Below are 57,671 nucleotides of genomic sequence, written 5' to 3'. Positions count from 1 at the left end.
GGCGGCCGAACAAGGCGCCGTTCTGGCGCGCCTTGCCGGTGTCGAGATCTAGCCCGTTCTCCAGTACGAAGTGGGCGTTCATGCCATTGCCCAGGTCCTCTTGCCCCTTGAAGCCCAGCCGGCTGCCGGACTGCACGCCACTGGCCAGCTTGGTGACCGCGCCATCGGCGCCCCCTGTTTCGCGGGCGATGCCCGCGTCCAGTATGCCGTAGACGGTGATGCCAGATTGCGCCGAGGCGGCGCCGGTAGCGGAGGCGAGCAAGAGACCAGCTACTAATGATGCTTTCATAAACGATCCAATAAGTGTGTGCGATGGGTACAAGCACGCGACCGGGCACACTGGAACGCCACACCCGAAAATCGAGGGTGCAGCGATACCCGCCGGATCTGCGGGAGCAAGGTCCGGGCTCGGTCAGCCGTGAAATTAGCGATGGAGTGGCGCGCTATCGGCGCCTACGTCAGGAAGCTGCCCTGCGCGTTCGGGTGGGAATTACTTTGTTCATTTTTCTTTGTCTCCGTTGTATTTGTAATTAAAAAGCGCTTCGAAGCGGATGGCCGCCATCGAATGCACTTTTCACAACAGAGATAGCACTATCTGTGCCATGGCAATGGCAAGCCGGACTATTGAGCCAAATCATTGATTACATGAGGTTCTTGTGGCATGAGCGTGGCCAGGCGCCTGTGCCCGAGTATGAAATGTCATACTCGGAATTCGAGCTGCGTATCAATTTCGATTTTCTTTGACTTGATGTCCGGCCCGGCATCGCTTAATATAGATAGGTAGCCTACCTATATTAAATACCATGACCAAAGAACCCGCCATCCCCAAGGAAGCCGTTGCGCTGGCCGACGAGCTGAGGACCGCACTGCATCACGTGTTCCGCCGCATCCGCCAGGAAGGCGACAGCGACCCGCACGGCCTGACTCTGCAACACAAACTGCTGCTGTCGACCATCAGCAAGGCGCCCGGCATCGGCGTGGCCGAGCTGGCGCGCATGGAGAAGCTGCGCGGCCCGACCATGAGCGGCCACATCAAGGCCCTGGAGAACGCCGGCCTGGTGCGGCGCGCTGTGCCCAATCCCGAGGACCGCCGCCGGGTCGGCCTGCTGCTCACGCCTCAAGGTGAGGCGGTGATCGAGGACATCCGCAGCCGCCGTCTCGACTGGCTGGCCCGCAAGCTGGCGCAACTGCCACCGGACGGCGCGCAGGCGCTGCGCCACGCCATCCAATACCTCAACGAGATCGGTGAATGACGATGCCTACAGATACCGCGCCGGTCACGGCCAAGGAAATCCGCGCCATCTACATGGGACTGGTGATCATGATCGGCCTGGCCGCGCTGGACCAGAGCATCGTGGCCACCGCGCTGCCGCGCATCGTCTCCGACCTGGGCGGCATGGCCCATCTGTCGTGGGTGGTGACGGCCTACATGCTGGCCTCCACCGCCACCATGCCGCTGTACGGTAAGCTGAGCGACCAGTACGGCCGCAGACCCTTGCTGTACACGGCCATCCTCACCTTCCTGATCGGCTCGGCCCTGTGCGGGATGGCGCAGAATATGACCGAGCTGATCGTGTTCCGCGCGATCCAGGGCATGGGCGCGGGCGGCTTCCTGCCGCTGGCGCAGATCGTCATCGGCGACCTGATACCGCCCGCCGAACGCGGCAAACGGCAAGGCAGCATCGCCGCCGTGTACGCCGTCACCAGCGTGCTGGGGCCGGTGATGGGCGGCCTGCTGACCAGTTGGCTGTCGTGGCACTGGATCTTCTACGTCAACCTGCCGATGGGCGCGCTGGCGCTGTATGTGATCTCCAAATCCCTGCACCACACCAGTCCGCACCGCGAGCACAAGATCGATTACCTGGGCTCGGTGCTGCTGACCAGCGGCGTCACGGCAGCGCTGCTGGTGCTGGCCTTGGGCGGCACGCAATGGCCATGGAATTCCGATGAAGTGAAGTACCTGAGCGGGCTGGCGGTGGCACTGACCGCCGCCCTGCTGTGGCATGTGCGGCGCGTGCCGGAGCCGGTGCTGCCGCCGGACCTGTTCCACAACCGCGTGTTCAACGTCGCCAGCGTGGTGCTGGCGCTGACCTTCGTCGGCATGATGGGTTCGAGCGTGTTCTTCCCGCTGCTGTTCCAGATGGTGATGGGCGTCAGCCCGGCCAATTCCGGCCTGTTGACGATGCCGATGATGGTCGGCCTGGTGATCGCCTCGTCGTTCAACGGCCGCGTGCTGGCCAGGTCGGGCGGCCGCTACAAGCCGGCGCAGACGATAGGCCTGAGCCTGGCGACCTTGTCGTTCGCCGTGCTGGCCTGGGGCATCGCGCACTCGGCCGGCTACCTGGCGCTGGAACCGGCCATCTTCGTACTGGGCGCGGGTCTTGGCCTGGTGATGCCCAACATGACGATGGCGGTGCAGAACGCCCTGCCCGCCACGCGGCGCGGCGTCGGCACGGCGATGCTGGCGTTCTTCCGCTCGCTAGGCGGGCTGGTCGGCGTGACCGGTTCCGGCGCAATCCTGGCGCAGCGCCTGCACGGACAAGCCGCGACGGCCGACCTCTATCGCCACGCCATCGCCAGCATCTTCACCACCGGCACGGTGCTGGTCGGCCTGGGCTTGATGATGCTGATATTCTTGCCCGAGCTGCCGATGGGCCAGCAAGCGCCTCAGGCGGTCGGCAAGCGATAGTCCCGGTACTGCTCGCGCAGCTTGTTCTTCTGGATCTTGCCGGTGCCGCCGACCGGCAGCGCGTCGGCAAACACCACGTCGTCGGGCAGCCACCACTTGGCGACCTTGCCCTGGAAGTGGGCCAGCAGATCCTCGCGCTTGAGGTCCTGCCCCGGCCGCAGCACCACCACCAGCAGCGGCCGCTCGTCCCACTTCGGATGGGCGACGCCGATGCAGGCGGCCTGCATCACCGCCGGATGCGACATGGCGACGTTCTCGAGGTCGATGGTGCCTATCCATTCGCCACCGGACTTGATGACGTCCTTGCTGCGGTCGGTGATCTGCATGAAGCCGTCGGGGTCGATGGTGGCCACGTCACCGGTCGGGAACCAGCCGTTTTCCAGCACGTCGCCGCCCTCGCCCTTGAAGTAGCGCGAGATGATCCACGGCCCCTTGACCAGCAGGTGTCCGTAGCTGACGCCGTCCCACGGCAGCTCCTTGCCGTCGTCGTCGGCGATCTTCATGTCGACGCCGTAGATCGCATGGCCCTGCTTCTGCAGTATCTTGCGCTGCTCTTCCTTGCTCATGTCCAGGTGCTTGGTCAGCAGGCCGCCGGCTGTGCCCAGCGGCGACATTTCGGTCATGCCCCAGGCATGGATCACCTCGACGTCGAACTCGTCGATCAACGTGCTCATCATGGCCGGCGGACAGGCCGAGCCACCGATCACGGTGCGGCGGAAGGATGAGAACTTCAGCTTGTTCTGCAGCGCGTGGTTGATCAGGCCCAGCCAGACGGTCGGCACGCCGGCCGAGAACGTGACCTGTTCTTTTTCCATCAATTCGTAAACTGATTTGCCATCCAGCGCCGGGCCGGGGAAGACCATCTTGGCGCCCGACAGCGGCACCGAATACGGCAAGCCCCAGGCGTTGACGTGGAACATAGGCACCACCGGCATCACCGTATCGCGCGACGAGACGTTGAGCGCATTCGGCATGGCCGAACCGTAGGCGTGCAGCACGGTCGAGCGGTGCGAGTACAGCGCGCCCTTGGGATTGCCGGTGGTGCCGGAGGTGTAGCACAGCGTGCAGGCGGAGTTCTCGTCGAACAGCGGCCACTCGTACTCGGGCGAATGGGAATTGATCAAGTCCTCATAGCACAGCAGGTTGGGAATCTTGGTCTCGGCCGGCATGCGGTCGGCGGCGCCGAACAGGATGAAACCCTTGATGCCCTTGCACAGCGGCGCGAACGCCTCCACCAGCGGCAGGAAGCAGAAATCGAACAGCAGGTACTGGTCTTCGGCATGGTTGCAGATGTAGGCCAGCTGGTCGGGATGCAGGCGCGGGTTCAGCGTGTGCAGCACGGCGCCCGAGCCGGATACGCCGTAATAGGCTTCCATATGCCGATAGCCGTTCCAGGCCAGCGTGGCGACGCGGTCGCCCATGCGCACGCCCAACCCGTGCAAGGCGTTGGCCAGGCGCTTGGCGCGCTGCTGGCAATCACGGAAGGTATAGCGGTGCAGGTCGCCTTCAACCCGCTGCGAAACGATCTCGCTGTTGGCGTAGTGCCGCGCGGCGAAGTCCAGGATGCTGGACACGAGCAGCGGCTGATTCATCATCTGGCCCATCAGCGGACTCTGTGGATACATGTATGCGGGCTCCTGGAAAAGTTGACTTTATAGGAATGAGTTTGGAATGTCCGCACAAAGACCGTCAATGCATTTCGATGCTGCACCGCAGCAGTCGTCCGCTGCGGTAAAATCGCAAGCTCACGCCCTGCGGGGCCTTACTGCGAAACGGGAACTGCCATTACTGCCTCTAAACTGCCGCTGGACAACTCCTTCGCGTCCCTGCCGCCCGCTTTTTACACCCGCCTGATGCCGACGCCGCTGCCGGCGCCTTATCTGGTCGCCGTCAGCGCGCCGGCCGCCGCGCTGGTCGGGCTGACGCCTGGGCAAGTCGCCGACAGCCTCGACGTCCTGGCTGGCAATGCCACGCCCGAGCGCGCGCTGCCGCTGGCGGCCGTGTATTCCGGCCACCAGTTCGGCGTCTGGGCCGGCCAGCTGGGCGACGGCCGCGCCATGTTGTTCGGCGACGTCGCCACCAGTGTAGGGCCGATGGAACTGCAATGGAAAGGCGCCGGACTGACGCCCTACTCGCGCATGGGCGACGGCCGCGCCGTGCTGCGCTCGTCGATCCGTGAGTTCTTGTGCTCGGAAGCGATGCACGGCCTGGGCATCCCGACCTCGCGCGCGCTGTCGGTGGCCGGTTCGGACCAGGGCGTTTTGCGCGAAACTGTGGAAACTTCGGCCGTGGTGGTGCGCATGGCGCCTACTTTCGTGCGTTTCGGCTCGTTTGAACACTGGTTCTACCGCAACAAGAACGACGAGCTCAAGCAGCTGGCCGACTACGTCATCGACCGTTTTTATCCGGCGTTGCGCACGGAAGCAAATCCTTACAAGGCGTTCCTGGCCGAGGTGACGCTCCGCACCGCGCACATGATCGCCCATTGGCAAGCGGTCGGCTTCATGCACGGCGTGATGAACACCGATAACATGTCCATCCTCGGCTTGACCCTGGACTACGGCCCGTTTGGCTTCATGGAAGCCTTCGATTCCGACCATATCTGCAACCACACCGACCAGCAAGGCCGCTATTCCTACGCCAACCAGCCGCAGGTGGGCCACTGGAATTGCTACGCACTGGGCCAGGCGCTGCTGCCGCTGATTGGCGACGTGGACGAAACCCAGGCTGCGCTGGACGTCTATCAGCCGGAGTTCGCCGCCCAGATGGACGAACTGCTGCACGCCAAGCTGGGCTTGACCTCGCTGGCAAAGCACACTGAAGCCGATCGCACGCTATTTGACGCCATGTTCGCGCTGATGCAAGCGAACAGCGTCGATTTCACCCTCTTCTTCCGCCGCTTGAGCGGCTTGAAGTCGACCGACGCCAGCGGCGACGAGCCCTTGCGCGACCTGTTCATCGACCGCCCGGCCTTCGACGCCTGGGCCATGCAGTACCGCGCCCGCCTGCAAGCCGAGGCCAGCGAAGACGCTGCGCGCAAGCTTGCGATGGATCAGGTCAACCCTAAATACGTGCTGCGCAACTACCTGGCGCAAGTTGCCATTGAAAAAGCACAAAATAAGGACTTTACTGAAGTGGAGCGTTTGCTGTCAGTTTTGCAGCGTCCATACGACGAACAGCCTGAGCATGATCAATACGCCGCCTTGCCCCCTGACTGGGCCAGCCATCTTGAAGTAAGCTGTTCTTCTTAAGCGAGTACTAAGCCATGAGCAATAAAGTAACGAAATCCGACGCCGAATGGCGCGCCATGCTGGACCCTATGGAATACCAAGTCACGCGGCATGCCGCCACCGAGCGCGCTTTTACCGGCAAGTTCTGGGATCACCACGAGCACGGGACCTACACCTGCGTTTGCTGCGATACGCCACTGTTCCGCTCCGACGCCAAATTCGATTCCGGTTGCGGCTGGCCGAGCTACTTTGAAGCGCTCGATCCCGCCAATGTCATTGAAAAAACCGACCGCACCCATGGTATGCTGCGCACCGAAATCATTTGCGCGGTGTGTGACGCCCATCTGGGCCATGTGTTCCCGGACGGCCCGCCTCCAACCGGATTGCGTTATTGCATCAATTCGGCCTCGCTGCGCTTCGACCCACAATAACGTTTGAGACACCATGAAATTTCTGTTCGACCTGATACCGGTGCTGCTGTTCTTCGCTTCCTACAAGCTGGCGGGATGGAACGCCGACGCGTCCCAGCACTTCATCAACACCTATCTGAGCGGCATCGTCTCCGGCGGCACGGTGACGCCGGACCAGGCGCCGATCGTGATCGCCACGCTGATCGGCATCCTGGCGACTATGGCGCAGATTGCCTACATTAAGCTGCGCGGCCGCAAGGTCGACTTCCTGCTGTGGTTCTCGCTGACCATGTTTGTATTCTTCGGCGGCCTGACCATTTACCTGCACGATGAAGATTTCATCAAATGGAAACTGAGCATCGTCTATTGGTTCTTTGCGTCCGGCCTGCTGATAAGCGAATTCGTCTTTAAAAAGAATCTGATGCGCAAGTCGATGGAGGAAATCATCCAATTGCCGGACCTGATCTGGAGCCGCCTGAACCTGGCCTGGATCAGCTTCTTTGTCGCCATGGGCTTCCTGAACTGGTATCTCGCCTTCGTCTTGTTTAAAGGCGACACCAGTTCGTGGGTCAACTTTAAAGCGTTTGGTTCGACCGCGATCATGTTTGTGTTTATCATCGGCCAGACCATCTATCTGTCGCGCCACATGAAGGATGAAGCATGAGCGATACCCGTATGGAGCGCATGCGCAGCCGCTTCCAGGCCGCCCTGGCGCCGCTGGAACTGACGCTGGACGACGACTCGGCGCTGCACGCCGGCCATGCCGGCGCCGCCTCGGGTGGGGGGCATTACAACGTTCGAATTGTTTCGTTACAATTCGAGGGGCTCAAACTCGTCACAAGACATCGACTCGTGTATGATTCCGTGCACGATATGATGCATAAAGAAATTCATGCATTGGCCATTACCGCATTGGCTCCGTCCGAAGTATGATGTAGCGCTTGGTTTGGGAACGGTCGCCATCGGTTTCAAAATAATTGAACACAAAGACTGATAGCTGATCCAACTCTTGCCCAGGCAATTTCGCTAAAACTTTCCCCTTACAGGAATTAATAATGACTTTCAAGCCAGCCAGTTTGCTGATTGCACTTCTCGCCGTTGCCGCCGTACCTGCTTTCGCACAAAACGTTGCCGTAGTTAATGGCAAAGCCATCCCAACCTCGCGCGTGGACGCAGTGGTCAAGCAAGTGGTCGCCCAAGGCCAGCAGCCTGATTCGCCACAGCTGCGCGATCTGATCAAGAAAGACCTGATCGGCCGTGAAGTGATGATGCAGGAAGCGGAAAAACAAGGCTTCGGTAAAGATGCAGCGGTCAAGACGCAAATCGAAAACGCTCGCCAGGCCATCATCGTCAACGCACTGGTCGGCGACTACATGAAGAAGAACCCGGTTTCGGACGCTGACATCAAGGCCGAATACGACCGCTTCGTGGCCCAGAACGGCGACAAGGAATACCACGTCCGTCACATCATGATGGCAACCGAAGCTGAAGCGAACGACGTGATCGCCAAGATCAAGGGCGGCGCCAAGTTTGAAGAGCTGGCAAAAGCATCGAAAGACACCGGTTCCGCAGCTAACGGCGGCGATCTGGATTGGGCAGTACCATCGTCCTTCCCACCAGCGTTCTCGGCTGCTTTCGTTGGCCTGCAAAAAGGCCAGGTCACCGAGAAGCCAGTTCAAACCCCGAACGGCTTCCACGTGATCAAAGTGGATGATATCCGCGCTGCCAAGCTGCCTACCCTGGAAGAAGTGAAGCCGCAAGTTGCGGAAGCACTGGCCCAGAAGAAATTGCAAGCCTACCAGGAAGAACTGGTCAAGAAAGCAAAAGTGCAGTAATGTTATAGATGAAGGCGGCGCCCTGCGGGGCGCCGTTTTTAATTCTGCGTTGGTACAATGCACCGCCCGAGTGCGATCTCTTGTTTTTTTATAGGATTTAATAATGATGTTGAAGCCAGCCCACCTGTTGTTAGCACTGATCGCTGCCGTTGCAGCACCGGCATACGCGCAAAACGTCGCGACCGTGAATGGCAAGGCCATTCCAGCCGCCAAAGTAGATCAAATGGTCAAGCAAGTGGTCTCGCAAGGCCAGCAGCCTGATAGCCCGCAGCTGCGCGAAATGGTCAAGAAAGAATTGATCGGCCGCGAAGTAATGATCCAGGAAGCGGATAAACAAGGTTTCGGCACCAAGGCTGAAGTCAAGGCGGCCATTGAAAACGCCCGTCAAAGCATTATCATCAATGCGATGCTGGCCGATTACGTTAAAAAGAATCCGGTTAAAGACACCGAGATCAAAGCCGAGTACGACAAGTACAAAGCGGCAATGGGCGAGAAAGAATACCATTCGCGTCATATCCTGGTAGCGACCGAACAGGAAGCCAAGGATATTATCGCCAAGCTGAAGGCCGGCGGTAAATTCGAAGAATTGGCTAAAGTCTCGAAAGACGGTTCGGCCAATAACGGTGGCGATCTGGGCTGGATGGCTCCAGGCAAACTGGTCAAGCCTTTCGCCGATGCGATGATTGCTTTGAAAAACGGCGAGATTACCCAGACCCCGGTTAAAACCGAGTTCGGCTTCCACGTCATCAAACTGGAAGAATCCCGCGCCACCAAATTGCCTACGTTGGAAGAAGTCAAAGGCCAGGTATCAGAAGCGCTGCAACAGCGTAAAATCGCCGCCTTCCGCGATGAGCTGACCAAGAAAGCCAAGATCCAGTAATCTGGTTCCTCGTTTGACTAAAAAGCGTCTCAATGAGGCGCTTTTTTATTTGTGAGGGCGCCGTGCTTTAAAGCCAGAATCTGGCTGGAACGCGCCAAATACTGGCTTGAGTGCGGGGCTGGCAGCGAAATCATCTATACTGTCGCTGATCCGAACCAGCCTGCGATCCCCTGATGAATCCGGAATTCCGCTCAGCCCTCGACTTCGCCCTCACCTGCGCCGCCACACCCGGCCGCGCGCCAGCCATGCGCGCCTACATGCGCGGCCAGTTTGACTTCTTGGGCGTCGCTACGCCGCAGCGCCGGCTGGCCGCCCGGACTTTGCTACAGCAATTAAAAGGCACTGGCGCGGATAACATCCTCCATTACGCCCACGAATTATGGAAGCTACCGCAAAGAGAATATCAATACGTGGCGGTCGACCTGCTTGCCATGCATAACAAGCAATTGGAACTTGCGCACATACCCCCGCTACTCGAATTGGTGCAGAGTAAATCATGGTGGGATACGGTTGACGCGCTGGCTTCGGTAATTAGCGATGTCTTGCACTACCGCCACGACGGCATGGATCGGGCTTTATCCAGCGAGAATATGTGGGTGCGTCGTGTCGCCCTATTGCACCAACTTGGATGGCGCGACAAAGTGGATATAGATCGGCTTTTCGCTTACTCCCTGGCGCTGGCGCACGAGAAAGAATTCTTTATACAAAAGGCTTTAGGCTGGGCGTTACGGGACTATGCGCGATTCAATCCGGATGCGGTTCGCGCATTCACACTTAACGAAAAACAGCGTCTTTCGGCGCTAAGTTATCGCGAGGCGAATAAGCATCTTATTTAAGCCATAAACATCCGGCATCACCTCTGCCTCTTGCCTTGGCGATTGCCAGGATTTTTGAAACGACAATTGAAGCGATATTTACCGCTTGATAGTACGGCAGGATAAAAAAAGGCCGGATCGCTCCGGCCTTTCTGCTTATCTCGCTTACCCGACAAACTTGCGGGCATTGCGGAACATCCGCATCCAAGGCGAATCCTCGCCCCACGATTCCGGATGCCACGACTGCTGCACCGAGCGGAACACGCGCTCGGCGTGCGGCATCATCACGGTGAAGCGGCCGTCGGCCGTGGTCACCGAGGTCAGGCCTTGCGGCGAACCGTTCGGGTTGTACGGATAGGCTTCGGTGGCCGCGCCGCGGTTGTCGACGAAGCGCATCGCTGCCATGGCTTGGTTGATGTTGCCGGTCTGCGTGAAGTCCGCATAGCCTTCGCCGTGGGCGATGGCGATGGCGGTCTGCGTGCCGGCCATGCCGTTGAAGAAGATCGACGGTGAGTCCAGCACTTCCACCATCGCAAAGCGGGCTTCGAATTTCTCCGACTTGTTGGTGGTGAACTTGGGCCACGCATGCGCGCCCGGGATGATGGATTTCAGGTTGCTCATCATCTGGCAGCCGTTGCAGACACCCAGGCCGAAGCTGTCGGTGCGCGCGAAGAAGCGGGCGAACTGCTCGGCCAGCGCGGCGTTGAACAGAATGGTCTTGGCCCAGCCTTCGCCGGCGCCCAGCACGTCGCCGTACGAGAAGCCGCCGACGGCGATGATGCCCTGGAAGTCATCCAGCTTGACGCGGCCGGCAATCAGGTCGCTCATGTGCACGTCGACGGCGTTGAAGCCCGCCTGGTGCATCACGTAAGCGGTCTCGATGTGCGAGTTGACGCCCTGCTCGCGCAGGATCGCAACGCGCGGACGCACGCCGGTCGCCAGGAACGGCGCGGCCACATTCTCGGCCAGGTCGAAGCTGATCTTCGGCGTGATGCCAGGATCGGTGACGTCCAGGATGCGATCGTATTCGGCGTCGGCGCAGGCCGGATTGTCGCGCAGGCGGGCGATACGCCAGCTGGTCTCGCTCCACAGGCGGTGCAGTTCCGAGCGCTGCTTGGTGTAGATGATCTTGGCGTCGCGGGTGAATTCGATCACGCCACGGTCGTTCGGCTTGCCGATGATATGGCTGCATGCGCCCAGGTTGAAGGTGCGCAGCACGTCCATCACCAGCGACTTCTCTTCCGCGCGAACCTGGATCACCGCGCCCAGCTCTTCGGAGAACAGCGCGCGCAGGGTTTGCTCGTTGCGGCGTTCGGCGATCTGGCCGGCCCAGTTCTTCGCGTCGCCCTGGTCGGCGCCGTGGCCCTGCTCCAAGGTCAGGATGTCGAGATTGATCGACAGGCCTGCGCGGCCGGCAAAGGCCATCTCGGTCAGCGTGCCATATAGGCCGCCGTCGGAACGGTCGTGGTAAGCCAGCAGCTTGCCGTCGTTGTTCAGTTGCTGGATGGCGGTGAAGAAGGCCTTCAGGTCTTCCGCGCTATCCACATCCGGCGTCTCGTTGCCCAGCTGCCCCATGACCAGCGACAGCGCCGACGCGCCCATGCGGTTCTTGCCGCGACCCAGATCGATCAGGATGATGGAGGTGTCGCCCGCATCGGTCTTGATCTGTGGCGTCAGCGATTTGCGCACATCGTGCACAGGCGCGAAGGCCGAGACGATCAGCGACACCGGCGACGTGACAGCCTTGGCATCGCCCTCGTCCTTCCAGGTGGTGCGCATCGACAGCGAATCCTTGCCGACCGGGATGCTGATGCCCAGCGCCGGGCACAGTTCCATGCCGACTGCCTTGACGGTGTCGAACAGGGCCGCGTCCTGGCCAGGCTGGCCGCAGGCGGCCATCCAGTTGGCGGACAGCTTGATGTCGGAGATATCCTTGATCGGCGCGGCGGCGATGTTGGTGATCGCCTCGGCGACCGCCATGCGGCCCGACGCCGCGGCGTTGATGACGGCCAGCGGGGTACGCTCGCCCATCGCCATCGCTTCACCCAGGTAGCCTTCGAAGCTCATCGCGGTGACGGCGCAATCGGCCACCGGCACCTGCCAAGGACCGACCATCTGGTCGCGCACGGACATGCCGCCCACGCTGCGGTCGCCGATGGTGATCAGGAAGGACTTGTCGCCAACGGTAGGCAGCAGCAGCACGCGCTTGGCCGCTTCTTCCAGGTCGATACCGGTCAGGTCGATGGCGGGGAATTCGTTTTGCACGTGATGCACATCGCGCAGCATCTTCGGTGGTTTGCCCAGCAGGACATCCATCGGCATGTCGACCGGCTCGTTGCCCAGCTCCGGATCGATCAGCTTCAGTTGACGTTCCTCGGTCGCGGCCCCGACCACGGCGAACAGACAGCGCTCGCGCTCGCACAGCGCCTTGAACATCGGCAGGCTGTCCGGCGCGATCGCCAGCACGTAACGTTCTTGCGATTCGTTGGACCAGATTTCCTTCGGCGCCATGCCGCTTTCTTCCAGCGGGATCTTGCGCAGGTCGAAGATCGCGCCGCGCTTGGCGTCGTTGGTGATCTCCGGGAAGGCGTTCGACAAACCGCCGGCGCCGACGTCGTGGATCGAGATGATCGGATTGTTGGCGCCGAGCTGCCAGCAACCGTTGATCACTTCCTGCGCACGGCGCTCCATCTCTGGGTTGCCGCGCTGGACCGAGTCGAAGTCCAGGTCCGCGGTGTTGGTGCCGGTGGCCATCGACGAAGCGGCCGAGCCGCCCATGCCGATGCGCATGCCAGGACCGCCCAGCTGCACCAGCAGGCTGCCGACCGGGATGTCGTTCTTGTGCGTGTGCTGGCCGGAGATGTTGCCGATGCCGCCGGCGATCATGATCGGCTTGTGGTAGCCGAACACGGTGTCGTGCGCGCCGGCGAACTGCTTGCCGATATTCTGTTCGTAAGTACGGAAGTAACCGCCCAGTACCGGACGGCCGAATTCATTGCTGAACGCGGCGCCGCCCAGCGGGCCTTCAATCATGATCTGCAAGGCCGAGGCGATGCGGTCCGGCTTGCCGTAGGCTTTACCGCTGTTGCGGTAGTCGGCCGCAGGCGCGGTGACGTCGGCGTCGTTTTCCCAGGCTTGAACGGCGCCCGGCAGCATCAGGTTCGACACCGTGAAGCCGGTCAGGCCTGCCTTGGGCTTGGCGCCACGGCCGGTCGCCCCTTCATCGCGGATCTCGCCGCCGGCGCCGGTGGAGGCGCCAGGGAATGGGGAAATCGCGGTCGGGTGATTGTGGGTTTCCACTTTCATCAGCGTGTGGGTCAATTCGGTCATCGGCGCGTATTGCTGCGCTTCGCCCTGCGGGAAGAAGCGCATCACTTCCGCGCCTTCCATGATCGACGAGTTGTCGCTGTAGGCGACGATGGTGCCTTTCGGCTGCAACTGGTGCGTGTTCTTGATCATGCCGAACAGCGACTTCGGTTGCGCGACGCCGTCGATGGTCCAGTCGGCGTTGAAGATCTTGTGGCGGCAGTGCTCCGAGTTCGCCTGCGCGAACATCATCAGCTCAACGTCGGTCGGATTGCGGCCGGCCTTGGTGAAGGCGGCGTCCAGGTAGTCGATCTCGTCGTCCGACATCGCCAGGCCCAGGTCCGTGTTGGCCTTCTCCAGCGCGGCCTTGCCCATGCCGATCACGTCGACCGATTCCAGCGGCTTCGCTTCCAGCGTGCGGAACAGGCCGGCCGCTTCGTCGGGATGGCGCAGCACCGATTCCGTCATGCGGTCGTGCAGCAGCGCTGCCACGGCCTGCACTTCTGCGTCGGACAGCTTCTTGGCGGCGCCGATGCTGCTGCCCAGGATGCCGGTCTTCAGGTTGATGCGGAAGGCGATGCCGCGTTCGACGCGTTTGATGTGCGCCATGCCGCAGTTGTGGACGATGTCGGTGGCCTTGGAGGCCCACGGCGAGATCGTGCCGAAGCGCGGAATGACGAAGAACTCTTCGACGGCGCCATCGGTGTTGTCGGCATGCGCCGGCTCACCATAGGTCAGCAGCGCGCCGAGGCGGCTGGTGTCGTCGGCCGACAGCGGTTCGGCGGCATCGATGAAGTGGACATAGCGCGCCTGGACGGCGGCGACGGCAGGCAGCGCGGCTTGCAGTTGAGTTAACAGGCGTTGGCTACGGAATGCGGACAGGGCGTTGGAGCCCGGCAGAATCAACATGGTTGGAGGATGGTTGATGCAGCGTGGCTGCGGATTAAAGGTAGATGGAGCACGAGATACTTGTAATGCAGAATTTCCTTTGCGCGCATTATACCTCTTACCACGCTGTCTATACAGCGCCAATTCGGACCAAAAAGTGCCGTTGAAGCAACATTTGGAGCCCTTTTGAGGGGGAATATGCCCTAGTCCAGGGCAAACCACCCGGTTTTCATCACATTTTGACTTGCCATGGAGTATGCTAGATTTAACTTTAGCTTGGATGCGTAACATGGCGGAATATAGTGAATTGTCAGTGCTGATCGTGGACCCCAATCCGGGAATGCGCGGCAACCTGCACAACATGCTTAACCAGTCCGGCATCACCAAGATCGATTACGCGGTCAGCTCAGGCACGGCCATCCGCCAGCTGGGCAAGAAACCGTTCGACATCATCCTGTGCGAGTACGACCTGGGCAACGGCAGCGGCGAAAACAACGGCCAGGACGGCCAGCAGCTGCTGGAGGACCTGCGCCACCACAAGCTGATCTCGGCATCGACGATTTTCGTCATGCTCACTTCCGAGGGCGTCTACAGCAAAGTGATCGGCGCGGCCGAGCTGACCCCGACCGACTACGTCCTCAAACCTTTCACCGTGGACGCGCTGATGCAACGCGTGCGCAAGGCGGTCGAACGGCGCGACGTGTTCCTGCCGGTGCACCAGCTGGTCGAGCTGGGCAATATCCGCAAGGCCATCGGCGAGTGCGGCATTGCGGAAGAAAAGAATCCCCGCTACGCCATCGAGTTCGCGCGGCTGCGCGCCGAGCTGCTGGTGTCGCTGGAGGAACTGGCCGACGCCGAGGTGGTGTACCAGGTCATCCTGATGAACCGCCCCATCGCCTGGGCGCATCTGGGCATGGCGCGCTGCCAGTTCGGCCAACAGAAGTTCATCGAGGCGCAGGAAACCTTGCAGGAGTTGCTGATCCAGAACCCCAAGTTCATGGCGGCCTACGATCTGCTGGCACGCACCCACGAGGCGCTGGGCCAGCAGGAAGCGGCCAAAAAGATACTGGAAGACGCGGTGGCGATCTCCCCCAACATGGTGCGGCGCCTGCGGCACCTGGGCGAGGTGGCGTTCGAGACGGGCGATGTCGGCGTCGCCGAGAAGGCGTTCAAGCAGGTGGTGGCCAAGGCCAAGTATTCCGAATTCCGCGATCCGGAAGACCACGTCAAACTGGTCAAGACCCTGGTCAAGAAAGGCGACGCCAACCAGGCCAGCGGCGTGATCCGCGACATGGAACGCTCATTGCGCGGCAGCGCCAACGTCGAGGCCTGCCGCGCGATCGCCGCCGGCCTGTTGCAGGAAATGACGGGCAACATCACCGGCGCGGCGACCGAGCTGACCAACGCTGTCACCGCCATCGGCGCCAGTCGCGGCCTGTCGACCGGCCTGAAAATCGGCCTGGTGCACAGCTGCCTGAACGTCAAGCTGGACCAGCAGGCGTCCGAGCTGATGCTGAACCTGATGAACGATACCGAAAGCGGCGTCTCGATGGACGACGCGGTGCAGGTGTTTGAAAAAGCCGGCCGCCACGACCTGGCCGAAGGCATGGGTGAGCAGATCAAGCATCAGGTGGAGGAACTGATCGCCCACGCGTCCGAACAACGCAGCCAGGGCGACCTGCGGGCGGCGGTCGATACGCTCAGCGCGGCCCTGCGCAAGGCGCCGGCCAATATGGCGCTGCTGCCGGCGGCGACGTCGGCGATACTCAAGCAGCTGGACGATCTGGGTTGGGAAGTGCCGCTGGCCGAACAATGCTCCTTCTTGCTGGAGCGCATGCGCAAGATCGACCCTGCCCATCCTTCGCTGGAGGCGCTGCAGGCCCAGTATTCGCACACCCAGCGCAAATACGGTATCGCCACCACGGCGTAGTTACAAAATCAGTGAGCCGGGGAAATTCGACAGGTGCGAGATCAGGTACCACGTCACAAAATACATGGCACACAGCAGAAAGGCCGACCAGATCGCACGGTGTGCCGAACTGCGTCCACGCAGGAGCTTGAATAGCATGCGCACTGGGTCCTCCCTTCCATCTGTTCATCGAACCAAAACTGTACGCCGCCGGCTTGTGCTGGACAAGCCGGGAATCGCTGGTACTGTTTTGTGATGCCGATGGTATCGACAGGCGCTTCGTCAGTCGGGTATCAAGGAAAAGACATGGGCGTCAACGCTGCGCTCGCGCAGCCTGAGCCGGTTGCGGGCCAGGCATTCGTGCGTGGCGCCGGCCTTGCGTGCCACCGCCAGGCTGGGTTCGTTGCCCGCGGCGACCACGATCTCCACCCGCGATAGTTGCAGCTGCCCGAAGGCGTAGGCCGCAAGCGCCGACGCCGTAGCCACCGCGGCGCCCTGCCGCTGTGCCGATTCGCGTACCCAGTAGCCCAGGTTGCAGAACCCGTGCAAGGCATTCAGCTGGTTCAAGCCGCCGCCGCCGATCAGGGTCTGGCCGTCCGCCAGGAAGATGCCGAATTCGTGGGCACTGCCGTCGGCGCGGCTGGCGTCGCACCATTCAAACCACGACAGCGCCTGCTCTTCGGTGTACTCGGCATGCGCCCAGGACATCCACAGGCCGACACTCGCCATCGATTCGCGCACACCAGCAGCGAAGGCCGGCGCGTCGGCGGCGATGAAGGGGCGCAGCAGGAAGCTACCGGCTGGCAGCGGCCTCATTGCCCACCCTCGCCGCCAACCGGTCCATAGCCGCCGCCGCCCGGCGTTTCGATGATGAACAGGTCGCCGGGCTGCATGTCGGTCTTGCCGATATGCGCCAGCTGCTCGACGCTGCCGTCCGCGCGCAGCACGGTGTTGCGCCCCAGGGCGCCCGGCTCACCGCCGGCCATGCCGAACGGCGCATGGATGCGGTTGTTGGACAGGATGGCCGCCGTCATCGCTTCGAGGAAGCGCACCTTGCGCGTGCCGCCGTTCCCGCCATGCCACTGCCCCGCCCCACCGCTGCCTTCGCGGATCGCGTAGCTTTCCAGTCGCACCGGGAAGCGGAACTCCAGGATCTCGGGATCGGTCAGGCGCGAGTTGGTCATATTGGTCTGCACCACGCTGGTGCCGTCGAAGCCAGGACCAGCGCCGGAGCCGCCGCTGATGGTTTCGTAGTACTGGTACTGCGCATTACCAAAGGTGAAGTTGTTCATCGTGCCCTGCGCCGCAGCCATCACGCCCAGCGCGCCATACAGCGCATTGGTGATGCAGGTCGACGTCTCCACGTTCCCCGACACTACCGATGCCGGATAGCACGGATTGAGCATGGAGCCAGGCGGTATCAGCACCTTCAGCGGCTTCAGGCAGCCCGCGTTGAGAGGAATCTCGTCGTCCACCAGCGTGCGGAACACGTACAGCACCGCCGCCATGCAGACGGCCGACGGCGCGTTGAAGTTGTTCTCCAGCTGTGGCGAAGTGCCGGTGAAATCGATCTCCGCGCTGCGCCCGGCGTGGTCGACCCGCACCGCCACCTGGATCTGCGCGCCGTTATCCAGTTGCAGCGTGTAGCTGCCGTCCTTCAGCGCGCTGATCACGCGCCGCACCGCTTCCTCGGCGTTGTCCTGCACGTGGCCCATGTAGGCTTGCACCACCTCCAGGCCGAAGTGCGCCACCATCTTGCGCAGCTCGTCCACGCCCTTCTGGTTGGCCGCCACCTGCGCCCGCAGGTCCGCCATGTTCTGGTCCGGATTGCGCGCCGGGTAGCGCGCCCCGGTCAGCATGGCGCGCGTCTCGGCTTCGCGCAGCTGGCCGCCGGCGGCGCCATCGACCAACTTGAAGTTATTGATCAACACGCCCTCTTCCTCGATCACGCGCGAATCCGGCGGCATCGAGCCCGGCGTTGTGCCGCCGATGTCCGCATGATGGCCGCGCGAGCCGACGTAGAACAGGATGTCCGCGCCCGCCTCGTCGAACACCGGCGAGATCACCGTCACATCCGGCAGATGGGTGCCGCCGTTGTACGGGTCGTTGAGCATGAAGACGTCGCCGGCGCGCATCTGGCCGGCGTTCTCGCGCATCACGGTCTTGATGCTCTCGCCCATGGAGCCCAGATGCACCGGCATGTGCGGCGCGTTGGCGATCAGGTTGCCGTCGGCGTCAAATATCGCGCAGCTGAAGTCCAGCCGCTCCTTGATATTGACCGAGTACGCGGTGTTCTGCAGACGCAGTCCCATCTGCTCGGCGATCGACATGAACAGGTTGTTGAAGATCTCCAGCATCACCGGGTCGGCGTTGGTGCCGATGGCGCGACGCTCAGGCAGCGCCACCACGCGCCTGAGCACCAGGTGGTCGTGCAGCGTCACCTCCGCCTGCCAGCCGGGTTCGACGATGGTGGTCGCATTCGCCTCGGCGATGATGGCCGGACCCTTGACGATGTCGCCGATGCGCGTGGCGCCCCGCTGATACAGGCTGGTCTGGCGCCACTTGCCGTCGGCGTACATCGGCACCACCGCGTGCGGCATCAGGCCGGACACGCGGCGCGGCGCCGGCTCCACCGATTCCGCCGGCGCGTCGGACTTGCCGATCGCCTCCACCGACACCGCCTCCACGATCAGTGCCTTGGTCGGCATCAGGAAGGAATAGCGCTTGCGGTAGGCCGCCTCGAACTGCTCCTTCATGCTGTCGGCGGTATCGAACAACACGATCAGCGCGGAATCGGTGCCCTCGTAGCGCAGGTGCACGCGGCGTATCAGCACGATGCGTTCGTCCTCCACGCCCTGGTGCTGCAGGTCGGCGCGCGCCTGGCGGCCCAGCGCGTGCAGGCGCGCCTCGAGTTCCACCAAGCCTTCCACGTTCAGGCGCTTTTCCACTGCTGCTTCGCGCATCGCGGTCTGGTCGGCCAGGCCCATGCCGTAGGCCGACATCACGCCGGCCAGCGAATGCACGAACACCGTCGTCATGCCCAGCGCATCGGCCACCAGGCAGGCATGCTGGCCGCCCGCGCCGCCAAAGCTGGTCAGCGTGTATTCGGTGACGTCGTGCCCGCGCTGCACCGAGATCTGCTTGATCGCGTTGGCCATGTTGCCGACGGCGATTTCAATGTAGCCCTCGGCCACCTGCTCGGGCGTGGTCTCCTTGCCGGTGGCGGCCTTGATCCGCGCCGCCAGTTCGGCGAATTTGGCGCGCACGGCGTGGGCGTCGAGCGCCTGCCGGCCTTCGGCGCCAAACAGCTGCGGGAAGTGATTGGGCTGGATCTTGCCCAGCATGACGTTGCAGTCGGTGACCGCCAACGGGCCGCCGCGCCGGTAGCTGGCCGGCCCCGGATTGGCGCCCGCGCTGTCCGGACCGACGCGATAGCGGCTGCCGTCGAAATGCAGGATGGAGCCGCCGCCCGCCGCCACCGTGTGGATGCTCATCATCGGCGCGCGCATGCGCACACCGGCCACCTGGGTTTCGAACACGCGCTCAAACTCGCCGGAGAAATGCGAGACGTCGGTCGAGGTGCCGCCCATGTCGAAGCCGATCACCTTGTCGAAGCCGGCCAACTTGCTGGCGCGGACCATGCCGACGATGCCGCCGGCCGGGCCGCTCAGGATGCTGTCCTTGCCGTGGAAGGCGCGCGCGTCGGTCAGGCCGCCGCTGGACTGCATGAACTGCAGGTTCACGCCCGGCATCTCCTTGGCCACCTGGTCGACATAGCGGCGCAGGATCGGCGACAGATAGGCGTCGACCACCGTGGTGTCGCCGCGCGCGACCAGCTTCATCATCGGGCTGACCTCGTGCGATACCGACACCTGGGTAAAGCCCATCATGCGCGCCATCTCGGCCACCTTGACCTCGTGCGCGTGATAGCGGTAGCCGTGCATGAAGACGATGGCCAGCGAACGCAGGCCCATGTCGTAAGCCGCCGCCAGGCCGGCGCGCGCGGTTTCCATGTCGAGCACGGCGACGGTGTCGCCATGCGCGCCCATGCGTTCGTCGATTTCAATCACGTGGCTGTACAGCAGCTCGGGCAGCAGGATGTGGCGGTCGAACAGGCGCGGCCGGTTCTGGTAGGCGATGCGCAGCGCGTCGCGGAAGCCGCGCGTGATGGCCAGCGCGGTCGGCTCGCCTTGGCGCTCCAGCAGCGCGTTGGTGGCGACCGTGGTGCCCATCTTGACCGCGCCGATCTGCGCCACCGGTATCGGCTTGCCCTTGGCCACGCCCATCATCTGGCGGATGCCGGCGATGGCCGCATCGGCGTACTGCTCGGGATTCTCGGACAGCAGCTTGAGCGTGCGCAGGCGACCGTCGGGCGGGCGCGCCACGATGTCGGTAAACGTACCACCCCGGTCTATCCAGAATTGCCAATCCATGCATGCCTCGTTACGATGACTGAAGCGTATATTGTAGTGGCTCGGCCGCGCACCGGACAGCGGCCTTACAACATAAATTAGATGCTAAAATTGCACCATGAACCCACTCTACTCCTGCGCGGAGATACGCGCCATCGAAGAAGCGGCCGCCGCCGCGCTGCCGGACGGTGTACTGATGCAGCGGGCCGGCCAGGCCGGCGCCAACGCCGCGCTGGATCTGCTGCCGTTCTCCACCGCCAAGGCCAGGGTGCTCGTGCTAGCCGGCCCCGGCAACAACGGCGGCGACGCGCTGGAAACGGCGGCCCACCTGGCCTATGCCGGCGCCCAGGTGAGCATCCTGCATTTCCCGCCGCAGTCGATATCCTCCACCGAACGCGCGGTGGCCTTGCAGCGCGCCCAAACCAGCGACGCCCGCTTTGCCGAGCTTGATCTGGCGGAAGTGGCCGGCACCGACTGGACGCTGGTGGTCGACGGCTTGTTCGGCCTCGGCCTGCAACGCCCGCTGGCCGGCGCGCTGCGCGAGCTGGCGCTGGCGGTCAACGGCCTCACATGCTCGGTACTGGCGCTGGACCTGCCCAGCGGCCTCGATGCCGACACCGGCGCCATCGTCGGCCCGGACGGCGTGGCGATCCACGCCACCCACACCGCCACCTTCATCGGCAACAAGCCGGGCCTGCACACCTGCGACGGCCGCGACTACGCCGGCCTGGTGGATGTGGCGCGCCTGGACATCGACATCGGCCACTTCGCGCCGGCGCGGCTGCACCTGAACGACGTCAAATTCTTCTCGCGCCATTTGCGCTCGCGGGTGCACAACTCGCACAAGGGCAGCTACGGCAACGTGGCGGTGATCGGCGGTGCGCGCGGCATGAGCGGCGCGCCGCTGCTGGCAGCGCGCACCGCCTTGAACAGCGGCGCCGGCCGCGTCTACGCGCTGTTCGTGGAAGACCCGCTGCCATGTGACAGCGGCCAGCCGGAACTGATGTGCCGGCTCGCCGACGATTTCGACATGCGCTCATCGACGCTGGTGATCGGCCCCGGCCTGGGCGCCTCGCGCCTGGCCTCGGCCCTGCTGGCGCGCGCCATCGCCAGCGACAGCGCGCTGCTGGCCGATGCCGACGCCCTCAACCTGCTGGCGGCGGAACCGGCCTTGCAGGCGGCGCTGGCGCAGCGGCCCGGCGGCTGCGTGCTGACCCCGCATCCGCTGGAGGCGGCGCGCCTGCTGGGCGCCACCATCGCCGAGGTGCAATCGGACCGCGTGGGTGCGGCCCGCAAGCTGGCGGCCAAGCTGAACGCCAATGTGGTGCTGAAGGGTTCCGGCACGGTGATCGCGGCGCCGAACGGCGACGCCGTCATCAACACCACCGGCAATCCGGCGCTGGCCAGCGCCGGTACCGGCGACGTGCTGTCCGGTCTGTGCGGCAGCCTGCTGGCGCAAGGCTGGCCTTTGTGGGAGGCCGCGCTGGCCGGGGTCTGGCTGCACGGCATGGCGGCCGACGTGCTGGTCACCGAAGGCAGCGGTCCGATCGGCCTGACCGCCAGCGAACTGGTGCCGGCGATCCGCGTGGCGCTGAACCGCATGGTCCAGCACCACGGCCGCTGAAGCTCAGCGCCCGGCCAGGTCGGCCTCGATCGCCTTGAGGAAGACGGGCGGCGACCACTCGACGTCATTGACATAGATCGCCGGTGAGTAGAATTGTCCCGCCGCACGCGCGCGCCCCACGTACACCTTGTTCGGGATGATGACCTTGGCCAGCCCCGAAGCGAGGTCCTGCACGCGCACTTCCATGTAGGTCGAATCGGCGGCGCTGGGCGCGCCGATCAATTTCGTATTCGGGAACATGGTGAAGTAGTCCAGCGCGTCAAGGCAGGCGCTGGCGCACTGGCCGGGCACCACCACATATACCGGCGCGGTGAAGGCAGGCGGATCGTCGGGCGGCTTGCCGGCGCCGCCATCCTGCCCGCTCTCAGCTGCGGAGTCCTGCTCGACATAGAACTTTTCGCCACGCGCCAATGCGGTCTGCATACCCTCGGCAATGAGGCCGATTTCAAGCGCGACGCTCTCCTGCTTCTCTTGCCGCAACAGACCGACCAGCTCCGCCACATAGGCGATATTGGCGGGCGAGGTGCGCCACCACACATGTTCCTGCGCCGAGCGCGCGTTGATGCTGCGGGACACCCGGCCAGCGCCCCACAAGGCCTGCGCAAATTCCAGGCTCCACGCCGACGAGCCGCCCTGGTTGTCGCGCAGATCGATCACCACCGCATCCGCGTCCAGATAGCGCTGCCGATGGTCGCGCACCTCGGCCGTCATCGCCCGATAGGCTTCGCGCTGCCGCTCGTCGGGCTGGAAGGTCGGCATCGATACCCAGTACAGCTTTGCGCGCGGCTCGGTCAGGCCGACCGGCAGCGTCGGACCGTTGTAGTTGACATTGCGCCAGGCCGTGGCTTGCTCGGTGAGCGGGCGCCAGGCCAGGGGCAACTCCGTCTGCTTGTCGTTCAGCGTGAAGCGGCAACGCGTCGGCAGCTTGATGAAGGGATTGCCCTTGTCGATGAAGACGTCGCGGCCATACACCCACCAGTGTCCCCGCTCTTCGATGCGGCGCTCAAAGGCGAACACATTGCGCTCGGCCAGTTGAGTCATGCTCAGCCCATCGCAGCTGTCGATGCGCGCGCCGGCAGGCGGACCGCCCGGCTCCGATTTGTAGACCAGCATGCCGTCGCCGCGCCATGCCGCCACAAAGCCTGGCCAACGCAGCGGCAGCTGGTCGATGGCGCCCACGGCAACGCCGGCGTGGCCGTCGTGGATCTGGGTATTGAAGCGCTGCAGCGCGGCCCGGTAGCCGGCGCTGTTGCGCACCCGGGCCGCCAGCGCCAGGCCGGCCGAACGCGCCTTGGCCAGATTGTTGCGGAATGCGGGATTGGCGGGATCGTGGGTGCCCGGGTGGTTGTCCAGCGTGATCTGGTAGGCGGCTTCGATGTCGGCGATGGCCGCCTGTCGCCATTGCTGCGGCGAGTGCGGTGGCGCGGGTGTCGCGGATGTTGCGGCGGCGGAAGCGCCGCCAGCGAGCATCAGCGTTATGGCGGCCGTGCGGCGGACGAAATTGAACATATTGTTTATATCAGGTTGCAAGAAAGGCTAGAACTTACGATATAAACAAGTCCCCGTCAACTCACACCAGGCGGCCCGCCGCGATGGTGATGGTGCGGCTGCAACGCGCCGCCATCGCCTGGTCGTGCGTGACCAGAACCAGTGTCGAGCCGTGCTGGCGGTTCAATTCGAACATCAGCTTGATGACGGCCTCGCCGGTGGCGGCGTCAAGGCTGCCGGTCGGCTCGTCGGCGAACAGCAGCGGCGGTTCGGTCACGAAGGCGCGCGCCAGCGCCACGCGCTGCTGCTCGCCGCCGGACAAATACTTGGGATAGTGCTTCAGCCGGCTGGACAGCCCTACCCGCTCCAGCATGATCTCCGCGCTCTCGCGGGCGTGATGCGCGCCGCGCAGCTCCAGCGGCAGCATGACGTTTTCCAGCGCCGTCAAATGCGGCAGCAGCTGGAAGGACTGGAACACAAAGCCCAGTTTTTCCTTGCGCAGCACGGCGCGGCCATCCTCGTCCAGCGCGTAGATATCGACGCCGTCCAGCACCACCTTGCCGGCGCTGGGCGTGTCCAGGCCCGCCAGCAATCCAAGCAAAGTCGACTTGCCGGAGCCGGAAGCGCCTACAATGGCGAGCGTCTCGGCTTTTTGCACGGTAAAATCCACCTCGTGCAAGATCGTCAGTTCGCCGCTGGCGTCGGCCACGCGCTTGGCCAGGCCGCTGACGGCGATGGCGGGCTGTGGACCGGACGCGGTGGCTGCAACGACGCTGGCCGTCACGCCCGGTCCGTCCGGCATGAAATTGGAAGACGCTTTAGGGAAATCAGGCATGCTGAATGTGTTAGTTGGAATAAAAAACGGTTTATCAAGAAAACTGAGTACTCAGGCTCTGGCCGCCCTGCTGCTGGCATCGGCGGCGGCGAGCGCCTATTCTGCACCAAAAACCGTGCTGGTGCTCGGTGATAGTTTGTCGGCCGAATACGGCCTGGCGCGCGGCGCCGGCTGGGTCGCGCTGGCGGAGCAGAAACTCAAGGATCAAAACATCCAGGCCACCGTGGTCAACGCCAGCGTCAGCGGCGAGACCACCAGCGGCGGCCGTTCGCGCCTGCCGGCGCTGCTGCAAAAGTACAAACCGGCGCTGGTGGTGATCGAGCTGGGCGCCAACGATGGCTTGCGCGGCCTGCCGGTGGCCGCCGCCGAAACCAATCTGCGCGCCATGGCCGATGCCGCCACCAAGGCCGACGCCAGGGTCATGTTGATCGGCATGCGCATGCCGCCCAACTACGGGCGCGACTATGCCGACAAGTTCTACGCCATGTATGGCAGCTTGAGCAAGGAGATCAAGGCGCCGCTGGTGCCGTTCATGCTCGACGGGATCGCCGACCAGCCGCAACTGTTCCAAGCCGACCGCCTGCATCCGCTGGCGACGGCCCACCCCACCATCCTGGCCAATATCTGGCCAGTCCTACAAAAAAGCATCAAGGCAAATTGACGTCCTCTCCGCCCTAAAGAATGGAGATTCCTACCGCTAGCGTCGCACGTCCGCGACGGAGAATATTGACCGCAGCATTAAGATCACGATCATGTACAGCACCGCAATCGCTACAGCACCACTCTCTTACTCCAAGGTCTGCGATACCCATCGGCCTCGTATCGGGCAAAGCGCCACAATGCGAGCAGACCTGGGTGGTGAAACGTTCGTCGACTTCCTCGAACCAGGCGCCATGCTTAACAGCCTTGTACGCCAGTTGTGTACGGAAGGACGACCAGCCGACATCGTAGACCGACTTCGCCATGCTGGTTTTGGCGAGTCCTTGCGCATTGACGTTGCCGACCACGATATAGTCGAAGGCGGCGATGATCGCGCTGGTATGGGTGTGCAGAAAATTGAGCCTGCAGTTGGCGATCTTGGCGTGGATGGCCTTGATCCGCCGCTTCTTGCGCGCGCGCTGGGCACACGCCAGCGCCGCCTCGGCTTCCCGGTAAAAGCGAGGTGCTTCGACGGTGCTGCCGTCACTCAAAGTCGCCAGCATCTTCAGGCCGAGCTCGATACCGACCCCGCGCACGGGGACGCGGACCGGTGCCGGTTCCACCTCGACGACAATATTGAGAAACCAGTTGCCGCGCCGGTCGCGCGAAAAGTTGGTGCCATCGAGGATTTTCCCTTCCGGCAGAGGGCGCGAGTAAAACACACGAAACGTGCGGCCAGCGAACCGGAAGGCGTTGCCTTCACGCTTGAGTTCACGTCCCTTCAACGGCACCCAGCCCATCGCCTTGCGGCCGCGATAACGCAGGTAAGGCCGGCGGGATATGGCGCGCGAATTGGCGTAGCGCTGGCAGATGTCGTTGACCGTGCCCGAATGCAGACCAAGCTCTTTGGAGCAACCGCTGGTCAGCTTGATCAGGTCAAATCCCGTATGCCAGCGCCGGCCGAAGCGCAACGCATCCTTTTGCCGGTCGTTGCAGTAATTCCAGACGAAATTGACCGTCCGTGCTTGCTGGTTCAGCAGACCGGTCAGGGATTTGACGCGATATCGGTAGACCAGTTTCATATTTATTTGACCACTGCCGAACGCATGAGTTCCATGTTTTCTTCCCTCGCATCGACTCCTGCGGAGTCGGCTCCTTTCACTCCTCGCCCTGAAGGACGAGGTTTCTCGGAACAATTCTGATGAAGTATCCACAAATTATCGGCTTCGACGACGCGCTCCTGCAACTGGACCGCTTCGACGCCATCATCGACGTCCGCAGCCCAGCCGAATTCGCGCTAGACCACCTGCCGGGCGCCATCAACGCGCCGGTGCTGGACGACGAGCAGCGCATCCGCGTCGGCACCATGTACAAGCAGGTCAATTCGTTTGAAGCGAAGAAGGTCGGCGCCGCGCTGGTGGCCAAGAACATCGCCGCCCACATCGAGGCGCTGTGGCTGGACAAGCCGCGCGAATGGCGCCCGCTGATTTATTGCTGGCGCGGCGGCAACCGCAGCGGCTCTGTGGCACACATCCTGGCCAAGATAGGCTGGCCGGTGGCGCAGCTGGACGGCGGCTACAAAGCCTTCCGCGCCCACGTCAACGCGGCGCTGGAGCAGGCGCCGGCGTTGCATTTCAAAGTCATCTGCGGCACCACCGGCAGCGGCAAGAGCCGCCTGCTGGAAGTGCTGCACGCGCATGGCGCGCAGGTGCTGGACCTGGAGCAGCTGGCCGCGCATCGCGGCTCGGTGCTGGGCAACCTGCCCAGCCAGCCACAGCCCAGCCAGAAGGCATTCGAGACCGCCATCTGGCATGCGCTGCGCAACTTCGATCCGGCGCTGCCGGTGTTCGTCGAATCGGAAAGCAAGAAGGTCGGCAACCTGCGCGTGCCGGCGGCGCTGATGGATACCATGCGCGCCTCGGACTGCATCGCGCTGACGCTGTCGCGCGAGAATCGCGTGCGTCTGCTGATGGAAGATTATGCGCATTTCACCGATAGCCCGGCCTCGCTCAACGAGCAGCTGGAACATCTGGTGGCGCTGCACGGCCGCGAGACGATCAAGCGCTGGCAAGCCATGGCGGTCGACGGCGCCATGCCGGTGCTGGTGGAGGAATTGCTGGCCGACCACTACGATCCAGCCTACCTGCGTTCGATCGACCGCAACTTCGTCAAGTTCGCCCAGGCGCTGCCGCTGGAACTGCCGGATATCGATGCCGAGGCTTTCCACCACGCCGCGCTGTCGCTGATGGCGCGCTAACGGCACGCGGCGACCGCGCGCACAACACAAAAGCCCTGAAGCCGGCATGCGGCTTTCAGGGCTTTGTCATATCGACAGCGCGTGTATTGGCCGATCAGGCGTCAGCTTTTTTTGCGGCGGCGCCCGATGAACGACAGAATGCCCAGGCCGCCCAGCATCATGATGTAAGTTTCCGGCTCCGGCACCGGATTCACGTTCAGTCCGCCCGAATAGCTGGCGGTGACGCTGTTCGTAACTCCCTTCACCGTCAGCACCAAGGGACCGGTGACCCAGACCGGGTTGAGCGTACCGATTTCGACCGCGCCGGCGGGCGTGAACGTCAAGGCATTGCCGTTCAAGCTGGCCGAGATGAAGTCGATGTCGTGGCCACCGCTCAGATTCATGGTTTGCAGCCAGCCGTCCAGCACGCTGGGGCCGACCGATGGGCTGAAGGTGATGACATCGGTGAACGTGCCCGTCGCCAGATGGGTCACACCAAAGGCTGTGCTATAGCCAATAACAGGATTGCCGCTGAGAGAAAATCCCAGCACCTGACTGTCGCCGGCGGCATAACTTGACATCGAGGCGGCCGCCAGCACAGTCCCGATGAAGAACGATTTTAGTTTCATATTTTCCCCGTAAAAAAATGTGGAAACCAGATGCGCCTGATGAGCTAGCTGCGCGAATTAACGTTACACCCGCCCAATTTAGATGTCAATAAATTATTCAAAAAGAACAACTAACTAGCGAAAACGAAGGGATCGGCGGGACAATGCGGGAGATCGGGGGAGCGGTGCGGACGCACCGTGAGAGGAAGGGCGCTACGGAGCCGGGAAGCGCGTTGCGCTTCCCGGATGAGGACATTACTTCACTTCTGCTACTGTGGTTTTTACGATCGGCTTCAAGATCTTGACCTTGGCCTTTTGCTTCAGCAGTTCTATGTAGTCATGCATCTCTTGCTGGGCAACAATGCTGCTGATCTGCTCGGCTTCTGACTTGCGACGGGCCTCGTCCTGCACTTCAGGCTGCTGCACCTTGCCGATGCGGTAGATGCCGTAGCCCATGCCCGGCACATCCACGCCAACGTAGGCTGGCAGCTTGGCGGTATCGGCTTTCATCACTTCCTGCATCGCCAGGCCGTTCACGCCTTCCGGCTTGGAACGGGACACCAGCTTGGCGGCGCCGAAACCGGCGGCGTCGCCGGATTTCTTGAAGGCGGCCAGTTTCTCGGCGCCGGTCTTGGCGGCCAGCTTGGCGGCTTCTTCCATCGTCACGCGCTGACGGATGGCGGCGTCGACTTCGGCCAACGGACGCTTGCTGGCCGGCTTGAATTCGACGATGCGGCCGGCCACCAGGGTGCTCGGCGCGGTCTCGACAGCTTCTGTGTTGCGCTTGCTGCTGATCGACTCGTTGGAGAACAGCGCGGCCAGGAACTTGGCGTTGTTGTACGGCGCAGTAGCGGCCATCGGCGTCGGCGTGCGCGAAACATTGGCAGCCGTTTCGATCTTCAGGCCCAGCTTGTCGGCAACCGGCTTCAGGCTGTCAGACTGCTCGTAGACGGTATTGGTGAAGGCTTCCGCCATTTCCGAATACTTCTTCGCGGCTTTCTGTTTCTTCAGCGCTTCGGCCACTTCGTTCTTCACTTCGTCCAGCGGCTTGACCACGGCTGGCTTGAGCGCGGTCACGGTCAGCACGTGGAAACCGAATTCCGACTGCACCGGATCGCTGATCTCGCCCTGCTTGAGCTTGAGCACGGCCGCTTCGACCGGCGCCGGCAGCGAACCCTTGGTGACGATGTCCAGATCGCCGCCCAGCTCGCCCGATGCCGGATCTTCCGACTTGGCCTTGGCGACCTTGGCGAAGTCGCCAGGGGTCTTGCGCAGCTCGGCCACGATGGCGTCGGCCTTGGCCTTGGCGGCGGCGGTGTCGGCGGCGTTGGCGCCCTTCTTCAGCGCGATCAGGATGTGCGCGGCGCGGCGGCTTTCGGCCGTCGTGAAGCCGGCCTGGTTGGCGGCGTAATACGCGGCCACTTCGGCGTCGGTCACGGCGATCTGGCTCATCACGGCAGCACTGTTGAAGACCACGTATTCGATCTTGGCCTGCTCAGGCACTTCGAAGAACTTGGCGTTCTTGTCGTAGAAAGCCTTGACCATGGCGTCGGTGATTTTCACTTGCGGCACGAAATCGGCCACCGGCAGCAGCAGCTCCTGCACTTCGCGTTCCTGCGCGCCGATATCGGACAAGGTCTTGGCCACGGCGCGCGGCGCGAAGCCGGTGGCCTGGATGGCGTTGCCCAGCTGTTGCAGGGTCATGTCGTGGCGCATGCGCTGGTCATACATGGTCGGCGTCATGCCTTGCGCGGCCAGGATGGTCTTGTAGCGCTCCATGTCGAACGCGCCCTCGCCGCCGAACTGCTCCTTGATGGTTTTTTGCAGCTGGGCGTCGCTGACGCTCAGGTGGGAACGCACCACTTCGGCAGCCACGGCGCGCTCGGCGATCAGCTGGTCGAGGATGTTTTGCTTGAATTCCGGGGTGTCGAACATCTTCTGGTCGAACTGCGCGCCCAGTCGCTGGCGGTAGCTGTCCAGCTGGTTGCGCACGGCATTATCGAACTCTTGCTGGCTCAGGGGTTTGCCGTCGATCTTGGCGATCGTATTGGCGTCGTCGCCGAAGCTCTTGTAACTGCCGAGGCCGACGAATGCGAACGACGGGACGATGATAATCGCCAGGAGTATCTGCATCAAACGTTGATGGGTACGAATAAATTCAAACATGGTCTGCCAATTCGGATTGAGTGGAACTTGCACATACAAAAAAGGCGAACTCGCGTTCGCCAATTCCGGTTGGCGGATTTTACAGCGCGCCCCCCTCTATAGCAAGAGTAAATCATTGGCAAAACAGTCACGCCGCCACACCGGACAACAAAAAGCCCGCCGAGGCGGGCTTGGTGTTACAAGGCCGGCAATCAGCCCTGGCGGCGGCGCGCGACCACGCCCAACAGGGCCAGGCCACCCAGCAGCATGCCGTAGGTTTCCGGTTCAGGCACGGCGGTGATCGATACGCGGTCCAGCAAGGCGCCCTGGTTGTCGCGACCCTGGTCGGCGAAGCTGAAACCCACCAGGCCGGTGGTGCTGGCGGTATAGGTCAGGCTGAAGGTCTGGAAGCCATCGGCGGCCGAACGGGTGAATACCTGGCTGCCACTACCGAAACCCACTTCAACGGTGTCGTTACCCGCGCCGCGGTTGTTGCCCGCCAGGTCGAACGACAGTTTGTAGGTGACGCCAGCATTCAGCGAAACCGAGTTGAACAGCAGACCAGCGCGACCGGTCGAGCCGTCCAGGTCGACGTAGCGGCCATTGCCCGGCACCAGATCGAAGAAGCCTGGCGCGCCGATGACGTCCACGGTGCCGCCGGCGACAGCCCAGCCGCCCTGGAAGTTGGTGGCGTTCAGTGCCAGTGTATCGGTGTCAAAATTATCGGAAAAAACCGGCGCCGCCTGGGCCGCCGATGCGCACAACAAAGCTGCGGCAATAGCAAATTTCTTAAAAGCCATAATGTATCCCCTTGGTAAATTGTCGATCAAATAACAAAATGAATATTGATTCAGTTTTGCAGCATGTATCTTACTATTGATGAGCTAGGCACTTGCGCACGATACCGCTGGCAAACATTTGTTTCTAAAGCGAATATTTATCGCAAGAAGCCGGATATTCAAAGGAAGGGGATTGAAATAATACAGCTCGGAAAAAGAAAAACCCCGCAGCTAATAATAGCTGCGGGGTATCTTGTTCTTGGCGGAGCGGACGGGACTCGAACCCGCGACCCCCGGCGTGACAGGCCGGTATTCTAACCAACTGAACTACCGCTCCTTTGGTACTGCTAATGTTGTATTTTGTTGGCGGAGCGGACGGGACTCGAACCCGCGACCCCCGGCGTGACAGGCCGGTATTCTAACCAACTGAACTACCGCTCCAACAAAACACTGGGTACTGCACTTATTTACTACACTTACTACCTGCAAAACTGGTGGGCGGTGAGAGGCTCGAACTCCCGACCTAAGCCTTGTAAGGGCTCCGCTCTACCAACTGAGCTAACCGCCCGTTTTGCCTTGAGTGAGCAACTTTACTGCTTGCTGCTCACTGAAGTCCGTTAGTTTACAGCATCTTTCAAAGCTTTACCAGCTTTAAATTTAGGAACTTTAGCCGCTTCGATGATGATCTCTTCTTTGGTGCGCGGATTGCGGCCGGTACGGGCAGCGCGTTCGCTCACGGAGAAGGTACCAAAGCCGACCAGGGTGACGCTGTCGTTCTTTTGCAGGGTGGTGGTTACACCGTCGATCACCGCGTCGAGTGCGCGTGCAGCAGCCGCTTTCGAGATATCGGCGGTAGTAGCAATATGGTCGATCAATTCAGTCTTATTCAAAGCAATTCCCCGTCACAAAGGTTATATCGTTTTAGCCCGCAGATAACGGTATTTGAATACCGTTGTCAGGCCGAGAAAAATCTCAGGCCGTATTAAACAAGCCAGCCCGCCCCTGTGTCAAGCGCTGCACCATAGAAAAATGGGGTCAAATAACAAACAGGCGCTATAAAAGCGCCTGTTTGTGCATCAGCAGTTACTAAACACTAGTAAAAGTTAATGTTTTACCACTTCCGTTTGGCCGTCGGCCTTGGCTGCCGCGGCGGCCACGGCTTCCACCGGAACCGTCTCCGTCAGCGCCACCGGCATGCGTTCCAGCGCGATTTCCAGCACTTTGTCGATCCAACGCACCGGCACGATTTCCAGTTTGTTTTTGACATTGTCCGGGATGTCGGCCAGGTCCTTGACGTTCTGCTCGGGGATCAGCACGGTCTTGATGCCACCGCGCTGGGCCGCCAGCAGTTTCTCTTTCAGGCCGCCGATCGGCAATACTTCGCCGCGCAGCGTGATCTCGCCCGTCATCGCCACGTCGGCGCGCACCGGAATGCCCGTGAATACCGACACCATCGCTACCGTCATCGCCGCGCCGGCCGAAGGACCGTCTTTCGGCGTTGCGCCTTCCGGCACGTGGATGTGGATGTCGGCCTTCTCGAACACTTCGTTCTTGATGCCCAGGCGATTGGCGCGGCTGCGCACCACGGTGCGGGCTGCCTCGATCGATTCCTTCATCACGTCGCCCAAGGTGCCGGTGCGGATCACATTGCCCTTGCCCGGCATCTGCACGGCTTCGATGGTCAGCAGATCGCCGCCCACTTCGGTCCATGCCAGACCAACGACCTGGCCGATCTGGTTTTCCTTCTCGGCCACGCCGAAGTCGTAGCGACGCACGCCCAGGAACTTGTCCAGGTTCTTGTTAGTGACGGCGACCTTCTTCTCGGTCTTCTTCAACAACAGCATCTTGACGACCTTGCGGCAGATCTTCGACACTTCGCGTTCCAGCGAACGGACGCCGGCTTCGCGGGTGTAGTAGCGGATGATGTCGCGCAGCGCCGACTCGGCCACCGAAATCTCGTCTTCCTTCAGACCGTTGTTCTTGATCTGTTTAGGCAGCAGGTAGCGCTGGGCGATGCTGGTCTTCTCGTCTTCCGTGTAACCGGACAGGCGTATCACTTCCATGCGGTCCAGCAGCGCCGGCGGGATGTTGTACGAGTTCGACGTCGCCACGAACATCACATCGGACAGGTCGAAATCGACTTCGATGTAGTGGTCGGAGAACGTGTGGTTCTGCTCGGGGTCCAGCACCTCCAGCAGGGCCGACGACGGATCGCCGCGGAAGTCCGCGCCCATCTTGTCGATCTCGTCCAGCAGGAACAGCGGATTGCGCACGCCGACCTTGGCCAGCGACTGCAGCACCTTGCCCGGCATCGAGCCGATGTAGGTACGGCGGTGGCCGCGGATCTCGGCTTCGTCGCGCACGCCGCCCAGCGCCATGCGCACGAACTTGCGGTTCGTGGCGCGCGCGATGGACTGGCCCAGCGAGGTCTTACCCACGCCCGGAGGACCGACGAAGCACAGGATAGGCGCTTTCAGCTTGTCGACGCGCTGTTGCACCGCGAGGTATTCCAGGATGCGTTCTTTAACCTTGTCCAGGCCGTAGTGATCGCCTTCCAGCACTTTCTCGGCGTTCGACAGGTCGTTGTTGACCTTGGATTTTTTCTTCCAAGGCAGGCTGACCAGCGTATCGATGTAGTTGCGTACGACGGTGGCTTCGGCCGACATCGGCGACATCAGCTTGAGTTTTTTCAGCTCGGCGGTGGCCTTGTCCAATGCCTCTTTCGGCATCTTGGCCAGCGCGACTTTTTTCTCCAGCTCGTCCAGGTCGGCGCCGTCCTCGCCCTCGCCCAGTTCCTTCTGGATGGCCTTGACTTGCTCGTTCAGGTAGTACTCGCGCTGCGACTTTTCCATCTGGCGCTTGACGCGGCCACGGATGCGCTTCTCGACTTGCAGAATATCGAGTTCGCCTTCCAGCTGGCCCAGCAGGTGCTCCAGGCGCTTGGCCACGCTGAAGATCTCCAGGATCACCTGTTTCTGCTCCAGCTTCAGCGGCAGGTGCGCGGCGACGGTGTCGGCCAGGCGGCCGGCGTCGTCGATGCCCGACAGCGAAGCGAGGATCTCAGGCGGGATCTTTTTGTTCAGTTTGACGTACTGGTCGAACTGCTGAACGATGGCGCGGCGCATCGCTTCGATCTCCGAATCGTCGCCCAGCTCGGAATCGAGCGGCGTCAGATCGGCGATGAAGTGCGTCGGCGCATCGGTGATGCGGTTGATGCGTGCGCGCTGAGCGCCCTCGACCAGCACCTTGACGGTGCCGTCCGGCAGTTTCAGCATTTGCAGAATATTGGCCACGCAGCCGATCTCGTAAATATCGGAAGCAGAAGGTTCGTCCTTGGCAGCGGCTTTTTGCGCAGCAAGCATGATGCTCTTGCCCTGCTCCATAGCGGCTTCCAGCGCCTTGATCGATTTTGGGCGCCCTACGAACAGCGGTATCACCATATGCGGGAAAACTACAACATCCCGCAGCGGCAATAACGGCAGTTGAGTTTGCTCAGTTAATTTGGAAGTTGTCATGGCGTACCTTATGTGAAAGCGTGATTATGATGTGGGCGCTGATCCGCCGAATCACAAGACCGACCTACAAGAAATAATTCTCCTAAAAAAGAGTATTTTCAAAGAAGCCAATCATGTTCTAAAAAAACGCGACAAATAAAAAAGCCACGCGTGACAAACCTTGCTGTCACGAGTGGCTTTCCGAATGAAGCCTGCATTCTTTTATTGATTTAAATTGTACCGCCTTGCCCCACGGATGCGAAATGAATTTTTCTTTGGCGTGGGGTAAGTGTGCACAAGTTATTTAATTCTCACCAGACGCTTTGGCCTGATCCTGGTAGATCAATAAAGGCTTGGCGCCGCTGGTGATCGTATTTTCATCGATCACCACTTTGGTGACGTTGGTTTCATTAGGCAGCTCGTACATGGTATCGAGCAGCGCGTGCTCCAGGATCGAACGCAGGCCGCGCGCACCGGTCTTGCGGGCCAGCGCCTTCTTGGCGATGGCATGCAGGGCGGCCGGACGGATTTCCAGTTCGGCGCCTTCCATGTCGAGCAGCTTGGCGTACTGTTTGACCAGCGCGTTCTTCGGCTCGACCAGGATCTGGATCAGCGCTTCCTCGGTCAGTTCCGACAGCGTGGCGACCACCGGCAGACGGCCCACCAGCTCTGGAATCAGGCCGAACTTGATCAGATCTTCCGGTTCCGCTTCCAGCAGTACATCGCTGGCGCTGCGTTCCTTCTTGCTCTTCACGCTGGCCGAGAAACCGATGCCGGATTTTTCCGAACGGTTGGAAATGACCTTGGCCAGGCCGTCGAAGGCGCCGCCGCAGATGAACATGATGTTGGTGGTGTCGATCTGCACGAAATCCTGGTTGGGATGCTTGCGGCCGCCTTGTGGCGGCACCGACGCCATCGTGCCTTCGATCAGTTTCAACAGCGCCTGCTGCACGCCCTCGCCCGAGACGTCGCGGGTGATCGATGGATTGTCCGACTTGCGCGAGATCTTGTCGATCTCGTCGATGTAGACGATGCCGCGTTGGGCTTTTTCCACATCGTAGTTGCAGCTCTGCAACAGTTTCTGGATGATATTCTCAACGTCCTCGCCCACATAACCGGCTTCGGTCAGGGTGGTGGCGTCGGCGATGACGAACGGCACGTTCAGCATGCGGGCCAAGGTCTGGGCCAGCAGGGTCTTGCCCGAGCCGGTGGGACCGACCAGCAGGATGTTGCTCTTGGCCAGTTCGATGTCGTCTTTCTTGCCCAGGTGCTTGAGGCGCTTGTAGTGGTTGTACACCGCCACCGACAGGATGCGCTTGGCCGTTTGCTGGCCAATGACGTACTGGTCCAGCAAGTCCTTGATTTCATGCGGGGTCGGCAGGTCCGACTTGGCGCCCGTGACCGACTCGATGGCCGAGGTTTCATCGCGGATGATGTCATTGCACAGGTCAATGCATTCGTCGCAGATGAAGACCGATGGGCCGGCGATAAGTTTCTTTACCTCGTGCTGGCTCTTGCCGCAAAACGAGCAGTACAGTAATTTTTCGCCGCTGGAGGATTTTTTGTCTGACATGGGGCAGTTTTCTTTGGGTTACAGAATGGCTTAGCTGTTGCCAGGAAGCAGGTAATCGATTTTATTAGCGTCTGGAAAAGCGCGCCTATGACTACATGCTACCCGAAATAAAAACGAAACGCCCGAACGATTAATCGCCCGGGCGTTTTTTTAGCAATGCTGCGAAGGAAGCATCAAGCCCGGTTGGACAACATTTTGTCGATCAAACCGTACTCTACAGCCTCTTCCGCCGACATGAAACGATCACGATCGGTGTCTTTGGCGATCTGCTCGACGGTTTGACCCGTGCGTTCAGCCATGATCGAGTTCAGACGGTGGCGCAGGTACAGGATTTCCTTGGCCTGGATTTCGATATCCGAAGCCATGCCCTGCGAGCCGCCGGACGGCTGGTGGATCATGATGCGCGAGTTCGGCAGCGAGAAACGCTTGCCCTTGGCGCCGGCCGCCAGCAGGAAGGCGCCCATCGAGGCGGCCATGCCGGTGCACAGCGTCGACACGTCAGGCTTGATGAACTGCATCGTATCGAAGATCGCCAAGCCGGCCGAGACCGATCCGCCTGGGGAGTTGATGTAGAGCGAGATATCCTTGTCCGGATTTTCACTCTCGAGGAACAGCAACTGGGCGACGATCAGGTTCGCCATCTGGTCGTGGACGGGGCCGACCATGAAGATTACGCGTTCCTTCAGCAGGCGCGAGTAAATGTCATAGGAGCGCTCGCCGCGGCCGCTTTGTTCGACCACCATCGGCACCAGGCCGAGCATTTCAGTGTCCAGCGCCGGATTACGGTTCATACCAGTCATTCCATTTCCTTGTGAAGCAGCTAGAGGCCGGAGACTTAATCTTACATCATCTTAAGTCTGCGGCCCACGCTGGATTACGCTTGTGCGTTGCTTCCCATCAGTTCGTCGAAGGCCACGACCTTGGACGACGTTTTCGACAGGCCCAGCACGTAGTTGACGACGTTTTCTTCCAATACAAGGGCTTCGACTTCAGCCAGACGACGACGATCGCTGTAGTAGTACTTCAGCACTTCGCGTGGGTCTTCGTAGCTCTGTGCGAAGTCTTCGACTTGCGCTTTGACCTGCTCCGGCTGGGCTTGCAGCTTGTTCTCGCCGACCAGTTGCGACAGGATCAGGCCCAGGCGTACACGACGCTCGGCTTTTTCCGCGAACAGTTCTGGTGGGAACGGGATGTCCTTGACGTTCATGCCGCGCTGAGCCATGTCTTGACGGGTCATTTCGGCCAGGCGCTCGGTGTCTTGAGCGATCAGCGCCTGTGGCACGTCCAGGGTGGCGGTCTTGACCAGCGCATCCATCACGGCTTCCTTGTTGCGGGCTTTGACACGGCCGGCAACTTCGCGTTCCAGGTTGACTTTGATGTCTTCGCGCATTTTAGCGACGTCGCCATCGGCCACGCCCAGCGACTTGGCGAATTCGCCGTCGACTGCCGGCAGGTGCGCCCATTCCAGTTTCTTCAGGGTGATGGTGAACGATGCGGTTTTGCCGGCAACGTCTTTACCATGGTAGTCCTCTGGGAAAGCCAGTGGGAAGGTCTTGGCTTCGCCGACTTTCAGACCGATGGTGGCTGCTTCGAATTCTGGCAGCATGCGGCCTTCGCCCAGCACGAAAGCGTAGTCTTCAGCTTTGCCGCCTGGGAACTCAACGCCGTCGATCGAGCCGACGAAGTCGACGGTCACGCGGTCGCCGTTGGCTGCAATCGCTGCGCCGCCGTCGCCGTGCTCACCCGCTTCACCCTTGGTGTGGAAGTGAACGCGCTGCTTGCGCAGGATTTCGATGGTTTTGTCGATTTCGGTTTCCGACACGTCAGCCTTGACGGTTTCGATTTCCACGGTGGTCAGGTCGCCAACGACGACTTCCGGGTAGATTTCGAAGGTTGCGTCGAAGGCCAGCACGCCTTCAGCCGACTCTTCCTTAGGCTCGATGCGTGGGTAGCCTGCTACGCGCAGTTCGGCGGAATTGGCGGCGTCGTTGAAAGCACGGCCAACTTTATCGTTCAGCACTTCGGTCTCGATCTGATAACCGTATTGTGCTGCGACCATTTTCATAGGAACTTTACCCGGACGGAAGCCTGGTGCCTTAGCCGATTTGGCTTGCACTTTCAGACGCTTCTCAACTTCAGCGCGGACCTCGGTCAGCGGGAAGGAGATCGTGATACGACGTTCGAGTTTGCCTAAGGTTTCGACTGCAGTTGCCATGTAAAAATCGTCCAAAAAAATAGTAATACAGTTGGTGCGAGGAGGGGGACTCGAACCCCCACACCATTGCTGGCGTCAGGACCTAAACCTGGTGCGTCTACCAATTTCGCCATCCTCGCGGCATGTTTGCACAAAAGCAAAGGGCGACCCGTAAGTGAAAACGGTCGCCCTATTCCCGCTGAACCCTGCGAGAGCTTTCAACTTCAACGCGGTATTTTAACGGGTTTTTCAGCGAAATGTGACGATTTTTAATATGTCGCCAACATTCCGCTGATTTTTTAGCGTTTAACCCGCAAAGCGGCCCGCTTTGGGGTCTGACCCCGAGGGGTCAGACCCCGCCTTTCACGGGTTTCTTCACCCTAAACCACGCCGCATACAAGGCCGGCAAGAACAATAAGGTTAATGCCGTGGCCAATATCAGGCCGCCCATGATCGCCACCGCCATCGGCCCCCAGAATACCGAGCGCGATAACGGGATCATCGCCAGCGCCGCCGCGGCGGCCGTCAGGATGATGGGACGGCAACGGCGCACCGCCGATTCAACGATCGCGGTCCACGGATCGTGGCCGGCCTTGATATCCTGTTCGATCTGGTCGACCAGGATCACCGAGTTGCGGATGATCATGCCGAACAGCGCGATGATGCCCAGGTTGGCCACAAAGCCCAGCGGACGGCCCAGCAGCAGCAACGCCATCGCCGCGCCCGCCACGCCCAGCGGGCCGGTCAGGAACACCAGCAGCGCCCGCGAGAAGCTGTGCAGTTGCAGCATCAACAAGGTGAAGATGATGAAGATCGCCAGCGGCAGATTGGCCGCGATCGACGCTTCCGCCGTGCCGCTGTCGGCCGCCGCGCCCTTGACGGTGATGGCGTAGCCGGCCGGCAGGTTGTCGCGCAGCTGCTTGAGCTTGGGTTCGATCTGGCCGGAAACGGTCGTTCCCTGGATGTTGTCGGCCACGTCGGACTGCACGGTGATCGCCCATTCGCGCCCTTCCCGCCACACCACGCCCGGCTCCCACACGAAGTGCGCGCGGGCCAGCTGGCTGATCGGCACCGACTTGCCGCTGGCGGTCGGGATGTTCGTATCGTTCAGGATCGAGATGGTGTTGCGCTCCTCGATGGGCTGGCGGATCTGGATGTCGATCAGCTTGATGTCCTCGCGGAACTGGCCGATGGTGGTGCCGGACAGGATGGTGTTCGCCGCCCGCATCACGGTCTGCGACGTCACTCCCAGCGCGCGCATCTTGTCCTGGTCCAGGTCGAGGCGCAGCACCTTGATCGATTCATTCCAGTTGTCGTTGACGCCCAGCGTGTTCGGATTGGCGCGCATGATGTCCTTCACCTGGTCGGCGATGGCGCGCACCTTGTCCACTTCGCCGCCGGTCACGCGGAACTGCACCGGATACGGCACCGGCGGCCCGTTCGGCAGCAGCTTGACGCGGCCGCGCACTTCCGGGAAGTCGCGTTTGAAGATGTCGACGATCTTGTCGCGCAGCGCGCCGCGCGCGTGCAGGTCCTTCGGCAGCACGACGATCTGCGACACGTTAGTCTGCGGGAAGATCTGGTCCAGCGGCAGGTAGAAGCGCGGCGAACCGGTGCCGACGTAACTGGTCACGCTGACCACGCCCTCCTGCTTGCGGATGAAGGCTTCGAACTTCTTCACCTGCGCCTCGTTGGCGGCGAAGGTCGTGCCTTCCGGCGTCCACAGCTCGACCATCAGCTCGGGACGGCTGGAATCCGGGAAGAACTGCTTCTCGATGAACTTGAAGCCGTACACGCCCAGCGCGAACACCACCAGCGTCAAAACGATGGTGGTCTTGCGGAACTCGACGCACCAGTTGACCACCGCGCGGAACCTGCGGAAACCCGGCGTGTCGAACAGGTCGTGCTCGCTGCCACCGTCGGCATGCGGCTTGACCTTCAGCAGCACGTAGCCGATGTAGGGCGTGAACACCACCGCCACCACCCACGAAATCACCAGCGCCAACGCATTGACCGAGAACAGCGAGAAGGTGTATTCGCCGGCGGCCGACTTGGCCAGGCCGATCGGCAGGAAGCCCGCCACCGTGATCAGGGTGCCGGTCAGCATCGGAATCGCGGTCGAAGTGTAGGCGAAGGTGGCGGCGTCGAAGCGCGACATGCCCTCCTCCATCTTGCGCACCATCATTTCGACGGCGATGATGGCGTCGTCCACGAGCAGGCCCAGCGCGATGATCAGCGCGCCCAGCGAAATCTTGTGCAGGTCGATGTCCAGCATGCGCATGCACAGGAAGGTCACCGACAGCACCAGCGGAATCGTCAGCGCCACCACCAGGCCGGGACGCACGTCCAGCCGCAGCTTGGGCTTGGTATGCAGGCCCAGCGCGACAAAGCTGACGGCCAGCACGATCAGCACCGCTTCGATCAGCGTGTGCACGAACTCGCCCACCGAGGCCTTGACGGCTTCAGGCTGGTCGGACACGCGCTCGAGTTCGATACCGACCGGCAGCTTGGCCTTCATCGCAGCGACGGTCTTCTCCATGTGCTTGCCAAGCTGGATGATGTTGCCGCCCTTTTCCATCGACACGCCCAGGCCGATCACTTCCTTGCCGTTGAAGCGCATCTTGTTACCCGGCGGGTCCTGGTACAGGCGCTTGATGGTGGCGAAGTCGCCCAGGCGGAAGGTGGTGCCGTTGGCGCGCAGCTCCAGCTCTTCCAGGTCCTTGACGGTCTTCAGCGCACCGGTGACGCGCACTTGCAGGTTGTCGGTCGGCGTGACCAGCACGCCGGTCGCCTCCACCGTGTTCTGGGTGGCGATCTGGTTGGCGATGGCTTCGATCGGTATGCCCAGCTGGGCGAACTTCTGGTGCGAGAATTCGATGTTGATCTTCTCGTCCTGCACGCCGAACAGCTCGACCTTGGACACCAGCGGCACGCCCAGCAGCTGCTGGCGCACGAAGTCGGCGTAGTCCTTCATCTCGGCGTAGGTGAAGCCGTCGCCCGACAGCGCGAAGATGGAGCCGTAGGTGTCGCCGAACTCATCGTTAAAGAACGGCCCCTGCACGCCCGGCGGCAAAGTGCCGCGGATGTCGCCGATCTTCTTGCGCACCTGGTACCAGGATTGCGCCACTTCCTTGGGCGGCGCCGATTCGCGCAGCTTCAGGATGATGGTGGTTTCGCCCGGCTTGGAGTAGCTGCTGATTTCGTCGATATCCGGCGTCTCCTGCAGCTTCTTCTCCAGCTTGTCGGTGACCTGCTCGGCCATCTGCAACGAGGTCGCGCCCGGCCAATTGGCCCGCACCACCATCGCGCGGAAGGTGAATGGCGGATCTTCGTCCTGGCCCAGGTTGGAATAACTCAGCATGCCGCCTATCAGCAGCACGGCGATCAGGTAGCGGGTGAGCGGGATATGCTCCAGCGCCCAGCGTGAAAGATTGAACCCCTTCATTTGGCGGTCCCCGCTACAACTGGCGCAGGGGCCGACGTGGCCGGCAAGTCGTTACCGAGTATCTTGACCTTCTGGCCCGGCTTGAGCAGGTTGACGCCGGCCGTGACCACCGTCTGCCCGGCCTTGACGCCGCTGGCCAGCACGATATCGTTGCCGGCCGCGCCGGCGATGGTCACCGGCACCAGCTTGACGACGCCGCCCTCGACCACCCACACCGACGAAGCCGATTTTTCATAATACAGCGCCGTCAGCGGCACCTTGATCTGCGGCGTGGCCGTCTTGGAGGCGAACTGCACCACGGCGGTCATGCCCAGCTTGGCTTCGGCCAGCGAGTCCGGGATCGAGACCTTGACCGTGTAAGTACGGGTGGATGGATCGGCCACCGGCGAAATTTCGCGGATCTTGCCGGCCACCGCGTTTTTCGGGTCGGCCCACAGGCGCACCTGCACGTCCGGCACGCGGCGCAGGGTCTCCACCTTGTCTTCCGGCAGGCCGATGACGATTTCCTTCTCGCCCTGCTTGGCGACGCGCACCACGGGCGCGCCCGGCTGCACCACCTGGCCGACTTCGGCATCGACCGCTGTCACCACACCGTCGACATCGGACAGCAGACTGGCGTAGCCCGCCTGGTTGGCCTGGCCGCGATAGGCCGCCTGCGAGGCGTCCACATTGGCTTGCGCCGCCTTGTAGGTGGAGTCCTTGGCGTCCAGCACAGCCTGGCTGACGAAATTCTTGCTGCGCAGTTCCTGATAGCGCTTGAGCTCAGCCTTGGCCAGGTCGCGGTTGGTCTCGGCGGCGCGCAGGCCGGCCAGCGCCTGTGCCTGCGACAGCTGCAAGTCCTGCGGATCGAGCTGCATCAACACCTGGCCATGCTTGACCAGGGTGCCGACATCGACCTTGCGGGTCACGATCTTGCCGCCCACGCGGAAGGCCAGCCGCGATTCCACACGGGCACGCACTTCGCCGGAAAACTCGGCGTTGACATCGACATCGCTGCTGGCGAGCACGATGGCGCGGACCGGGCGGATGTCTTCGGTTTTCTCGGCGGGCTTGGAGCAAGCGGCCAGTACGGCGGCGGCCAAAACACCAAGTATGAGGGGGGAAATCTGACGCTGTTTTTTAAAGGCGACCACGGTGTATTCCTTTAGCTTGCTCTGGAGTGTAGATGGCACTACTATTACGGCTCGGAAATTAATGACTTTCCGTTAATTTATTATAAGCCGAGCCCATCCGTTTGCAAATGACTTTCCCGTCATTAATTTTAACTATGCTTTTTAGCAATACAATTTATGCCGGTTGAACACTATGAGAATTTCCCTGTTGCATCATTTCTGTTGCCTCGCCGCCTGCGGCCGGCGGTGGAAGCGATCTACGCCTTCGCCCGCAGCGCCGACGACCTGGCCGACGAGGGCGACGCCACCCCGGAGCAGCGGCTGGCCGCGCTGAACGCCTACGAGGCGGCACTGACGCGCATCGAGGCGGGCGGCACGGGCCATGAACCGATGTTCGAGCGGCTGGCGCAGGTGATCCGCGACCATGAGCTGCCGGTCAAGCCGTTGTATGAGTTGCTGTCGGCCTTCAAGCAGGATGTGCTGGTGAGCCGCTATGCAACCTACGACGCGCTGCTGGACTATTGCGCCCGCTCGGCCAATCCGGTCGGCTTCCTGATGCTGCACCTGTACGGCCAGGCCAACGAAGAAAACATCCGCGATTCGGACGCCATCTGTACCGCGCTGCAGTTGATCAACTTCCTGCAAGATGTGGCGATCGACATTCATAAAGAGCGCATCTACATCCCATTGGAAGACTTGAACCGCTACGCGATCTCGCCGGCGGCGCTCGACCACGCCAGCGCCCGGCCGCGCTGGCGTTCGATGATGAAGTTTGAAGTGGACCGCGCCCGCGCGCTGATGTTGAGCGGCGCGCCGCTGGCACTGCGCCTGAACGGCCGCATCGGTTTCGAGCTGCGCATGGTGGTGCAAGGCGGCCTGCGCATCCTGGACGCGATCGAGGCGGCCGAGTACGACGTCTTCCTGCACCGCCCCAAGCTGGACAGGCGCGATTGGCTGGGCATCTTCTGGGCCTCCGTGCGGATGAAAAAACAGATGAAGGCCGTGTTCAAGGTCGCCTGAGGCGCGCCGGGCAGCGCCCGGCTCATCCGTTGAAATAGCCGCGCACGATTAAATCGTTGCCTCTGCACAATTTCCCATCTCCATGCTACCTTGGCGGCAAATGGAGAGGTGGCATCATGCAGACGGAAGATCGGTCCTCGCGACCGGATATGGCAACATCGAAAGTGGTGGAATTGGGCGTCAACCTGCTGCAAAGTCGGGGACGGGCGTTTGCGTCTGAGTTTTTGGTGCGCAGGAATATCCCGTTCAGCGTCATCGTGCGGGTGCTGTCCGATCCACCGGGACGCCGCCGCGCCGGCAGCCTGCGGCGCTAGCGGCCCGACCACTGCTATTTCGGCGCTTTCTCCAGATAGCTGTTGACCAGAGGGTTGGCGCGGTGCGGATATTTTTTCCGGTCTGACGCCGCGTAGCCAGCCAGTGCCGCGCGGGCTTCCGGCGTGGCGATCGCCAACAGCGCCTTGACTACTTCCACCGCCACCAGCGGCTGCAGCGACGTCGATTGCAGCAAGCTCGCCATGTCCCGTACTGAAGCGGCGTTGCGCTGCCCCCCGGCTGCCCGCAGGGCGCGGATGCTGATATCACTGTCGGCGTCTTTCACCAGCAAACGCACTGTTTCCTTCGACTGCGGATGATCCACCGTCTCCAGTACGGCGACGGCATTGGTGCGCACCTTGGGCAGCAAGCCTGGATACCCCGCCAGCGCGATCTCGCAAACCAGTGTCACCGCCTCGTTGCCCCAGGAGGCGATCAGCTGTCCCGGATCGCTGCCGCCGCTGTAGTCGACGACCGACAACAGGTTCAGTACTTTCTTCTCTATTTCGGTAGGCATGATGTGTCTCCTTTCTATTCGGCGTCGACCACCTGGCACACTGGGATGGCGGGCGGCAGTCCGCTTTGCAGCATAGTCGCCAACGGCAAGCGCGTGGTTTTTCCCTCCTCCAGATGGGTAGCGCCGATGCGGGCGGCGTCCACTTGGCCGGGGGGGATTGCCAGCCCGGTTTGCGGCCCCCAGAACGGATACATCAGGAAGCCGGTGTCGCCGTCCTGACAGCTGTGGTTGAAGAAGGTGCCCGGCCCGTCGCCGCCGCCGTCGCAGACATGGCGCAGGCACAGAGCGTGGCCAACTTCATGGGCTGCGATGGCCTGCAGATGTTCGATGCTCAGGTTGCCCGCGTTGTCGCCACAGAAGATGGGGCCGCCACCGAAGTAGGAATACGCGGTGGCCAGCTGCACGTCGCGCACGAAGAAGATGTTAAGCGCGCCCGGCACCCCCGGCGCACCGGTGAGCGTGCCTGTGTCCGTCGCCAGCACTTGAATCGGCCAGATATTAGCATTGTCGTCCGCCGCGGTGACGGTGACCACGGGCTGCGCCAGCTGAAAAGAAATCCGCGCCTGCCCCCAGGGCACACTGATTGAATGGCTGCCGGCCTCGCTGAACAGGCTGGCGATGTCCTCCGCGCTGCGGCCCGTGCCAACGCCCGGCGTGGTGCCCAGCACGCGAAACGCGGCCACCGGAATCACGATGGTGTCGCTGATACGCACCACGCGCTCGGCACGGCTGGTGCCGCCGTCCGGATTGCGCACGCGGATGCGGCGCACCCCGCGCAGGCTGCCCAGCGGAGCCGCCGGAATGGCCAGTTGGATGCCGGTGCGGGTGTTGGACGTGACCGGAAGGTTGAAGGCCGGATGCGCCGGTATCGCCCAATCTTCCGCCACCACTTGGCAACCGGCAGCAAAGGCCAGCCCGGACAGCGTCGGCGTTTGCAGCTCGTTCCAGCGGGTGCCGGCCGGTATCGCGTCCAGCTTGGGGATGACGCGCAACATCACCTGATTGCTGCGGCGGCTGGGCACGGTCGCCGACTGGATCTTGACCGGATGCGTGCCGCCTTCGGCCGTCAGCGGCACGGTGAACGTCGCTTGCGTGGAGCTGCTGATGGTGGCTACATCGGCGCCCTGGCGCACGCCATCGTAGTACACCGCGTCGGTGCCGGGCATGAAATTCTGGCCGGTGATGGTGACCGTTTCGCCAGGCTCGACGTCAATGGGGCTGACATGCAGGATGTGCGGCTGGTTGAACGCCATATTCCATTGGTCCACCGTGATCGGGTAGATTTGCGCGGCGTCCGACAGCACCGCCGGGCCCGGATCGCCGCTGCGCCCGGCGATGCCGTCCGCGCCGACGGCGCCGTCGTTGCCGTGGAACTCAGGATGTTCGGGGCACCACAGCTCGCAATCGGCCGAGCCGGCCGGGCCGCCGTGGCCCGGATTGCCATGCGCGCCAGGCGCGCCGCCATCGCCCCCCTTGCCTGGCTGGATGTTCAGCGCAGGCGGCGTGTTGGCCAGCACCGCAATGCTGTTTTCGGTGGTGAGCAGGGTCAGGCGACCGCCCTGGCCGCCGCGCCCGCCTTGTCCGCCGCGCCCGGCCGCGCCGCCGTTGCCGCCGTCCCCACCGTGGCCCACGCTTCGGCAACAACCGCTGAAGAAGTGGGAATCCGCGTGTTCGCCCTGCGCGCCGTCGCCGCCATCGCCGCCATCCTGGCCGCGCCCGCCGACGCCGCCGGGCTGGCCGCCGAGGTCTATCCGTGGCAGTTTAGTGCCGACGTCGAGAATATACATGGTGACGATAGGCGCCGGCACGTTGGCGTTGGCGCCGCCGTTGTGGGCGGGATGCGGATCCAGGTCGCCGGGCGCGCCGTTATGGCCGCGTTCGCCCGCCACCGTGCCGTTGTCGCCGCGCGCGGCCTTGTCAGGGAAGTAATTGAAGGCGCCTGGCAGCGCTGGCAACTCCCAGGAAATGCTGCTGGCGTTATCGTGATTGATCGAGGTGGCGATGACCACCAGTTCGCGGACCTCCTGGCCGATGACGGTCGGCTGGCCACGGATATCCCAGGCGCCGGCCATGATGATGGCGGTGTCGTGCAGCGTGTCGTTGGGCCGGTAGTGGATGATGGAATTGTTGATGATGGTGTTGAAGGCGTAGTGGGCCAGCACCGGCACGTCGAGGATGGATTGTGGCGCCTTCAGGGGCGCAACGTAGACGCCGGGCCGCAGGATGCGCAACGGCTGCATGCGGAAGGTGCCCAGGTCGTTGATGCTGCACACGCCGGCCTGCCCGAAGAAACTGCGGGCCCGGTCTATCCAGCCGCGAATATTGTCCGGGTCGAGCGACGTGTCGACGATGTGCGGGTCCAGGCCCGGATTGGCGGATGCCCAGCGCGCATAGATCGCTTCGATGTTGTCGCGCACCGTCGGCAGGCTGAACCGTCCCAACGCGCCTGCTGCGCTGACCGGCAGCAGCGCTTCGATGCGGCTGTCAATGGCCTCGCTGGAGGTGTTTATCACGCGCATGACAACTGGCTGGCCGCTGGCCAGGTCAGCCTCGCTGATCGTCACCGAAAAGCCGCCGCTGCCGCTTGTGCTGTGCACTGTTTCGCCGCTGGGGGTGGTGATGGTGAATTCCGCGGTTTGCCTGTCCGCCAGCTGCACGCTGAATTGCAGCTGGCCGGCGGCGGCCGGCAAGAAGGCGCGCTGCCACGCCGCGCCGGTCGCCAGCGGCACGCGCATCTGCTGCGGCCCGGCGACCTTGGCCAGGCCCAGCTGCATGCGCGCCTCGCCCACCGCTCCCCCGATCACCGGATTGGGATAGGCACCGCGGTCCAGTGTGGCATTGCTGCGGATGCGGTGCATCAGATCCTCCCCCTCCACCGCCGACAGCTCGGCCAGCGTACGGATGCCGAGCTGCGGCAGCGCCTTGATCAGGCTGCCATATGCCGGCGACAGTCCGAAGAATGGATCGCCGGGATCGGGCGGATTGGCCCGGCCTATGGTGGCCGGATCGAGCACCACGTGGATGGGGCCGAGGTGTTTGAGGATGCCGCCGTCGCTGGCGTCGATGTCGTAGCAGCTGCGGGCGCCGGAATCGTCGATCAGATCGATATGATAGCGGCCCAGCGCAAGCGCGGATATTTCCAGCACATCATGGGTCAGCGCCAGGCGCTCGCTGCGCACTTGCCGGCCGCTGACCGTATCGGTGAGCACGACCTGCAACTGCGCGGCGGTGGCGCCGGCCACCCTGATCTGCAGCGAGGCCGTGCCGACCACGGGCTTGCCGTCCAGCGCAACGATGGCGCGCGTGACGTCGCCTTCGCGCACGCTCACGGCCAGATTGCCTCGCCCGAATTGGGCCGAGCTGGCGCGTACAGCGTAGGTGCCCGGCTGCAGTCCGCCCTGGCGAAAGCGCCGCGTGTTCGCGTCCATCTGTACCGCGACGGCGCTGCCGCCCATCTCCAGCTGCAACAATCCATCCTTGACCTGCGCACCCGCACTGTCTTCGATGCGGATGTCGATTGCGCCGGTGCCGCCACCGGTATCCAGACGAGGCAGATCGGGCAGCTCGTCGCGCAGTTTTTCGATCAGTTCCGGCGTCGCCTCGTTGGCCGGCATCAAAATGGTCGCCGGCTGGGTGCCGTCCTTGTACAAAAACACTTCCGCCAGTTCACTGCCGTCCGGTAGCCGCACTTTGCGCATCGGCGGGCGATCTGGCGCGGGTTGCTCGTCGCAGTCCGGCTCCCGCTGCGCGCAGCCGCAATCGGTTTCTTGTTTGGGTTTGTGTTTGTGTTTGGGGGACATGTTGTACTCCTGTTAGAAATATATCCGTCGTGGAACGCACAAGTACGGCATCTCAGACACCGATGGAGAATTATCGGCGCCCATGTCGAAGCCTGGTTTGTGCTGGTTCAAACTACACGGGAACCCAACAGAAGACCGGTCGTTGCGACCGGATAGGGAATGCCGGGGCGACGACCCGGCACAAACATCAGGCCGGAGGCCCCTTCAGCTCGACCACATTGCCCTCAGGGTCAGTCAGATAGATCGACGGCCCCTCGCCTTCCGCGCCGTAGCGCGACTCGACCTGCCCGGCCGTCACGCCATGCGCCTGCAGGTGCGCGCGGATCGCCGCGTCGTCGAAAGGCTCCACCCGCAGGCAGAAGTGATCCATGTTGCGCCCCTCGGCGCCCGGTGGCGCGCCTCCCATGCGCCCCAGCTTGCCGTCCACCGGCACCAGGTCGATCAGCGAGCTGCCTGCGCGCAGCTGCACCAGGCCGATTTCATCCTGCCGGCGCTCGACCGGGCAACCCAGCGCGCCGCAGTAAAAGTCCAGCATGCGCTGCAGTTCGACTACGCGCAGCACCAGATGATCGATTTCACGAATACGTATCATGCGTCCTACCTCCATGGCGACAGAAGCCCACATTGTGACACTTAAGCTATAGAATAGCGGCTTCGATGTCATCCTTGCTTTTTTATTCATGTCTCCCGACGACTACTGCCAGCAAAAGACCGCCCAGAGCGGCTCCAGTTTCTACTACAGCTTCCTGTTCCTGCCGCCGGAGCGTCGCCGCGCCATCACCGCCCTGTATGCGTTTTGCCGCGAAGTGGATGACACCGTCGACGAATGCACCGACGAGTCGATCGCCCGCATCAAGCTGTCCTGGTGGCGCAAGGAAATCGCCAATATGTACGAAGGCCAGCAGACCCACCCGGTGACGCAGGCGCTGCAACCGCATCTGACGACCTACAAGCTGCAGCAGCAGCACCTGCAGGCCATCATCGACGGCATGGAGATGGACCTCAACCAGACCCGCTACCTCGACTACACGGCGCTGACCAAGTACTGCTGGCACGTGGCCAGCGTGGTTGGCATCCTGTCAGCCAGCATCTTCGGCGCGACCAGGCCGGAGACGCTGCAATACGCCGAGAAGCTGGGCCACGCCTTCCAGCTGACCAACATCATCCGCGACGTCGGCGAAGACGCGCGCAAGGGCCGCATCTACCTGCCGATCAGCGAGCTGCAACAATTCAACGTCACCGCCGCCGACCTGCTCAATGCCCGCCACAGCGAGAACTTCGAGAAGCTGATGGCTTTCCAGGCCGCCCGCGCGCAAAAGGTCTACGACGAAGCGTTCGCGCTGCTGCCGAAGGAAGACCGCCGCGCCCAGCGCCCCGGCCTGATGATGTCCGCCATCTACCGCACGCTGCTGACCGAAGTGGAAGCCGATGGCTACCACGTGCTGACCCAGCGCATCTCGTTGACGCCTATCCGCAAGCTCTGGTTGGCCTGGAAGACCTACATTCGTGGCTAAGGAAGGCGTGGACAAGCGCGCCGGCAAGACCGAGCCGGGCCTGACCTCGCGTTCGGTGGCCGTGATCGGCGGCGGCTGGGCCGGTTGCGCGGCGGCCGTCGAGATGGCGCGCGCCGGCTACAAGGTCACGCTGTTCGAAGCGGCCCGCACCCTGGGCGGCCGCGCCCGCCGCATCGAAACCGACCATCGCCAGCTGGACAACGGCCAGCACATCCTGCTGGGCGCCTACAGCGCGACGCTGCAGCTGATGAAGCGGATCGGCGTCGACCGCGGCCAGGCTTTGCTGTCGCTGCCGCTGCAAATGCGCTATCCGGCCGGCAGCGGCGGCATGGATTTCGTCGCGCCCAGCCTGCCATTGCCCGCGCCGCTGCATCTGGCGCTGGCACTGCTGCGCGCCAAGGGCCTGGAACGGGCCGACAAACTCAGCCTGGCGCGCTTTTCCACCACCGCGCGCTGGATGGGCTGGACCCTGCACGCCGATTGCAGCGTCAGCGAACTGCTGGAACGTTTCGACCAAACCCCGCGCCTGATCCAGCTGATGTGGCGTCCGCTCTGCCTGGCCGCGCTGAACACGCCGCCGGAACGCGCCTCCGCGCAAGTGTTCCTCAACGTGCTGCGCGACAGCCTGGGCGCCAAACGCAGCGCCTCGGACATGCTGCTGCCGCGCGCCGACCTGTCCGCCCTGCTGCCCGAGGCGGCCGCGGCCTACGTCGAAGCGCATGACGGCTCGGTACGCACCGGCGCCAAGGTGCAGGCGCTGCGCTCCATCGAAGGCCGTTTGTGGCAGCTCGATATCAGCGGCGCGGCGGTGGGCGGCAACTGGAGCACCTATTTCAGCGGCGTGGTGCTGGCCACCGGCGCCAGCCAGGCCGCCGCCCTGCTGCACGGCATCCCCGATTGCGACACCTCGGCCCTGTGCCGGCAGCTGACCGGCTTCGAGTCCGAAGCCATCACCACCTGCTACCTGCAATACGACCCGGCCACGCGCCTGGAACTGCCCTTCTTCGCCCTGCTGGACGATCCGGAACAGTACCAATGGGGCCAGTTCGTGTTCGACCGCGGCCAGCTCGACGCCAAACAGGCCGGCTTGCTGGCGGTGATCATCAGCGCCTCCGGCAACGCCGCCGCGCAGAGCCAGGACTTGCTGGCCGAAGCCGTCGCGGTGCAGCTGGCGGCCGTATTCCAGCGTCCCGAGCTGGGGCGGCCGCTGTGGTTCAAGGTCATCACCGAGAAGCGCGCCACCTACGCCTGCACGCCCGGCCTGGTCCGGCCGGACAACGCCAGCGGCCTGCCGGGCCTGGTCATCGCCGGCGACTACACCGCCGGCGACTACCCCGCCACGCTGGAATCGGCGGTCCGCAGCGGCGTCGCCGCCGCCGGGCTGCTCAAGGGGGCTACCATCTAGCCCCCCGTTTTTGTCGCCTGCCCCGCTCTTTATGCAGCCTGTCACATGCCGATGGCATCCGGGCGAGCGCTTGCGTACAGTAGCACCATCGACAAAAGACATATATTGGAATCAACATGAACATCTCTCTCAGCTTGAAAATCCTTGCCTTGGTCGCCTTTGTCGCGGCCAGCACGGTCTCCATCGTGCAGACCGCACCGGTGGCAAGCAGCGCGATGGCCATGGCACACAGCAGCGCAACATTGGGTATTTAACATCATGAACAAGCAGGCATACCTCGACGCGCTCAAACAGGCCATGCAGGGCCTGCCGCCGGAAACGGTGGCCAAGACCCTGGCCTACTACGAGCAACGCTTCATCGACGGCCTGGTGGCCGGCCGCAGCGAAGCGGAGGTCTACAAGGAGCTCGACGAGCCGCGCAAGGTCGCCATGACGCTGCGCGCCAATGTGCACCTGAGCGCCTTCGAGCAAAAGAAAACCCCGCTCAACCTGGCCCGCGTGATGGTCTCCTTCATCGGCCTGGCCATCTTCAACCTGTTCATGGTGATCCCGGCGATGGTGTATGCCTCGCTGCTGGGCGCCGTCTACATCAGCGCCTTCGGCTTCTACATCGGTGGCATCGCGCTGGTGTCGAGCGGCCTGTCGGGCCAGAACGAGCTGGCGCTGGAAGGCCCGCTGCGCCACGTGATGGAGTTCACCAATTCGCATTTCGACACCAGCGACGAGGAACAGGATATCCAGGGCTGGCGCATGGCCATCAACAACATGGGCGTGCAGGTCAGCAAGGACCCGGACAACAGCGACAGCAGCAACAGCGGCGACGAGAACCTGAGCCGCAGCGGCCGCCTGCTGAACCGCGCCGAGGCGGTCGCCACCGGCGACCTGCACATCACCACCGATTTCGACAGCGGCGCCCGCACCAGCCAGTCACTGATCGGCTTCGGCCTGATCCTGGGCGGCATCGGGCTGTGCCTGATCAGCATCGTCGTCACCCGCTACACCATGATCGGTTTGAAACGGTATGTAGCAATGAATGTGTCCCTGCTTCGCGGACGCTAAGGAGTCATGACCATGCGCGCATTAATGAAAATCGGTACCAGCCTGTTGCTGCTGTCCTTCGTCCTGATCGGCATCAGCTACAGCATGCTGAAGGCCTACGGTAGCACCAGCCCGACCAGTTCTGCCGGCCGCGCCCTCGGCAGCGAAACCCGCAAGATCGACGCCATGGCCAGCGCCGTGGAGCTGAGCGGCCCGATCGACCTGATACTGATCCAGGGACCGGTGGCGTCGCTGAAGGTGCGCGGCGAGCAGCGTTCGCTGGCCAATATCGAAACCATCCAGGATGGCCGCGACCTGCACATCGGCACCAAGGGCATGCTGCTCAATCCACGCCATCCCCTGCAGGTGGAGCTGGTGCTGCCGCAGCTGGAAGAGCTGGTGGTGCGCAGCAGCGGCGAGACCAAGGTGTCGGGCTTCAGCGGCGAGAAGCTCGAACTGCAGCTGCACGGTTCGGGCAACGTCAACTTCACCGGCCGCTATCGCGACCTGAGCGCCGGCGCCCATGGCAGCGGTCACCTGAACCTGAACGCGGGCAGCAGCGAGAATGTGGAACTGGAGATGGTGGGCTCGGGGCAGATCACGTCGTCCGGCAGCTGCAAGACGCTGACTGCGGAACTGACCGGTTCCGGCGACCTCGATGCGCGCCACCTGTCGTCGGACAAGGTGACGGTCAACCTGAAGGGTTCGGGCACCAGCCATGTCTTCGCCAAGCAGTCGGCCGACCTGACCTTGCGCGGCAGCGGCGACATCCGCGTGCTGGGCAATCCGGACAACCGCAACGTCAGCCGCACCGGTTCCGGCGACGTGACCTGGGAATAAGCGCTTAGTTTTGTCCCAACCAGGCCAGGACATCGCGTCCCGCCGCCTGGCCGCCGGCCAGGCAGGCCGTCAGCAGATAGCCGCCGGTCGGCGCTTCCCAGTCGACCATCTCACCGGCCACGAACACGCCCGGCGCGGATTTCAGCATCGTTCCCTCCAACGCACCCCAACGCACGCCGCCGGCGCTGCTGATCGCTTCGTCGATCGGCCGGGCGCGCAGCAGGCGCACCGGCAAGCGCTTGATCGCCTGCGCCAGCTGGTCCTCGTCCGCGAACTGCTCCTTGTTCAAACACTCCCGCAGCAAGCCGGCCTTGACGCCCTTGATCCCCAACCGGCTTTGAAGATGGCTGGCCATCGAGCGCGCGCCGCGCGGCCGCGCCACCTCGTCCGCCACCCGTTGCGCCGTCAGGTCCGGCAGCAGGTCGAGATAGATCGTGGCGCTGCCGTCGGCGGCGATCTGGTCGCGCAAGGCGGCCGACAGCGCGTAGATCAAGCTGCCCTCCACGCCACCTTGCGTGACGACGAACTGCCCTTGCTTGCGGAACTCCTTGCCATCCGCGCCGGTGGAGATGATGGCGACGGTGGTCAGCGGCTCGCCCGCATGGCGGCTGCTGAAATGCTCGCTCCAGTCGACGTCGAAGCCGCAGTTGGCCGGCGCCAGCGGCGCCACGCCGACGCCGCGTTCCGCCAGCAAGGGCATCCACGCACCGTCCGAGCCCAATCGCGCCCAGCTGCCGCCGCCCAGTGCCAGCACCACCGCGTCCGCGCGCACCAGCAGCTCGCCGTCGGGGGTGTTCAGCAGCAGCGCGTCGTCGCGCCAGCCCAGCCAGCGGTGGCGCATGTGGAACTGCACGCCGCTCTCGCGCAGACGGTGCAGCCATGCGCGCAGCAGCGGCGCCGCCTTCATATCGGTCGGGAACACCCGGCCCGAGGTGCCAACAAAGGTGTCGACGCCCAGCCCATGCACCCAGTCGCGCACGTCCTGCGGGCCGAAGGCGTCCAGCATGGCGCGCAGCGGGGCGGCGCCGTTGCCGTAGCGCGTCACGAAATCCGCATACGGCTCGGCGTGGGTGATGTTCATGCCGCCGCGTCCGGCCAGCAGGAACTTGCGGCCGACCGAAGGCATCGCGTCATAAACGTCGACTTGCGCCCCGCCCTGCGCCAGGGTTTGGGCGGCCATCAGGCCGGCGGGACCGCCACCGATGACGGCAACGCGAAAAGGTGTCAAACTAGACTGCATGAATTCGGTCCGATAGAAGCATTGTTACAGGAGACAAGATGGGCGCGATGTTTTGGGTGAAACGCTATGTGCAGGCCGCCGTGCCTTTGTTCGTGATACTGGCGGCCGTGGAATGGATCAAAGGCTCGACCGCGCGCGAGGATTATCTGAGCGCCGCCGTGTGGGCGCTCGCTGCGGCGGGCATCTTTACTTATGCGGCCTGGCGCCGCTACCGCAACGCCAAGGCCTGCGGCATGTGCGACGACCTGGATGCAGCCCGCAACGCAGGCAAGGGCAAGAAGCGGTAGCCTAGCCGCCCGTCACCGGCGGGAAGAACGCCACCTCGGCGCCATCGGCCAACGCCGTGTCGGCGCCGCACATCACCTGGTTGCACGCCATGCGCAAGGCCGGGCTGCCCAGGGCCTGTTGCCAGGCGTCGCCGCGCGCGGCCAGGTGGGCGCGCAGCGCGCCGACGGTGTTCACGCCCGCCGGCAGGTCCAGCGTCTCGGACGAAGCACCCAGCGACTCGCGCACGCTGGCGAAAAATTTTACGGTAACAGCCATCAGTGCATTAACTCGCTAAACGGTATAAATCGAACCGTGTCCCCGGCCGCGATGGTCTGGCCTGGCGGATTATCGATCACGCCATCGCCCCACACGGTCGACGTCAACACGCCCGAACTCTGGTTATTGAACAATTCGAGCCCGCCGGCGGCGTTGATGCGCGCGCGCAGGAACTCGTTGCGTTTGTCGGCCTTGGGCCAGTTGAAATCGGCGCGCATCATGAACGCGCGCGGCGCCACCGTCTCCGTCACGCCTTGCAGGCGCAGGATAAACGGCCGCACAAACATCAGGAAGGTGATGAAGCTCGACACCGGATTGCCGGGCAAGCCGACAAAGAACGCCTGCCCCACCTCGCCGAACGCCAGCGGCTTGCCCGGCTTGACGGCGATCTGCCACATATTCAGCTTGCCCTCCGCCTCGACTGCCGGCTTGATGTGATCCTCCTCGCCGACCGAGACGCCGCCGGAGGTGATGATCAGGTCATGCCCTTGCGCGCACTCGCGCAGCACGGACCGGGTGGCGTTCAGTGTATCGGGCACGATGCCGAAATCGGTGATCTCGCAGCCCAGATTCTCCAGCAGCGCGCGCAGCGTGAAGCGGTTGGAGTTGTAGATGGCGCCCGGCGCCAGCGGCTCGCCCGGCATCGTCAGCTCGTCGCCGGTGAAGAACACCGCCACGTGCAGCCGGCGCCTGACCGGCAGCTCTGCCAGGCCGACCGAAGCGGCCAGACCCAGTTCCTGGCTGCGCAGGCGCGTGCCGGCCGGCAGGATGATGCTGCCGTTGGTGATGTCCTCGCCGGCGCGGCGTATCCATTCGCCGGGCTTCGGCGCGTGGCGGACCGTGACCACATTGCCCGCCAGCTCGCACTGCTCCTGCATCACGACAGCGTCGGCGCCTTCCGGTATCAAAGCGCCGGTGAAGATGCGCGCAGCGGTCCCCGGCAGCAAAGGCTGGCCGACGTGACCGGCCGGTATGCGCTGCGACACCGTCAGCGCCGCATTGCCGCTGACGCAATCGGCGGCGCGCACCGCGTAGCCGTCCATCTGCGTGTTGTCCATCGTCGGCACGTTCATGCCGGATACCTGCGCCTTCGCCAGCACGCGGCCGTTGGCGGTCAGCGTCGGCACGGTTTCCACATCGACCACCGGCCGCGCGGCGGCCGCCATCAGGGCCAGCGCTTCGCTGACGGGCAGGAGGGGCTTGTGCGCGCTCATCGTTACAGGCCGGTATTGGCCGCGATGTAGGCTTTCATCTTCTCCACGTCCGGCGGCATGACGACGAACTTCTGCGGCAGGTCTTCGATGTTCTCGAAGCCTTCCGGACGTTCGGCGTCCTCGCCCAGCGCATCGAGGATGGTTTCGTTGAACTTGGCAGCCAGCGCGGTTTCCAGCACGATCATCGTCACGCCCGGTTCCAGGTTCTCGCGCGCGACCTTGATGCCGTCGGCGGTGTGGGTGTCGATGACGATGCCGTAGTCGTCGGCCACGTCGCGGATGGTGTTCAGACGGTCTTCATGGGTGGACTTGCCGGACTTGAAACCGTACTTGGCCACCTGCTTGAATTCGTCGCCATCGGCGCCCGGCTTGCCGGACAGGTCGAAGCCGCCGTGGGTTTCCACTTTCTGGAACAGCGCGCGGGTGCGGTCGCCGTCGCGGCCCACCAGGTCGTAGATGAAGCGCTCGAAGTTGGACGCCTTGGAGATGTCCATCGACGGGCTGCTGGTGTGGTAGGTCTCGGCCGACTTGCGCACGCGGTACACGCCGGTGCGGAAGAATTCGTCGAGCACGTCGTTTTCATTGGTGGCGGCGACCAGCTTGGCGATCGGCAGGCCCATCATGCGGGCGATGTGGCCGGCGCAGATATTGCCGAAGTTCCCCGACGGGACGGTGAACGACACCTTCTGGTCGTTGGAGGTGGTCGCCGACAGGTAGCCGCGGAAGTAGTAGACCACCTGCGCCACCACGCGCGCCCAGTTGATCGAATTGACGGTGCCGATCTTCTGCTGGGCCTTGAACGGCAGGTCGTTGGAGACCGCCTTGACCATGTCCTGGGCGTCGTCGAACACGCCTTCGATGGCGATGTTGAAGATGTTCGGGTCCTGCAGCGAGAACATCTGCGCGGTCTGGAAAGCGCTCATCTTCTTGTGCGGCGACAGCATGAAGACGCGGATGCCCTTCTTGCCGCGCATCGCGTATTCGGCGGCGCTGCCGGTGTCGCCGGAGGTGGCGCCGAAGATGTTCAGTTGCGCGTTCTGCTTGGCCAGCGCGTATTCGAACAAATTGCCCAGCAATTGCATCGCCATGTCTTTGAAGGCCAGGGTCGGGCCGTTGGACAAGGCCTGCAACACCAGCTTGGTGCCGTTCGCGCCCTCTTCCAGCACGCGCAATGGCGTGATCTGGCTGGCTTTTTCGCCTTGGCGGGCGTTTTTGTAGACTTCCTTGGTGTAGGTCTTGGCGGTCAACGCGCGCAGGTCGGCATCGGGAATGTCGGTCGCGAACTTCTTCAGGATCTCGTAGGCCAGGTCGGCGTAGGACAGCTGGCGCCATGCATCGAGCTCGGCGCCGGTCACTTGAGGGTACGAAGCCGGCAGGAACAGGCCGCCGTCGACGGCCAGGCCACCCAGCAGGATGTCGGAGAATTGTTGGGAAGACGAGGCGGCGGCCGAGGCGGCGGCGCGAGTAGACACGTATTGCATAGATTAGAAAGTCCGGTTGAGCTAACGGCTAAAGGGCAGAACGGTACAAAGCGAGCGGATATTATAGTGCGCCCGGCCGATTCCCGTAAAATCCTGTTGTTTTGCCATCACCCAACCCGGGGTCAAGTCTGACATTCGGACACGTGCTCTGCCGTACGCGAAGGCTACGGCAGAGCCCGTGTCCGAATGACAGACTTGACC

The 57,671-nt window shown here is 62.8% G+C and carries 46 protein-coding genes and 4 tRNA genes (1 of these 50 running past the window's edge); 21 read left to right on the top strand and 29 right to left on the bottom strand.

Going from position 1 to position 57,671, the window contains the following annotated elements:
• Positions 1-289: the beginning of a porin gene (locus KVP70_RS25455; RefSeq protein WP_217945220.1), read on the bottom strand. It extends 719 nt beyond the left edge of the window; 289 of the gene's 1,008 nt are visible here — the first part of the coding sequence; its start codon is at positions 287-289; its stop codon lies beyond the left edge, outside the window.
• Positions 290-803: 514 nt separating this feature from the next.
• Between KVP70_RS25455 and KVP70_RS25450 the strand changes: the two genes are divergently transcribed.
• Positions 804-1,253: a MarR family winged helix-turn-helix transcriptional regulator gene (locus KVP70_RS25450; RefSeq protein ID WP_217945219.1), complete on the top strand. Its 450-nt coding sequence runs from the start codon at positions 804-806 to the stop codon at positions 1,251-1,253.
• Positions 1,250-2,689 (top strand): MDR family MFS transporter, encoded by a 1,440-nt coding sequence (locus KVP70_RS25445; RefSeq protein WP_217945218.1) that lies wholly within the window; start codon positions 1,250-1,252, stop codon positions 2,687-2,689. Before KVP70_RS25450 ends, KVP70_RS25445 begins: the two co-directional genes overlap by 4 nt.
• Here KVP70_RS25445 and KVP70_RS25440 read toward each other — a convergent pair.
• Complete coding sequence (locus KVP70_RS25440) at positions 2,668-4,314, bottom strand: 3-(methylthio)propionyl-CoA ligase (RefSeq protein ID WP_229225084.1); 1,647 nt, start codon at positions 4,312-4,314, stop codon at positions 2,668-2,670. The genes KVP70_RS25445 and KVP70_RS25440 overlap by 22 nt on opposite strands.
• Before the next feature lie 228 nt (positions 4,315-4,542).
• Here KVP70_RS25440 and KVP70_RS25435 point away from each other — a divergent pair, with 228 nt between their 5' ends.
• The 7 genes from KVP70_RS25435 (at position 4,543) to KVP70_RS25405 (ending at position 9,880) form a co-directional block, all read left to right on the top strand.
• The gene (locus KVP70_RS25435; protein WP_416053844.1) at positions 4,543-5,940 is read left to right on the top strand and encodes a protein adenylyltransferase SelO; all 1,398 of its coding nucleotides are present in this window, start codon (positions 4,543-4,545) and stop codon (positions 5,938-5,940) included.
• Between the two features lie 14 nt (positions 5,941-5,954).
• Entirely contained in the window at positions 5,955-6,350 is a 396-nt protein-coding gene (gene msrB, locus KVP70_RS25430; protein ID WP_217945217.1) for a peptide-methionine (R)-S-oxide reductase MsrB, read from the top strand.
• Positions 6,351-6,363: 13 nt separating this feature from the next.
• On the top strand, positions 6,364-6,993 hold the full coding sequence (locus tag KVP70_RS25425; protein WP_020703278.1) for a septation protein A: 630 nt from the start codon (positions 6,364-6,366) through the stop codon (positions 6,991-6,993).
• Complete coding sequence (locus tag KVP70_RS25420; protein WP_217945216.1) at positions 6,990-7,262, top strand: BolA family protein; 273 nt, start codon at positions 6,990-6,992, stop codon at positions 7,260-7,262. The genes KVP70_RS25425 and KVP70_RS25420 overlap by 4 nt, the downstream gene beginning before the upstream one ends.
• A gap of 122 nt (positions 7,263-7,384) precedes the next feature.
• Entirely contained in the window at positions 7,385-8,164 is a 780-nt protein-coding gene (locus KVP70_RS25415; protein WP_217945215.1) for a peptidylprolyl isomerase, read from the top strand.
• 103 nt (positions 8,165-8,267) lie between these two features.
• Entirely contained in the window at positions 8,268-9,044 is a 777-nt protein-coding gene (locus KVP70_RS25410; RefSeq protein ID WP_217945214.1) for a peptidylprolyl isomerase, read from the top strand.
• Between the two features lie 173 nt (positions 9,045-9,217).
• Complete coding sequence (locus KVP70_RS25405) at positions 9,218-9,880, top strand: DNA alkylation repair protein (protein ID WP_217945213.1); 663 nt, start codon at positions 9,218-9,220, stop codon at positions 9,878-9,880.
• Positions 9,881-10,024: 144 nt separating this feature from the next.
• On the opposite strand, the gene purL is transcribed toward KVP70_RS25405, so the two are convergent.
• Positions 10,025-14,074: a phosphoribosylformylglycinamidine synthase gene (purL, locus tag KVP70_RS25400; RefSeq protein WP_217945212.1), complete on the bottom strand. Its 4,050-nt coding sequence runs from the start codon at positions 14,072-14,074 to the stop codon at positions 10,025-10,027.
• Positions 14,075-14,342: 268 nt separating this feature from the next.
• Between purL and KVP70_RS25395 the strand changes: the two genes are divergently transcribed.
• The gene (locus KVP70_RS25395; RefSeq protein ID WP_217945211.1) at positions 14,343-15,983 is read left to right on the top strand and encodes a tetratricopeptide repeat-containing response regulator; all 1,641 of its coding nucleotides are present in this window, start codon (positions 14,343-14,345) and stop codon (positions 15,981-15,983) included.
• Between the two features lie 261 nt (positions 15,984-16,244).
• On the opposite strand, the gene KVP70_RS25390 is transcribed toward KVP70_RS25395, so the two are convergent.
• Positions 16,245-16,778 carry a GNAT family N-acetyltransferase gene (locus KVP70_RS25390; protein ID WP_217945210.1) on the bottom strand — a complete coding sequence of 178 codons (534 nt, stop codon included), beginning with the start codon at positions 16,776-16,778 and terminating at the stop codon, positions 16,245-16,247.
• Entirely contained in the window at positions 16,775-20,395 is a 3,621-nt protein-coding gene (locus KVP70_RS25385; RefSeq protein ID WP_217945209.1) for a hydantoinase B/oxoprolinase family protein, read from the bottom strand. Before KVP70_RS25385 ends, KVP70_RS25390 begins: the two co-directional genes overlap by 4 nt.
• 97 nt (positions 20,396-20,492) lie before the next feature.
• On the opposite strand from KVP70_RS25385, the gene KVP70_RS25380 reads away from it, so the two are divergent.
• Positions 20,493-21,998 carry an NAD(P)H-hydrate dehydratase gene (locus KVP70_RS25380; protein ID WP_217945208.1) on the top strand — a complete coding sequence of 502 codons (1,506 nt, stop codon included), beginning with the start codon at positions 20,493-20,495 and terminating at the stop codon, positions 21,996-21,998.
• 3 nt (positions 21,999-22,001) lie between these two features.
• Here the strand turns inward: KVP70_RS25380 and KVP70_RS25375 are convergent, their stop codons facing one another.
• Together KVP70_RS25375 and KVP70_RS25370 are read right to left on the bottom strand one after the other, a co-directional pair.
• Positions 22,002-23,507 carry a S41 family peptidase gene (locus KVP70_RS25375; RefSeq protein ID WP_217945207.1) on the bottom strand — a complete coding sequence of 502 codons (1,506 nt, stop codon included), beginning with the start codon at positions 23,505-23,507 and terminating at the stop codon, positions 22,002-22,004.
• 61 nt (positions 23,508-23,568) lie between these two features.
• Entirely contained in the window at positions 23,569-24,288 is a 720-nt protein-coding gene (locus KVP70_RS25370) for an ABC transporter ATP-binding protein (protein WP_217945304.1), read from the bottom strand.
• Between the two features lie 31 nt (positions 24,289-24,319).
• On the opposite strand from KVP70_RS25370, the gene KVP70_RS25365 reads away from it, so the two are divergent.
• The gene (locus KVP70_RS25365) at positions 24,320-24,982 is read left to right on the top strand and encodes an arylesterase (protein WP_217945206.1); all 663 of its coding nucleotides are present in this window, start codon (positions 24,320-24,322) and stop codon (positions 24,980-24,982) included.
• 13 nt (positions 24,983-24,995) lie between these two features.
• Here the strand turns inward: KVP70_RS25365 and KVP70_RS25360 are convergent, their stop codons facing one another.
• Positions 24,996-26,042 carry an RNA-guided endonuclease InsQ/TnpB family protein gene (locus KVP70_RS25360; RefSeq protein ID WP_217945205.1) on the bottom strand — a complete coding sequence of 349 codons (1,047 nt, stop codon included), beginning with the start codon at positions 26,040-26,042 and terminating at the stop codon, positions 24,996-24,998.
• Positions 26,043-26,161: 119 nt separating this feature from the next.
• Between KVP70_RS25360 and mnmH the strand changes: the two genes are divergently transcribed.
• Positions 26,162-27,217: a tRNA 2-selenouridine(34) synthase MnmH gene (gene mnmH, locus KVP70_RS25355; RefSeq protein ID WP_217945204.1), complete on the top strand. Its 1,056-nt coding sequence runs from the start codon at positions 26,162-26,164 to the stop codon at positions 27,215-27,217.
• Positions 27,218-27,318: 101 nt separating this feature from the next.
• Here mnmH and KVP70_RS25350 read toward each other — a convergent pair whose 3' ends face one another.
• The 14 genes from KVP70_RS25350 to KVP70_RS25285 all read right to left on the bottom strand — a co-directional run bounded on the left by KVP70_RS25350 (position 27,319) and on the right by KVP70_RS25285 (position 42,567).
• Positions 27,319-27,825, bottom strand: coding sequence for an FxDxF family PEP-CTERM protein (locus tag KVP70_RS25350; protein ID WP_217945203.1), 507 nt, complete (start codon positions 27,823-27,825; stop codon positions 27,319-27,321).
• A 234-nt stretch (positions 27,826-28,059) separates the two neighbouring features.
• Positions 28,060-29,970, bottom strand: coding sequence for a SurA N-terminal domain-containing protein (locus KVP70_RS25345; protein WP_217945202.1), 1,911 nt, complete (start codon positions 29,968-29,970; stop codon positions 28,060-28,062).
• A gap of 191 nt (positions 29,971-30,161) precedes the next feature.
• Positions 30,162-30,749, bottom strand: coding sequence for a PEP-CTERM sorting domain-containing protein (locus KVP70_RS25340; RefSeq protein ID WP_229225082.1), 588 nt, complete (start codon positions 30,747-30,749; stop codon positions 30,162-30,164).
• A gap of 239 nt (positions 30,750-30,988) precedes the next feature.
• Positions 30,989-31,065 (bottom strand) — tRNA-Asp (locus tag KVP70_RS25335).
• A gap of 27 nt (positions 31,066-31,092) precedes the next feature.
• A tRNA-Asp gene (locus KVP70_RS25330) sits at positions 31,093-31,169 on the bottom strand.
• Between the two features lie 51 nt (positions 31,170-31,220).
• A tRNA-Val gene (locus tag KVP70_RS25325) sits at positions 31,221-31,296 on the bottom strand.
• Between the two features lie 49 nt (positions 31,297-31,345).
• Positions 31,346-31,618 carry an HU family DNA-binding protein gene (locus KVP70_RS25320; RefSeq protein WP_020703299.1) on the bottom strand — a complete coding sequence of 91 codons (273 nt, stop codon included), beginning with the start codon at positions 31,616-31,618 and terminating at the stop codon, positions 31,346-31,348.
• Positions 31,619-31,831: 213 nt separating this feature from the next.
• A complete protein-coding gene (lon, locus tag KVP70_RS25315; RefSeq protein ID WP_217945201.1) occupies positions 31,832-34,243 on the bottom strand; it encodes an endopeptidase La in 2,412 nt (803 codons plus the stop codon).
• A gap of 283 nt (positions 34,244-34,526) precedes the next feature.
• A complete protein-coding gene (gene clpX, locus KVP70_RS25310; RefSeq protein ID WP_008448338.1) occupies positions 34,527-35,795 on the bottom strand; it encodes an ATP-dependent Clp protease ATP-binding subunit ClpX in 1,269 nt (422 codons plus the stop codon).
• A 173-nt stretch (positions 35,796-35,968) separates the two neighbouring features.
• The gene (gene clpP / locus KVP70_RS25305; RefSeq protein ID WP_416053845.1) at positions 35,969-36,586 is read right to left on the bottom strand and encodes an ATP-dependent Clp endopeptidase proteolytic subunit ClpP; all 618 of its coding nucleotides are present in this window, start codon (positions 36,584-36,586) and stop codon (positions 35,969-35,971) included.
• An 83-nt stretch (positions 36,587-36,669) separates the two neighbouring features.
• Positions 36,670-38,010: a trigger factor gene (gene tig / locus KVP70_RS25300; protein WP_217945199.1), complete on the bottom strand. Its 1,341-nt coding sequence runs from the start codon at positions 38,008-38,010 to the stop codon at positions 36,670-36,672.
• 32 nt (positions 38,011-38,042) lie between these two features.
• Positions 38,043-38,129, bottom strand: a tRNA-Leu gene (locus KVP70_RS25295).
• A gap of 209 nt (positions 38,130-38,338) precedes the next feature.
• Positions 38,339-41,434, bottom strand: coding sequence for an efflux RND transporter permease subunit (locus KVP70_RS25290; RefSeq protein ID WP_217945198.1), 3,096 nt, complete (start codon positions 41,432-41,434; stop codon positions 38,339-38,341).
• Positions 41,431-42,567, bottom strand: coding sequence for an efflux RND transporter periplasmic adaptor subunit (locus tag KVP70_RS25285; RefSeq protein ID WP_262311694.1), 1,137 nt, complete (start codon positions 42,565-42,567; stop codon positions 41,431-41,433). The genes KVP70_RS25290 and KVP70_RS25285 overlap by 4 nt, the downstream gene beginning before the upstream one ends.
• Positions 42,568-42,723: 156 nt before the next feature.
• Between KVP70_RS25285 and hpnC the strand changes: the two genes are divergently transcribed.
• Positions 42,724-43,566 carry a squalene synthase HpnC gene (hpnC, locus tag KVP70_RS25280; RefSeq protein ID WP_217945196.1) on the top strand — a complete coding sequence of 281 codons (843 nt, stop codon included), beginning with the start codon at positions 42,724-42,726 and terminating at the stop codon, positions 43,564-43,566.
• 149 nt (positions 43,567-43,715) lie between these two features.
• On the top strand, positions 43,716-43,880 hold the full coding sequence (locus KVP70_RS25275) for a hypothetical protein (RefSeq protein ID WP_229225081.1): 165 nt from the start codon (positions 43,716-43,718) through the stop codon (positions 43,878-43,880).
• Between the two features lie 14 nt (positions 43,881-43,894).
• Here the strand turns inward: KVP70_RS25275 and KVP70_RS25270 are convergent, their stop codons facing one another.
• From KVP70_RS25270 to KVP70_RS25260, 3 genes are all read right to left on the bottom strand, one after another.
• Positions 43,895-44,395, bottom strand: coding sequence for a HEAT repeat domain-containing protein (locus tag KVP70_RS25270; protein ID WP_217945194.1), 501 nt, complete (start codon positions 44,393-44,395; stop codon positions 43,895-43,897).
• A gap of 14 nt (positions 44,396-44,409) precedes the next feature.
• Positions 44,410-48,195 (bottom strand): IPT/TIG domain-containing protein, encoded by a 3,786-nt coding sequence (locus KVP70_RS34685; RefSeq protein ID WP_217945193.1) that lies wholly within the window; start codon positions 48,193-48,195, stop codon positions 44,410-44,412.
• A 187-nt stretch (positions 48,196-48,382) separates the two neighbouring features.
• A complete protein-coding gene (locus tag KVP70_RS25260) occupies positions 48,383-48,787 on the bottom strand; it encodes a VOC family protein (RefSeq protein ID WP_217945192.1) in 405 nt (134 codons plus the stop codon).
• An 88-nt stretch (positions 48,788-48,875) separates the two neighbouring features.
• Between KVP70_RS25260 and hpnD the strand changes: the two genes are divergently transcribed.
• The 5 genes from hpnD to KVP70_RS25235 all read left to right on the top strand — a co-directional run bounded on the left by hpnD (position 48,876) and on the right by KVP70_RS25235 (position 52,992).
• The gene (hpnD, locus tag KVP70_RS25255; RefSeq protein WP_217945191.1) at positions 48,876-49,709 is read left to right on the top strand and encodes a presqualene diphosphate synthase HpnD; all 834 of its coding nucleotides are present in this window, start codon (positions 48,876-48,878) and stop codon (positions 49,707-49,709) included.
• Positions 49,702-51,114, top strand: a complete 1,413-nt coding sequence (gene hpnE / locus KVP70_RS25250; protein ID WP_217945190.1) for a hydroxysqualene dehydroxylase HpnE — start codon at positions 49,702-49,704, stop codon at positions 51,112-51,114. Before hpnD ends, hpnE begins: the two co-directional genes overlap by 8 nt.
• 116 nt (positions 51,115-51,230) lie before the next feature.
• Entirely contained in the window at positions 51,231-51,368 is a 138-nt protein-coding gene (locus KVP70_RS25245) for a hypothetical protein (protein ID WP_217945189.1), read from the top strand.
• A gap of 4 nt (positions 51,369-51,372) precedes the next feature.
• On the top strand, positions 51,373-52,173 hold the full coding sequence (locus KVP70_RS25240; RefSeq protein ID WP_217945188.1) for a DUF1700 domain-containing protein: 801 nt from the start codon (positions 51,373-51,375) through the stop codon (positions 52,171-52,173).
• A gap of 12 nt (positions 52,174-52,185) precedes the next feature.
• On the top strand, positions 52,186-52,992 hold the full coding sequence (locus KVP70_RS25235; protein ID WP_217945187.1) for a head GIN domain-containing protein: 807 nt from the start codon (positions 52,186-52,188) through the stop codon (positions 52,990-52,992).
• A 4-nt stretch (positions 52,993-52,996) separates the two neighbouring features.
• On the opposite strand, the gene KVP70_RS25230 is transcribed toward KVP70_RS25235, so the two are convergent.
• Complete coding sequence (locus tag KVP70_RS25230; protein WP_217945186.1) at positions 52,997-54,232, bottom strand: TIGR03862 family flavoprotein; 1,236 nt, start codon at positions 54,230-54,232, stop codon at positions 52,997-52,999.
• Positions 54,233-54,270: 38 nt separating this feature from the next.
• Here KVP70_RS25230 and KVP70_RS25225 point away from each other — a divergent pair, with 38 nt between their 5' ends.
• A complete protein-coding gene (locus tag KVP70_RS25225) occupies positions 54,271-54,519 on the top strand; it encodes a hypothetical protein (protein WP_217945185.1) in 249 nt (82 codons plus the stop codon).
• A gap of 1 nt (position 54,520) precedes the next feature.
• Here the strand turns inward: KVP70_RS25225 and moaD are convergent, their stop codons facing one another.
• Genes moaD through thrC form a run of 3 tightly spaced genes read right to left on the bottom strand, consistent with a single transcriptional unit; the run spans position 54,521 to position 57,470 of the window.
• Positions 54,521-54,775, bottom strand: a complete 255-nt coding sequence (gene moaD / locus KVP70_RS25220; RefSeq protein WP_217945184.1) for a molybdopterin converting factor subunit 1 — start codon at positions 54,773-54,775, stop codon at positions 54,521-54,523.
• Positions 54,775-55,989 carry a molybdopterin molybdotransferase MoeA gene (locus KVP70_RS25215; protein ID WP_217945183.1) on the bottom strand — a complete coding sequence of 405 codons (1,215 nt, stop codon included), beginning with the start codon at positions 55,987-55,989 and terminating at the stop codon, positions 54,775-54,777. Before KVP70_RS25215 ends, moaD begins: the two co-directional genes overlap by 1 nt.
• A gap of 2 nt (positions 55,990-55,991) precedes the next feature.
• Complete coding sequence (gene thrC / locus KVP70_RS25210; protein WP_217945182.1) at positions 55,992-57,470, bottom strand: threonine synthase; 1,479 nt, start codon at positions 57,468-57,470, stop codon at positions 55,992-55,994.
• Between the last annotated feature and the right edge of the window lie 201 nt (positions 57,471-57,671).

Source organism: Duganella violaceipulchra (assembly GCF_019166075.1).
GTDB lineage: Bacteria > Pseudomonadota > Gammaproteobacteria > Burkholderiales > Burkholderiaceae_D > Rugamonas > Rugamonas violaceipulchra.
Note: the sequence above shows the minus strand (reverse complement) of the source record. Positions and strands in the feature narration are given on the sequence as shown.

Bases quoted from the DNA above. Each gene is read 5' to 3' on its own strand.
- purL (WP_217945212.1), bottom strand. From the start codon at position 14,074: ATGTTGATTCTGCCGGGCTCCAACGCCCTGTCCGCATTCCGTAGCCAA.
- KVP70_RS25225 (WP_217945185.1), top strand. From the start codon at position 54,271: ATGGGCGCGATGTTTTGGGTGAAACGCTATGTGCAGGCCGCCGTGCCT.
- moaD (WP_217945184.1), bottom strand. From the start codon at position 54,775: ATGGCTGTTACCGTAAAATTTTTCGCCAGCGTGCGCGAGTCGCTGGGT.
- KVP70_RS25345 (WP_217945202.1), bottom strand. From the start codon at position 29,970: ATGTTTGAATTTATTCGTACCCATCAACGTTTGATGCAGATACTCCTG.
- KVP70_RS25440 (WP_229225084.1), bottom strand. From the start codon at position 4,314: ATGTATCCACAGAGTCCGCTGATGGGCCAGATGATGAATCAGCCGCTG.
- KVP70_RS25270 (WP_217945194.1), bottom strand. From the start codon at position 44,395: ATGCCTACCGAAATAGAGAAGAAAGTACTGAACCTGTTGTCGGTCGTC.
- KVP70_RS25370 (WP_217945304.1), bottom strand. From the start codon at position 24,288: ATGCCGGACGGACCGGGCGTGACGGCCAGCGTCGTTGCAGCCACCGCG.
- KVP70_RS25350 (WP_217945203.1), bottom strand. From the start codon at position 27,825: ATGAAACTAAAATCGTTCTTCATCGGGACTGTGCTGGCGGCCGCCTCG.
- KVP70_RS25245 (WP_217945189.1), top strand. From the start codon at position 51,231: ATGAACATCTCTCTCAGCTTGAAAATCCTTGCCTTGGTCGCCTTTGTC.
- KVP70_RS25450 (WP_217945219.1), top strand. From the start codon at position 804: ATGACCAAAGAACCCGCCATCCCCAAGGAAGCCGTTGCGCTGGCCGAC.
- KVP70_RS34685 (WP_217945193.1), bottom strand. From the start codon at position 48,195: ATGTCCCCCAAACACAAACACAAACCCAAACAAGAAACCGATTGCGGC.
- clpP (WP_416053845.1), bottom strand. From the start codon at position 36,586: ATGAACCGTAATCCGGCGCTGGACACTGAAATGCTCGGCCTGGTGCCG.
- KVP70_RS25215 (WP_217945183.1), bottom strand. From the start codon at position 55,989: ATGAGCGCGCACAAGCCCCTCCTGCCCGTCAGCGAAGCGCTGGCCCTG.
- KVP70_RS25435 (WP_416053844.1), top strand. From the start codon at position 4,543: ATGCCGACGCCGCTGCCGGCGCCTTATCTGGTCGCCGTCAGCGCGCCG.
- msrB (WP_217945217.1), top strand. From the start codon at position 5,955: ATGAGCAATAAAGTAACGAAATCCGACGCCGAATGGCGCGCCATGCTG.
- KVP70_RS25445 (WP_217945218.1), top strand. From the start codon at position 1,250: ATGACGATGCCTACAGATACCGCGCCGGTCACGGCCAAGGAAATCCGC.
- hpnC (WP_217945196.1), top strand. From the start codon at position 42,724: ATGCCGGTTGAACACTATGAGAATTTCCCTGTTGCATCATTTCTGTTG.
- KVP70_RS25390 (WP_217945210.1), bottom strand. From the start codon at position 16,778: ATGAGGCCGCTGCCAGCCGGTAGCTTCCTGCTGCGCCCCTTCATCGCC.
- KVP70_RS25290 (WP_217945198.1), bottom strand. From the start codon at position 41,434: ATGAAGGGGTTCAATCTTTCACGCTGGGCGCTGGAGCATATCCCGCTC.
- tig (WP_217945199.1), bottom strand. From the start codon at position 38,010: ATGGCAACTGCAGTCGAAACCTTAGGCAAACTCGAACGTCGTATCACG.
- KVP70_RS25260 (WP_217945192.1), bottom strand. From the start codon at position 48,787: ATGATACGTATTCGTGAAATCGATCATCTGGTGCTGCGCGTAGTCGAA.
- KVP70_RS25230 (WP_217945186.1), bottom strand. From the start codon at position 54,232: ATGCAGTCTAGTTTGACACCTTTTCGCGTTGCCGTCATCGGTGGCGGT.
- lon (WP_217945201.1), bottom strand. From the start codon at position 34,243: ATGACAACTTCCAAATTAACTGAGCAAACTCAACTGCCGTTATTGCCG.
- KVP70_RS25415 (WP_217945215.1), top strand. From the start codon at position 7,385: ATGACTTTCAAGCCAGCCAGTTTGCTGATTGCACTTCTCGCCGTTGCC.
- KVP70_RS25360 (WP_217945205.1), bottom strand. From the start codon at position 26,042: ATGAAACTGGTCTACCGATATCGCGTCAAATCCCTGACCGGTCTGCTG.
- mnmH (WP_217945204.1), top strand. From the start codon at position 26,162: ATGAAGTATCCACAAATTATCGGCTTCGACGACGCGCTCCTGCAACTG.
- KVP70_RS25395 (WP_217945211.1), top strand. From the start codon at position 14,343: ATGGCGGAATATAGTGAATTGTCAGTGCTGATCGTGGACCCCAATCCG.
- hpnD (WP_217945191.1), top strand. From the start codon at position 48,876: ATGTCTCCCGACGACTACTGCCAGCAAAAGACCGCCCAGAGCGGCTCC.
- KVP70_RS25365 (WP_217945206.1), top strand. From the start codon at position 24,320: ATGCTGAATGTGTTAGTTGGAATAAAAAACGGTTTATCAAGAAAACTG.
- thrC (WP_217945182.1), bottom strand. From the start codon at position 57,470: ATGCAATACGTGTCTACTCGCGCCGCCGCCTCGGCCGCCGCCTCGTCT.
- KVP70_RS25275 (WP_229225081.1), top strand. From the start codon at position 43,716: ATGGCAACATCGAAAGTGGTGGAATTGGGCGTCAACCTGCTGCAAAGT.
- KVP70_RS25425 (WP_020703278.1), top strand. From the start codon at position 6,364: ATGAAATTTCTGTTCGACCTGATACCGGTGCTGCTGTTCTTCGCTTCC.
- KVP70_RS25240 (WP_217945188.1), top strand. From the start codon at position 51,373: ATGAACAAGCAGGCATACCTCGACGCGCTCAAACAGGCCATGCAGGGC.
- KVP70_RS25380 (WP_217945208.1), top strand. From the start codon at position 20,493: ATGAACCCACTCTACTCCTGCGCGGAGATACGCGCCATCGAAGAAGCG.
- KVP70_RS25375 (WP_217945207.1), bottom strand. From the start codon at position 23,507: ATGTTCAATTTCGTCCGCCGCACGGCCGCCATAACGCTGATGCTCGCT.
- KVP70_RS25385 (WP_217945209.1), bottom strand. From the start codon at position 20,395: ATGGATTGGCAATTCTGGATAGACCGGGGTGGTACGTTTACCGACATC.
- clpX (WP_008448338.1), bottom strand. From the start codon at position 35,795: ATGTCAGACAAAAAATCCTCCAGCGGCGAAAAATTACTGTACTGCTCG.
- KVP70_RS25340 (WP_229225082.1), bottom strand. From the start codon at position 30,749: ATGGCTTTTAAGAAATTTGCTATTGCCGCAGCTTTGTTGTGCGCATCG.
- KVP70_RS25405 (WP_217945213.1), top strand. From the start codon at position 9,218: ATGAATCCGGAATTCCGCTCAGCCCTCGACTTCGCCCTCACCTGCGCC.
- KVP70_RS25235 (WP_217945187.1), top strand. From the start codon at position 52,186: ATGCGCGCATTAATGAAAATCGGTACCAGCCTGTTGCTGCTGTCCTTC.
- KVP70_RS25410 (WP_217945214.1), top strand. From the start codon at position 8,268: ATGATGTTGAAGCCAGCCCACCTGTTGTTAGCACTGATCGCTGCCGTT.
- KVP70_RS25420 (WP_217945216.1), top strand. From the start codon at position 6,990: ATGAGCGATACCCGTATGGAGCGCATGCGCAGCCGCTTCCAGGCCGCC.